This window comes from Streptomyces beigongshangae (assembly GCF_019710745.1).
Lineage (GTDB): Bacteria > Actinomycetota > Actinomycetes > Streptomycetales > Streptomycetaceae > Streptomyces > Streptomyces beigongshangae.
The window spans coordinates 71,677-127,392 of record NZ_JAHKJW010000002.1; the positions used below are offsets into that span (position 1 = coordinate 71,677).

Sequence of the window (55,716 nt, forward strand, 5' to 3'; positions counted from 1 at the left end):
CGCCGAGACGCAGGCGCTCGACCACCTGCCCGACTCGGACGTCAAGGCCGCGCTGCAGGCGATCCCCGAGGAATTCCGCATCGCCGTCTACCTCGCGGACGTCGAGGGCTTTGCGTACAAGGAGATCGCGGACATCATGGGGACACCCATCGGTACGGTGATGTCCCGGTTGCACAGGGGCCGTCGGCAGTTGCGCGGCATGCTCGAGGACTACGCCAAGGACCGCGGCCTGGTCCCGGCGGGCGCCGGAGAGTCGGACGGAACGAAAGGCTCGGGCTCATGAGCTGCGGAGAGCCGCACGAGACGGACTGCAGTGAAGTACTCGATCATCTCTACGAGTTCCTCGACCACGAGATGCCCGATGCCGACTGCACCAAGTTCGAGGTGCACTTCGAGGAGTGCTCCCCGTGCCTTGAGAAGTACGGCCTGGAGCAGGCCGTGAAGAAGCTCGTCAAGCGGTGCTGCGGTCAGGACGACGTACCGACCGACCTGCGGGCGAAGGTCATGGGCCGTATCGACCTGATCCGCTCGGGGCAGGCCGTGCCCGAGCAGGAGGTCACGTCCGCGGAGGCCCGCCCGGTGGTGGACGCCCGTGGTGCCGTGGACATCCGTGGTGCCGTCGAGTCCCGCGGTACCGCCGACACCCGTGGTACCGCCGACACCCGGGGTGCGGGCGACACCCGCGGTGCCGCGGCCGAGGGCTGACGGCTTCCACGCCCCGGGCTTGCCGGGCATGAAGCCCCGGGGCCATGGGCCGGCCCCGGCCCCTGGAGGCTCCTGAGATCCGGGACTCCGGCGCGGCCGGTCGCGGGTGGCCGTTCTGGTGCCGGTTCTCTCCGATATACCGGTTCTCCCCGGTACACGGTTCTCTCCGGACGCCAGTGGTCTTCGGGCCCGGCACACGGTTCTCCGCGGACACCAGTGGTCTCCGGACACTGATCACCGCCCGACGCCGACCGTCTCCCCGCTCGGGCGTCTTCCGGCGTCGACCGTTTCCCGACGCCGGACCGGTCCGGCCGGTCCGGCCTCCGGGCCCGGCGTCAGATGTCCAGTGCGTTCTCGATCCGCTTCAGGCTGTGCCGCGCCAGTGCCAGGTTGCTGCGGGTCCGGTCGAGCGCGAGGTACAGGAAGAGCGTGCCGTCGCTGGAGGTGAGCGGGCGTATCAGGTGGTACTGCTTGCCCAGCGTGATCAGGATGTCCTCGATGGTGTCGTCCATGGCCAGCGAGGACAGCGTCCGCATCTTCGCGCGCATCACCTCGGTGTTGCCCGCCGACGCGAGTTCCAGGTCGAGCGTCGGTCCGCCGCCGAGCGTGCCGAGCGCCATGCCGCTCTCGTAGTCGACGAGGGAGACACCGATGGCGCCCTCCACGGACATGGCTTCCTTGAGCGCGGTCTCGATGTTCATGCTGCCCCAATTCCTCGGTGACGCTGTCCGGTCGTTGTCCGTACAACTACGATCAAACCCATGTGGGTAGTGCGTCACAAAATACAAAATATGATGCCTGTTGCGTAAGTTGAATCTCAAAGTAGTGTGCGACGTCAAGACGCGAAGGGGAACGGGGAAATGACGACAGCCGTTGACGCCACCCTGGCCCGGCTCCTGGACTCCCCCGGCATCACCGGTGTCGCCCTGGTCGACGCGGTCACCGGCCTCACGTACGGGGTGGCCGGCGACGCGGACGAGGCCGGGAACGGCGTGGAATGCGCCGAGTTCGCGGCCCTCATCGCCGAGCGGCTGGGGCGGGCGGGCGCCGAAGGGGAACTGGAGAGCGTGATCATGACCAGCACGCGGCGCCACCAGGTGCTGCTCGCGGTCGGCCGGCCGGTCGGCGACCCGCTGCTGCTGACCGCGGGCATGGACCGCGAGCGGGCCAATCTGGCGCTCGCCACGCGGAACCTGGGGGACCGGGCGGCCGAGGTGCTCGCATGACGACCACCGGGACGACCACCGACGCGCGCAACCTGCCCGCGCTCCTGCAGAGCCTGCACGACCAGGGCTTCACTGGCACCGTACGGGTCTCCGGCTCGCCAGGAGGAACGATTCATCTGCGGGGCGGGCTGATCGGCGCGGTCGAGACGCCCGGCGCCCCGACCGTCACGTCGGTGCTGCTCACACCGGGCCGTATCGACGACGACAGCTGGCTGGCCGCGTGCGCGGCGGAGCGTGACACGGACCGGCTGGGCGGTCACCTGGTCGCCGCCGGGCTGATCGGCGCCGCCGAGCTGGAGGTCGTGTGCACCGCGGCCGTGTTCGACGCGGCCTTCGCCATGGCGATCGGCCCGCCCGGCGGCTGGACGCTGGACGACCCCGAACCCACCCTGCTCGCCGGGTCCGGCGTGGAGCCCCGGCGGCTCACCGAGGAGACCACACGACGGATCGCGCGGCTCTCCGGTCCGTGGGGCGCACCGGGCGAACTCGCCCGGGTGCGGCCCGTACCGGTTCCGGACGCCGGGCTGCGCCGCGGGCTGTCGGACCGCCACCGGTCCGTGCTGACCGCCGTCAACGGCCGTCGCACCGCCCGCGACATCGCCTTCACGCTCGGACGCGGGCTGTACGCGGTCATGCTGGACCTGATCCGCCTGGAGGTGCAGGGGCTCATCCGGTGGGAGACGGGCGGGCCGTCCGACGGCCGGCCCAGCACCGCACCGCGGGTGCTGCCCGGCCGCGACGCTCCGGGCGGGCCGGCGGCGACGGGCGCACCGGCCGGGTCGGCCGACTCGACCGCGTCGGCCGTCAAGGCGGCGCCGCTGCCGAAGCGTACGCCCGGCGGGGCCGCGTGGCCGGGTGCCGTCCGGGCGCGGCAGGAGCCCGCCGCGGGCGGGGACGTCTTCTCCGCGGGATCGAGCGGGGGGCACGGGAGCTTGTGAGTTCCAGCAGACGCCGGGCGGCGAAGCGCCTCCGGCGAAGCACGGACGTGGTGGCCTGGCGGCCGGCGAAACGCGGGGGACGGGCGCCGGACACGGGGCCGGCTGTCCGGCCCGGGCCGGTCCCGGACCCGGACGACGTGTTTGTGTCCGGGTCCGGGTCCGGGGCCGAGCCCGGGTCCGACACGGACGGCGGCGGGGCCCGGTTCGATGTGGACGCCGAGGTCGGGGCCGGGACCGATGCCGACGGCCTGGTCAGGGCCGATGAGCACGGCCGGTTCGGGCCTGGCGCGGATGACCGGCCGGACACTGGGCCGGGATCGGACACCGGACCAGGGCCAGGGCCGGACGCCGCGCCGGGGGCCGGTGTCGGGCGGTACATGGACGTGGACTCCGTCTCCGGGGCGGCAGGGGCCGCCGGTCCGGGAGCGGACGGGCCGTGCCCCGCGGCCGGTGCCCCGCCGGACCGCAGGCCGCCGCCGTTGCCCGTACGCGGAGCGGCCCCGTCCCCCGGCGCATCGGACGGCGGAGCCGGACGGGGTGCCGCCGGTGGGCCGGCCGGGCCCGCGCCGCCCTTCGTCCTGCCCCCGTTGTCGGCCGGACGACTCGCCGCCGACCAGCCCTCGATCGACATGCTGCGCCGAGTCCGCCGGGGTCTGAGCGCCCTTCCGGAATCCGACTGACGCCGCTCCGACCGCACCCGACCACTCACGCACGCAGCAAGGAGCGCCATGAGCGACACGTCGTCCCCCAACCCCCTCACCGAGATCCTGACCTCCCTGCGCGACCGGGTGATGGGGGTCCGCGAGAGCGTCCTGTCCACGGCGGACGGGCTCCTCGTCGTCGCCGACACGGACTCCTCCCACGCCGAGTCCGTCGCCGCGCTCGCTGCCGCGACCCTCGGTGTGGGACGCCGGATGGCCGACCAGGCAGGCGTCGGCGCGCTGCGCGAGGTGGTCGCGAGGTGCGGCTCCGGCCACGTCATCGTGCTGGCCGTCGGCGACCGGGCGCTGCTCACCGTCATGGGGGACGACGGGCTCGACCTGGCCGCGCTCCAGCGGGAGTCGCCCGCCACCGTGGATCAGCTCAACCAGGCCCTCGCGGCCGACGTGGCGCGCTGAACCACCGGCCGGACCGGCCGGACTGCGCGGAAGGCGTGCCGGGGCCCGCCTCCTCGCACCCGCCCCGTCCGTCCCGCTCCCCGTCCGTCCCGCTCCCCGTCCGTCCCGCCCTCCGCCCGTCCCGTCCCCGCCCGCGCGTACCGCTCACCCGAAAAGGCGAACCTCTTCCTCGGGCCCGGTACGGGGCGTCCCCCGCGGCGCCGGGCGGGACACGGCCGTGCGGGGAGTGCGGCCGGCGACCGCCCCGCGTTCCGCCCGCCGGGGTGCCGGCGAGAAGCGGTCTTACCTTGCCCCTGGTTGGGTAACCCATGGGTAATGAGCGCCCCGCTGACCGTCCGTGGTTGGATGCGAGGAAGAGGCATCAGGGGGCACAGTCCAGCCCGAGGCTGCACGCTCTTCGACGAACTGGCAGGCGGGAATCGTGAGGATCTTCGGCAAGGGACGGCACCGGCCCTCCGCCTCATGGCGGCAGGCCACCGACCGTGCGTTCACACTGATCGGCGACGGCCGGTACGAGGACGCGGGTGCGCTGCTGACACGTGCGGCGGACCTGGAGCCCTGGTTGTCCGAGTCCTGGTTCAACCTCGCGCTGCTGCACAAGTTCCGGCACGACTGGGAGCAGGCGCGGGCGGCCGGTCTGCGGGCCGTGGCGCTGCTCGACCGGGAGGCCGGGGCCCCCGACTGGTGGAACGTGGGAATCGCGGCGACCGCGCTGCAGGACTGGCCGCTGGCCCGGCGGGCCTGGCAGGCGTATGGCCTGCGGGTGCCCGGGGGGCCTTCCTGGCCCAAGGCCGACGCGGGTCCCACCGCCTCCGGTGAGCCGGTGGGCATGGACCTAGGCAGCGCGGCCGTACGGCTGTCGCCCGAGGGGGAGGCCGAGGTCGTGTGGGGGCGGCGGCTCGATCCCGCCCGTATGGAGGTCCTCTCCATCCCGCTGCCGTCCTCCGGGCGGCGCTGGGGCGAGGTCGTGCTGCACGACGGGGTGCCGCACGGCGAGCGGACCACGGCGGCCGGGCACACGTATCCCGTCTTCGACGAGATCGAGCTGTGGGCGCCGTCCCCCGTGCCCACCTGGGTCGTGCTGCTGGAGGCGGAGACCGAGGACGACCGGGACGCGCTGGAGCGGCTCGCGGCCGACGCGGGGTTCGCGGCGGAGGACTGGTCGTCCTCCGTACGGCTGCTGTGCCGGTTGTGTTCCGAGTCGCGGATGCCGTCCGACGAGGGCGACGGGGAGCATCTCGATCCGCACGATCACAGTGAGCCGGGGCACCCCGGGCCGCTGGGGCACCGGACGGACGGGCAGCTGTGGGTGCCGGAGCGGGAGTGCGGCCTCGCGGCCCCCGCCTCGCTGGTGCGGGGGCTGCTGGACGGGTGGGTCGCGGACAGTCCCGACTCCCGGGACTGGCGGGACCTCGAAGAGGTCTGTTAGGGGCCGGTACCCAGCGGGAGCTGCGGAGGTCGTCCGTCGGGCACGGGCCGTACCCTGTATGCGTAATCAGCACCCCCGTCCCCCCACACCTCCGTTTTCAGTACCTCTGTTTTCAGCACCCTGTTTTTCCGAGGAAGGCATACGTCGGTCATGGCGCAGCAGGACACCGATCAGCAGCACGTGGGCGTGCTCCCCGTGGACGACGAGGGCTTCGTCATCGACACCGAGGACGCGGAGGGGCGTGAGGCCGCCCACCGCGAGCGCGGGACCTCCCGGCCCATCACGGTCGTCGGGAACCCGGTGCTCCACAAGGAGTGCAAGGACGTCACGGAGTTCGGCGACGACCTCGGCAAGCTGGTCGACGACATGTTCGCCAGCCAGCGCACCGCCGAGGGCGTGGGCCTGGCCGCCAACCAGGTCGGCGTCGACCTCAAGGTCTTCGTCTACGACTGCCCGGACGACGAGGGCAAGCGGCACGTGGGCGTGGTCTGCAACCCCGTGCTCGTCGAGCTGCCCACCGACCGGCGCCAGCTGGACGAGAGCAACGAGGGCTGCCTCTCGGTGCCCACCGCGTACGCCCCGCTGGCCCGCCCCGACTACGCCGAGGTCACCGGCCAGGACGAGAAGGGCAACCCGATCAGGGTGCGCGGCACCGGTTACTTCGCGCGCTGCCTCCAGCACGAGACGGACCACCTGTACGGATACCTCTACATCGACCGGCTGTCCAAGCGCGAGCGCAAGGACGCGCTGCGGCAGATGGCCGAGAACGAACCGCGGTACCCCGTCGTCGCGAACGACTGAGGATCCACCCTCCTGACCGGTCGCGAACGGCCGGGACGGAGAACGACAGGCGGGACATGAGCGTCCCGCACCCACGGCGCCCGGTCGGATCCCTCTCCGACCGGGCGCCGCTCGTCCGTGCGTCCCGAGTTCGATCCTTTGTACGCCTTCGGCGACCTCTATTCAGTCACACATAGGGAGATTCTCGGCGCCGCGAGGTGGCGGGCCAAGCAAATCCGTTCCCAGAACGGTCAGTTGTAGTGCTGAATGGGAAGTGCGGGGATACGCAACGGCGCACGCCCGGCACAGCGGGAGGGGCGTGTCGTCAACAGGCGGCTGAGAGGGGTTTGTTCGTGCCTGCTTTCTCACGGAGCACCACAACGACGTGCACCTCGGTCCTCGTTCCACCGGCGCTCTCTCTCCCGGTGATCGAGGCCGAGTTTCCCCGTCAACTCCATCCGTATTGGCCGAAGCTCCAGGAGAACACCAGGGCCTGGCTCCTGGAAATGCGGCTCATGTCGGCGACCAAGGTCGCGGCATATGCCGACGGGCTTTGCTACACCGACCTCATGGCGGGCTACTACATAGGCGCGCCCGATGAGGTCCTCCAGGCGATAGCGGACTACAGCGCGTGGTTCTTCGTGTGGGACGACCGACACGACCGCGATATCGTCCACGGGAGGCCGGCGGCCTGGCAGCGCCTCAGGGGCCGGTTGCACGAGGCCCTCGACTCCCCGGAGGAGCACCTGTACCACCAGGATCCCCTGACCGCGGGACTCGCGGACAGCGTGGTGCGGCTGTACTCGTTCCTGGGCGAGGGGTGGAACGCGCGGTTCGCCGATCACTTCCACGACGTCATCGAGGCGTACGACCAGGAATTCCGCAATCGTATGTCGGGCACTGTCCCGACCGTCGAGGAATACCTCGAACTGCGTCGGCTGACTTTCGCGCACTGGATCTGGCTCGACCTCCTCGAACCGAGTGCAGAATGTGAACTCCCGGCTGTCGTGCGTTGCAATCCGGCGTACCGGCGGGCCGCTCTGCTGTGCCAGGACTTCGCCGCCTGGTACAACGATCTGTGCTCTCTCCCCAAGGAAATAGCGGGCGACGAGGTGCACAATCTCGGTATCAGTCTCATCCATCACGAAGGGATGCGGCTGGAAGAATCCGTAGCCGAAGTGAGGCGTCGGGTCGAGGAGTGCGTCACCGAATTCCTCGATGCCGAACAGGAGGTACTGAGGTACACGGAAAGGATGGATGACGGGTCCGTGTGGGGCGCTCGCTCAGCGACTGCCGTGCGGGCGTGTCTGTTCAATATGCGGAACTGGTTCAGCTCCGTGTACTGGTTCCACCACGAATCGGGACGGTACACGGTCGACAGCTGGGACGACCGCTCCACACCCCCGTACGTCGACAACGAAGCGGCAAACGAAGCGGCAGGTGAGAAATGACCGTCGAGTCCGTGCGGTCCGCTGTGCACCGAGCGGCAGAACTGTCCGTCCCGCCCTTGGCCGGAGGCGGTGTCCCCGGCCTCGGGCACGGCCTGAAACTGGCCCGCGACCCGCTGGCGTTCCTCGCCCGGCTGCGCGACGAGGGCGATGTCGTCCGGCTGAGGCTGGGCCCCAAGACGGTGTACGCCGTCACCACGCCGGAGCTCACCGGAGAGCTGGCGCTGAGCCCCGACTTCAAGATCGCCGGCCCTCTGTGGGAATCCCTCGAAGCCCTGCTCGGCAAGGAGGGGGTGGCGACCGCCAACGGGTCGCGGCACCGGCGTCAGCGGCGGACCATCCAGCCCGCGTTCCGGCTGGACGCGATCCCCGGGTACGGGCCGATCATGGAGGAGGAGGCGCACTCCCTCGCCGCGCGCTGGCGGCCCGGCGAGACGATCGACGGCACCGCCGAGTCGTTCCGGGTGGCCGTCCGCATCGCCGCCCGCTGTCTGCTGCGCGGCGACTTCATGGACGAGCGGGCCGAGCGGCTGAGCGTCGCGCTCGCCACCGTGTTCCGGGGCATGTACCGCCGTATGGTGATCCCGGCCGGACCGTTCTACCGGCTTCCGCTCCCGGCCCATCGCGCATTCGACCGCGCGCTGGCCGATCTGCACCTCCTCGTCGACGAGATCGTGGCCGAACGCCGCACATCAGGTCAAAATCCGGACGATTTGCTGACGGCATTGCTGGCGGCGAAGGACGGGAATGGCGAGCCCATCGGGGAACAGGAGATCCACGACCAGGTGGTCGCGATACTCACCCCCGGCAGCGAAACCGTCGCTTCCACGATCATGTGGATCCTCCAGGTCCTCACGGAGCACCCGGAACACGCGGACCGCATACGCGAAGAGGTCGGATCGGTCACGGGCGACCGCCCCGTCGCATTCGAGGACGTGCGAAAGCTGTCCCACACGAACAATGTCGTCGTCGAAGCCATGCGGTTGCGGCCCGCCGTATGGATATTGACGCGCCGGGCCGTGACCGGAACCGCACTCGGCGGGTATCGCATTCCGGCCGGGGCCGACCTCGTCTACAGTCCGTACGCGATACAGCGCGATGCGCGTTCCTACGGCGGGCATCTGGAGTTCGACCCCGACCGCTGGCTTCCGGAACGGGTAAAGGACGTGCCGAAGTACGCGATGAGTCCGTTCAGCGTGGGCAACCGGAAGTGCCCCAGTGACCACTTCTCGATGGCGCAGCTCGGCCTCGTCACGGCGGCGGTGGCCTCGCGCTGGCACCTGGAGCAGGTGTCCGGGTCGGACGACACGACGCGGGTCGGCATCACACTGCGTCCCCACCGGCTGCTGCTGAGGGCCGTGCCCCGGTGACCGCGCGGCGCGCGTTCAGGCGGCCCGCGCGCCCCTGAACGTGCGCCGGTACGCGTGCGGAGTCGTCCCCAGCACGCGGACGAACTGGTGGCGCAGCGCGGCCGCCGTCCCGAACCCGGTGCGGTCCGCGACGAAGTCCATCGTCTCGTCCGTGCCCTCCAGCAACTCCTGCGCCAGCAGCACCCGCTGACGCAGTATCCAGCGGTAGGGGGTGGTCCCCGTCTCCTGCTGGAAGCGGCGGGCGAAGGTGCGCGGGGACATGTGCGCGCGGGCGGCGAGCTGTTCGACGGTCACCTCCTGGTCGAGGTGGCGCTCCATCCAGACGAGCACCTCGCCGACCGTGTCGCACTGGGAGCGCGGCAGCGGACGCTCGACGTACTGGGCCTGGCCGCCGTCGCGGTGCGGGGGCACGATCATGCGGCGCGCGATGCTGTTGGCGACCTCCGGGCCCTGCTCCTTGCGGACGATGTGGAGGCAGGCGTCGATGCCGGAGGCGGTGCCCGCCGAGGTGATCACCGGGTCCTCGTCCACGTACAGCACGTCCGGTTCGACCTTCGCGCGCGGATGGCGCCGGGCCAGCTCCCCGGCCTGCTGCCAGTGGACCGCGCAGCGCCGCCCGTCGAGCAGACCGGCCGCGCCGAGCACGAAGACCCCGGAGCAGACGCTGAGCACCTTGGCGCCGCGGCCGGCGGCCCGGACCAGGGAGTCGAGCAGCTCGGGCGGGTAGCCGCGGCCGACGTAGTCGCTCCCGGCGGGCACGACGATCAGGTCGGCCTCCTCCAGCCGGTCGAGCCCGTACGGGGTGGAGACGGTGAACCCCGGGACATGCGTGTCGAGGTGGGGACCCTCGGCCGAGGCGACCGCGAAGTCGTACACCGGCAGCCCTTCGTCGCTGCGGTCGAGACCGAACACCTCGCACACGACGCCGAGTTCGAAGGGGTGCACACCGTGCAGCAGGACCGCGGCCACGTTTTGCAACATGCGGCCAGTGTGCACCCTGGCTGGCAGGAAATCGAGGGTGTGTGGCAGTCCTGCCACTCACGGTAAGGAGCGTTCGGCGTGACAGTGGTGTCCATGAACGCGACACAGCTGGAAGGCCTGATCGGAATGCTCACCGTCCTCGGAATCCTGGTCCTGCTCGTCCTCCCCCCGGCGGTCGGCGTCGTGCGCGACCGGCGCATCGACCGTCAGCTCAGGGAGGCCGAGCAGGATCCCCTGCGGGTCCCTCGGGTCCCGCGGGGCCTGCGGGGCCTGCGGGACCCGAGGGACCCGCAGGGTCAGAAGTCCTCGTCGAGGTCGACCGTCCCCTCCACCGCCACCTGGTACGCCGAGGGCCGGCGCTCGAAGAAGTTGGTCAGTTCCTGAACCCCCTGGAGCTCCATGAAGGAGAAGGGGTTCTCGGAGCCGTACACCGGTGCGAAACCGAGGCGCTGCAGGCGCTGGTCGGCGACGCACTCCAGGTACTGCCTCATCGAATCGGTGTTCATGCCCGGGAGGCCGTCACCGCACAGGTCGCGCGCGAACTGCAGCTCGGCCTCGACGGCCTCCCGCAGCATGTCCGTGACCTGCTCCCGGAGCAGGTCGTCGAAGAGGTCCGGCTCCTCCTTGCGGACGGTGTCGACCACCTCGAAGGCGAAGGACATGTGCATCGTCTCGTCGCGGAACACCCAGTTGGTACCGGTCGCCAGGCCGTGCAGCAGGCCCCGGCTGCGGAACCAGTAGACGTACGCGAAGGCCCCGTAGAAGAACAGCCCCTCGATGCACGCGGCGAAGCAGATGAGGTTGAGCAGGAAACGGCGCCGGTCGGCCTTCGTCTCCAGCCGGTCCAGCTTCTCCACCGAGTCCATCCACCTGAAGCAGAACTCGGCCTTCTCGCGGATGGACGGGATGCTCTCGACGGCGTCGAAGGCCGCCGCCCGGTCCGCCGGATCGGGCAGGTAGGTGTCGAGCAGCGTCAGATAGAACTGGACGTGCACGGCCTCCTCGAAGAGCTGGCGGCTCAGGTAGAGCCGCGCCTCGGGGGAGTTGATGTGCTTGTAGAGCGTCAGCACCAGGTTGTTCGCCACGATCGAGTCGCCCGTCGCGAAGAACGCGACCAGCCGGCCGATCATGTGCTGCTCGCCCGCCGACAGCTTCGCCAGGTCGGCGACGTCCGAGTGGAGGTCGACCTCCTCGACGGTCCAGGTGTTCTTGATCGCGTCCCGGTAGCGCTCGTAGAAGTCCGGGTAGCGCATGGGGCGCAGGGTCAGCTCGAAGCCGGGGTCGAGAAGGTTCTTCCCGGTCTTCCCGGTCTTCTCGGCTTTCCCGGTTTTCTCGGGGACGGTGGTCATCACTGGCAGGCCTCGCAGGACTCGGGGTTCTCAAGGGAGCAGGCGACCGCGTCGGGGTCGGCGGCCTGCTGGACGGGGACGGACTTCCCGGACGATGGCTGTGGCTGTGGCTGTGGCTGTGGCTGTGGCTGCGGCTGCTGGGCCCGGGCGGCACGGGCGATGCGGGTGGCCGGGCGCGAGCGCAGGTAGTACGTCGTCTTCAGCCCCGACCTCCAGGCGTACGCGTACATCGAGGAGAGCTTGCCGATGGTCGGCGTCTCCAGGAACAGGTTCAGCGACTGGGCCTGGTCCAGGAACGGGGTCCGGGCGGCGGCCATGTCGATCAGGCCGCGCTGCGGGATCTCCCACGCCGTGCGGTACAGGTCGCGTACGTCCTGCGGGACCCAGGTGAATCCCTGCACCGAGCCGCCCGACTCGCGCAGCGCCTCCCGGGTCTGCGCGTCCCACACGCCGAGCTGCTTCAGCTCGGCCACCAGGTAGGAGTTGACCTGGAGGAACTCACCGGACAGCGTCTCGCGCTTGAACAGGTTGGAGACCTGCGGCTCGATGCACTCGTACACCCCCGCGATGGACGCGATGGTGGCGGTGGGCGCGATGGCGAGCAGCAGCGAGTTGCGCATGCCGACGGCGGCGATCCGCTCCCGCAGGGCCGCCCAGCGCTCCGGCCAGTTCAGCTCGACGTCGTAGTGGTCCGGGTGCAGCACGCCCCGGGCCGTACGGGTCTTCTCCCAGGCGGGCAGCGGGCCGTCGCGCTCGGCGAGGTCGGCGGACGCCCCGTACGCGGCCAGCATGATCCGCTCGGCGATCCGGGTGGAGAGGGCCTGCGCCCGCGCGGAGTCGAACGGCAGCCGCAGCTTGAAGAAGACGTCCTGCAGGCCCATCACGCCCAGGCCCACCGGCCGCCACCGGCTGTTGGAGCGGCCCGCCTGCTCGGTCGGGTAGAAGTTGATGTCGACGACCCGGTCGAGGAAGGTGACGGCGGTACGGACGGTCGCGTCCAGGCGCTCCCAGTCGATGTCACCGGCGTCGGTGTCCACGAAGGCACCCAGGTTGACCGAGCCGAGGTTGCAGACCGCGGTCTCGCCGTCGTCCGTGACCTCAAGGATCTCGGTGCACAGGTTCGAGGAGTGGACCGTGTGGCCGGGCAGCGCCGTCTGGTTGGCGGTGCGGTTGGCGGCGTCCTTGAAGGTCATCCAGCCGTTGCCGGTCTGCGCGAGGGTGCGCATCATGCGGCCGTACAGCTCCCGGGCCGGGATGGTCCTCCTCGCGAGTCCCCGCTCCTCCGCCCCGCGGTACGCGGCGTCGAACTCCCCGCCCCACAGGTCGACCAGCTCGGGCACGTCCGAGGGCGAGAACAGCGACCAGTCGCGGTTCTCGTCCACCCGGCGCATGAACTCGTCCGGGACCCAGTGCGCGAGGTTCAGGTTGTGGGTGCGCCGGGCGTCCTCGCCGGTGTTGTCGCGCAGCTCCAGGAACTCCTCGACGTCGGAGTGCCAGGTCTCCAGGTAGACCGCGGCGGCGCCCTTGCGCCGACCGCCCTGGTTCACCGCGGCGACCGAGGCGTCGAGGGTCTTCAGGAACGGGACGATGCCGTTCGAGTGCCCGTTCGTGCCGCGGATCAGCGAACCGCGGGAGCGGATCCGGGAGAACGGCAGGCCGATGCCGCCCGCGTGCTTGGAGAGGCGGGCCACCTGGTGGTAACGGTCGTAGAGGGAGTCCAGCTCGTCCAGCGGCGAGTCGAGGAGGTAGCAGGACGACATCTGGGGGTGCCGCGTACCGGAGTTGAAGAGAGTGGGGGAGGAGGGCAGGTAGTCGAGGCGGCTCATCAGCCGGTACAGGGAGGCCACCTCGTCGACGGAGCGGTCCGTGTCGTCCTGGGCGAGACCGCTCGCCACCCGCAGCATGAAGTACTGGGGCGTCTCGACGACGGACCGGGTGACCGGGTGCCGCAGCAGGTACCGGCTGTGCAGGGTGCGCAGGCCGAAGTAGCCGAAGCGGTCGTCGGCGCCCTCGGCCAGGGAGGCGTCGGCCAGCGCGTCGAGACGGGCCGCGTGGACGCGTACGAACTCGGCCGTGCGGTCGGCGATCAGGCCCTCGCGGTGGCCGGTGGCGACCGACCCGGAGAAGGAGCGCACGCCCTGCGAGGCGGCCTCCGCGGCGATGGCCACCGTCAGCAGGCGGGCGGCCAGCTTCGAGTACACCGGGTCCTCGGAGATGAGGCCCGCGGCCGCCTCCGTGGCGAGTTCGCGCAGCTCCGGCTCGTCCGCGGCGGCGGACCGGCCGCGCAGGGCCGCGGCGGCGACCCGGCCGGGGTCGGCACCGGGGAGGTCGGCGGTGAAGTCGGTCAGCATCCGCAGCAACGCGGTTCCCGGTCCGTCGGCCTCGGCCCTGTCCTGCTGGTCCCGGCCCGCTGTCGCGGAGACCGGATCGGCTGGCGCGATGGTCACGTGGGGCACTCCCTCGCTCGGCACGGAACCTGCGGGGAGGGGTCGGGGCACACGGGGGTACACGCGCTGCGCCGCGGTACTCCGCGTCCACCGGCCCACTCCACGAGGCCCGGACGTCCTGCACCCGGGCCGGACGGTCCGGGTGCGCTGCCGGCAGGTCCTCGGACTGACTCCGTACGACGGCGGGCGGGCATGCGGAAAGAAAGACATGCGGGCATACGCGTACGAGTACACCGTTGCGGGACAGTTCCGGATTCGCACCGGATTCCCCTGCGGCGACAGCGAGCATGAGCATACATCTTGTGCCGGGCTCCGGAACCGCCCCCACATGTTGTGTCGTTGTCGGCTTCGGGCGCTGTGGCGGTGGTGGGCCGGAAGGTGTCGGAACCGCAGTCGGTGGGTGCGGGGCATGATGTCGTCCAGGTCCGGGAGGGGGTTCCGGTCCCGGTCCGGATCACGGGTGGAGCCGGGGCGCCCGTGGACGCGGTGGGCGTTCCGAAGGACGGCGGCGGCCGCCGGGTCTGCGGCGCGGCGGGCGGAGTTCAGCCGTCGGCGGGCCACCGCGGCAGGGTCGCGGCGAAGTCGTCCGTGAAGTCGCGCGGGCCCGGACCCAGGGCGACGCGGCCGGTGAGACGGACCCGCGCGGTCAGGGCCGGCGACTCGGGGTAGTGGACCCGCCCGGCGGCCGAGGGCACGAACACGGTCTGGCCACGCGTGAGTTCGGTGGCGGACTCGACGACGACCGCGCCCTCCGCGAGCGTCACGAACGACTCGTCCGCGCACACGCCGACGGCGAGCGGATCGTGCAGCGGGCAGGTGCCGTCCCCGCCGCCGCGCCGGTACGCGTCCATGTAGAACCGCAGCAGCCGCGCGGCGAGCGCGGTACCGGGGCCAGCCGCCTCCAGGGCCGCGAGGCCGGCGGGCCCGAACAGCCAGCCGTGCGAGGCGTCCAGGTCGACCATGGTGAACGGGATGCCGGAGGACAGGACCAGCTCGGCGGCGTCCGGGTCGGCCCACATGTTGAACTCGGCGACCGGGGTGACGTTCCCGGGCACCCGGGCGGCGCCGCCCATGAACACGAACCGGCGCACGCGCAGGGCGAAGGCGGGGTCCTCCAGGAGCGCGACCGCCACGTTCGTGAGGGGGCCCGTGGCGCATACGGTCAGTTCGCCCTCGTACTCCCGGGACAGCCGCAGCAGCGCCTGCGCGGAGGACTCGGGCGGATGCGCGGCGGTCGAGTCCGGCAGCGTCTCGTGGGCGAGGCCCGCGGGGCCGTGGAAGTCGTCGGCGACGCGGTACGGGAGACGGGTCAGCGGGCGGCCCGCGCCGCGGTGGACGGGGACGTCGGCGTCGATGCGCAGGGCCCGGGCCAGCCCGCGGGCGTTGCGGTAGGTCTGCTCGGCGGGCAGGTTGCCGCCGACCGAGGTGTACGCCTTGAGGTCCCACAGTCCCGTCCCGAGCAGGTACTGGAGGGCGACGGCGTCGTCGATACCGGGGTCGCTGTCGAGGACGATGGGGGCGCGAGGGGTCACACGGCCAGCGTAGGCCGGGTGTTCCGCCCCCGCTGCTTCTCCCCTTCCCCGGGGTTTCCCGGGGTTTCCCGGGGAAGGGGAGAAGCAGCGGGGGCGGGAACCCTAGTGCCCGGCCCCCGCCGTGGCCGGCGGCAGCTCCACCCGGACACCCTTGTCGCCGGCGTCCGCCGTGTAGTCCCCGGCGGAGGTCTCGTCGACCCCGTCGGGAGCCTTCACGGCCCGCAGGACGAACGTCAGCGCCACGGTCACCAGCACGTTCAGCACGAACGCCGTCAGCCCGATGTACCCGATCTCCCCGATCCCGGGGATCTCCTTCGACGAGCCACCGAAGTGCTTCTGGGTCGGCGAGGCCACCCCGTAGGCGGCGACCGTGCCGTACACCATGCCGACCGCCCAGCCCGCGAGCAGCGCCCACCGGTGGAACCAGCGGGTGAACAGACCGCCGACCAGGGCCGGGAAGGTCTGCAGGATCCAGATGCCGCCGAGCAGCTGGAAGTTGATCGCGACCGTCTTGTCCATGGTCAGCACGAAGGCCAGCGCACCCACCTTCACCAGGAGCGAGACCAGCTTGGAGACCTTGGTCTCCTGGGCGGGCGTCGCGTCGGGCCTGATGAAGTCCTTGTAGATGTTGCGGGTGAACAGGTTCGCCGCCGCGATGGACATGATGGCCGCCGGCACGAGCGCGCCGATGCCGATCGCCGCGAAGGCCACACCCGCGAACCAGTCGGGGAACATGGTCTCGAAGAGCTGCGGGATCGCCAGCTGCCCGTTGTCCACCTTGATGCCGGCCGCGATCGCCATGAAGCCGAGCAGCGCGAGCAGGCCCAGCATCAGCGAGTACAGCGGCAGGATCGTGGTGTTGCGCCGGATCACCTCACGGCTGCGGCTGGAGAGCGTCGCCGTGATCGAGTGCGGGTACATGAAGAGGGCCAGCGCCGAGCCGAGGGCGAGGGTCGCGTACGTCCACTGACCCGCCTCGTTCGGTGCCAGGGAGCCACGGGGCGCGCCGGTCGCCGGGTTGGTCTGGCTGTACGCCTCACCCGCCTTGGCGAAGATCTCGTCGAAGCCGCCCAGCTTGATCGGGATGTAGATGATCGCGACGGCGATGACGATGTAGATCAGCGTGTCCTTGACGAACGCGATCAGGGCGGGCGCGCGCAGCCCGGACGAGTACGTGTACGCGGCCAGCACACCGAAGGCGATGAGCAGCGGCAGGTCCTTGACGAACCAGTTGGTGTCCTCGCCGCCGCCGACGCCCATCACGTCGAGGACGGCCTGGATGCCCACCAGTTGCAGCGCGATGTACGGCATCGTCGCGAGGATGCCGGTGACGGCGACCGCGAGCGACAGCCCCTTCGAGCCGAAGCGCCCCCGCACGAAGTCCGATGTCGTCACGTACCCGTGCTTGTGCGACACCGACCACAGGCGGGGGAGGAAGGTGAAGATCAAGGGGTAGACCAGGATCGTGTACGGGACGGCGAAGAAGCCCGCCGCGCCCGCCGCGTAGATGGCCGCCGGGACCGCCACGAACGTATACGCCGTGTAGAGGTCGCCGCCCAGCAGGAACCAGGTCACCCAGGTGCCGAAGGACCGTCCGCCCAGCCCCCACTCGTCGAGGCTGTGCTCGTCGGCGGCCCGGCGCCAGCGCGAAGCCAGGAAGCCCATGACCGTGACGGCCAGGAAGAAGAAGATGAAGACGGCGAGCGCGACGCCGTTCACGCCGTCCTTCATGCGGACGCGCCCCCGTCCTGCGCCTTGCGGACGCGCTGGTCACGGTTCCACAGCACGTACGCGGTCATCGTGAGCGCGGTCGAGACGAGCACCCACAGCATCTGGTACCAGTAGAAGAAGGGGATGCCGATGAAGGTCGGGTCGACCTTCGCGTACGAGCCCACCCAGAGCATGGCCACGAACGGCGCGACCAGACAGAGGGCGATCACCACGCGGACCGGCGTCACCACCGGCGGTTTCCCTTCGGGCGCTCTCGGCGCATCCGGCGTTTTCGACATACGGCGGCTCCGTCCCCTTACTGATCACCTGTGCAACGCGCAGGAAATCTAAGGGACGGTTTCGCTTTATGGAACCCCTGTCCGCATAACGGATGTGCTGGGGCGTCCCCCGTCCGCCGGTGGCGTCCACCTGCCGCCGCCGATGACGCCCACCTGCCGCCGCCGGTGTCAGCAGCAGCGGAAACCCTGCCGCGGATCAGCCTCCTGACGGTCCGTGCGCATCCGCTCGAACTCCCGCCGCGAGGGCACCTCCGCGCCGGGCCGGTTCTCGCGCAGGTACGCGGCGTAGCGGTCGTACGCGGACTCGTCGGTGAGCTCCCGCACGTACCAGCGCACGCCCCTAACCGCGCGGTTCAGCGCCGACCGCATCGCGTGCCTCCTTCTTCTCCTGCCCGGTCGGGATCAGCCCGGCCGGAGCGACGATCCGCGACTCGACGTACGGCGCCTCGCTGAGCGAGGAGAGCGCGGGACGGCGTACGTGCCGGACGCACACCCTCGTCGCGTCCGCGATCACGATGACGATGAGCAGGGCCAGGACCGCCGTCAGGACACCGTCGACCGTGGAGTTCGTGACGATCGTGTGCATGTCGTCCATGTTCTTCGCAGGTGCGATGACCTCGCCCCGGTCGATGCCGTCCTGGTAGACCGAGCGCTGCTCGAAGAAGCCGACGCGCGGATCGCTGGAGAAGACCTTCTGCCAGCTCGCGGTCAGGGTGACCGTGGCGTCCCAGAGAAGGGGGATCCCGGTGACCCAGGCCCACCTGAGGCGGCCGGACTTCACCAGCAGGGTCGTGCAGACCGCCAGGGCGACCGCGGCGAGGAGCTGGTTGGAGATGCCGAAGACCGGGAACAGCTGGTTGATCCCGCCGAGCGGTTCATGGACGCCCACCCACAGGAAGTAACCCCACAGACCGCAGACGATGCCGCTCGTGATGACGAGCCCGGGCTTCCAGCTCACGTCCCTGAAGGGTTTGTAGAGGTTGCCCAGCGTGTCCTGGAGCATGAAGCGGCCCACCCGGGTGCCCGCGTCGAGCGCGGTCAGGATGAACAGCGCCTCGAACATGATCGCGAAGTGGTACCAGAAAGCGCGCAGACCACCCCCGGTGACCTGGGAGAAGATCTCCGAGACGCCGACCGCGAGGGTGGGTGCGCCGCCGGTCCGCGACAGCAGGGACGACTCCTCGACGTTCTTCGCCGCGGCGGCCAGGTCCTCGGGCGAGATCCGGTAGCCCCAGCCGCCCACCACCTGGGAGGCGTTCTGGACCGTGTCGCCGATGACCCCGGCGGGCGCGTTCATCGCGAAGTACAGGCCCGGGTCGATGACGGACGCCGCGATCAGCGCCATGACCGCCACGGACGACTCCATGAGCATGGAGCCGTACCCGATCACGCGGACCTGCGTCTCCTTCTGGATCATCTTCGGCGTGGTGCCGGAGGAGATCAGGGAGTGGAAGCCGGAGAGCGCCCCACAGGCGATGGTGATGAAGACGAACGGGAAGAGCGAGCCCGCGAAGACCGGGCCGTCGCCCTGCGAGGCGAAGTCCGTCACCCCGTCCATCCTCAGCGTCGGCAGCGCGATGACGACCCCGAGCGCGAGCAGCACGATCGTGCCGATCTTCATGAACGTGGAGAGGTAGTCACGGGGCGCCAGCAGCATCCACACCGGCAGGATCGACGCGATGAAGCCGTACGCCACCAGCCAGACGACCAGGGTCGAGGGCGCCAGCGTGAAGGTGCCGGCCCAGGACGACTCGGCGACCCAGCGTCCGGCGATCAGCGCGAACAGCAGGAGGGCCACGCCGATCAGTGAGACCTCGGCGACCCGGCCGGGCCGCAGGACCCGCAGGTAGAAGCCCATCAGCAGGGCGATGGGGACCGTCATCGCGATGGAGAAGGTGCCCCATGGCGACTGGGCGAGCGCGTTGACGACGACCAGCGCGAGCACCCCGAGCAGGACGATCATGATGGCGAAGGCGGCGAGCAGGGCGGCCGCGCCGCCGAACGGGCCGATCTCCTCGCGCGCCATCTGCCCCAGCGACCTGCCGTCCCGGCGGGTGGAGAAGAAGAGGACGACCATGTCCTGGACCGCGCCCGCGAAGATCACGCCGACGATGATCCAGATGGTGCCGGGCAGGTACCCCATCTGCGCGGCCAGTACGGGCCCCACCAGGGGGCCCGCGCCGGCGATCGCCGCGAAGTGGTGGCCGAGCAGTACGCGCCGGTCGGTGGGGTGGAAGTCGATGCCGTTGTTGAGCCGCTCGGCCGGGGTGGCCCGGGTCCCGTCGACCTTCAGCACCTTGTGGGCGATGAACTTCGCGTAGAAACGGTAGGCGATGGCGTACGAGCCGAGGGCGGCCGCCACCATCCAGGCGGCCGACACCTCCTCGCCCCGCGAGAGCGCGAGCACGGACCAGCCGGCCGCGCTCACCAGCGCGACGAGGGTCCAGATGACGATGGTGCGGGGGCTTGCCTTGAGAGGGCTGTCGGTGCGCACGGGCCGTCCTCCCGTCCATGGATGACGGAAGGACGGTAGAACAGGACGGTGACCGGCGCCACACCGCAAACACCGTCATCCGTACACCCGTCGGACTTCCGTCCGCCGGGTGGTGCCGGGGCACGGTCGACTGTCCGTCGTGGGGCACGTGCGACCGCCGCTTTTCAGGGGCGCGGGGGAACTGCGCGACCGGCCACAGCGGACCCGCACCCGGCAGCGCACCTCGCCGCCCGGGCCCGCGGATTGCTCCGGTCCGCGGACCTCTTCAGTGCGCTGACCGCTCCAGTGCGCGGATCCCCTCAGTCCGCAGGCCTCTTCAGCCGTGCAACGAACTTGTACCGGTCCCCCCGGTACACCGACCGCACCCACTCCACCGGCTGCTCGTCCTTGTCGAGCGAGTGCCGCGACAGCATCAGCATCGGCAACCCCACGTCCGTGCCGAGCAGCCCCGCCTCCCGGGGAGTGGCGAGCGAGGTCTCGATCGTCTCCTCCGCCTCGGCCAGGTGCACGTCGTACACCTCCGCCAACGCCGTGTACAGCGAGGTGTACTTCACCAGCGACCGCCGCAGCGCGGGAAACCGCTTCGCGGACAGATGCGTGGTCTCGATCGCCATGGGCTCCCCGCTCGCGAGCCGCAACCGCTCGATCCGCAGCACCCGCCCCCCGGCGGTGATGTCGAGCAGCCCGGCCAGCGTGTCGTCGGCGGTGATGTACCCGACGTCCAGCAGCTGCGAGGTGGGCTCCAGCCCCTGCGCCCGCATGTCCTCGGTGTACGAAGTGAGCTGCAGGGCCTGCGACACCTTCGGCTTGGCCACGAACGTGCCCTTGCCCTGGATGCGTTCGAGGCGCCCCTCGACGACCAGCTCCTGGAGCGCCTGGCGCACGGTCGTGCGCGAGGTGTCGAACTCGGCGGCCAGCGTGCGCTCGGGCGGCACCGGCGTACCCGGCGGAAGCGTGTCCGTCATGTCGAGCAGGTGCTTCTTCAGGCGGTAGTACTTGGGCACGCGCGCGGTACGGATGGGGGCCCCACCCTCGTTCTCCGCACTGCTGACGTCGGTGCTCATACTCTGCCTTCCCGGCTCCGGGTGCCGATGCGGCACGACGTACGCGTCGGCCACGGCTCACATCGTGGCACGCCCCACCGTGCGGGTGTCCCCCCGCACGCTGCGTGATCCCCTCTATATACCGTCGGGGTCCCTTTTGGTCTAGTCCACAGAGTGAGCGGAACGGGCCGCGGGAGACCCCTGCGCCACCGCCCCGACCTGCACGCGAACACACCCGTCCCACCGCCCGTTCTGTCGCCTTTCCCGCCGCCCCCGCACTGAAAGGTCCCTGCATATATAGGTCCCGTAACGGACCGTCGAGAGCGGCTGCATCGCCCTTGACACCCCTCTAGGTCTAGTCCAAGCTCCCCGTACTGGTCTAAACCATTGAGGACCAGGTCCCAGCCCCACGGGCAGTACTCGTCGTAAGTCACGCGGTGGGCAGGGGGGTTGCTGGCATCCCTGAGGAGGATGACGTGAATCGCAAGCTCATCGCGGCCGTCGGTGTCGCGGGCATGTTGATGTCGGTCGCTGCCTGCGGCGGCGACGACGGTGACGGTGGCGGCAAGGCGGGCGCCGACGGTTACAAGGGCCAGACCCTGACCGTCTGGGCGATGGACGGCTCCACGCCGCCCGGCTGGACCAAGGACGTCAAGGCCGCCTTCGAGAAGAAGACCAAGGCCAAGCTGAAGTTCGAGACCCAGCAGTGGAACGGCATCCAGCAGAAGATCACCACCTCGCTCTCCGAGGAGAACCCGCCGGACGTCATCGAGGTCGGCAACACCCAGACCCCCGCCTACGCTGCCACCGGGGGCCTCGCCGATCTGACGGACCTCAAGGAGGAGATCGGCGCCGACTGGACCAAGACCCTCAACGAGTCCTCGGTCTTCGACGGCAAGCAGTACGCGGCCCCGTGGTACTTCGCCAACCGCGTCGTGGTCTACAACAAGAAGGTCTGGGCCGACGCCGGCATCGAGGACACCCCGAAGACGCGGGCCGAGTTCCTCGACGCCCTGAAGACCATCGACAAGAAGACCGACGCCGAGCCGCTCTACCTGCCCGGCCAGAACTGGTACTTCTTCGGCGGCCTGACCATCGGCCAGGGCGCCGACCTGGTGAAGAAGGAAGGCGACAAGTACGTCTCCAACCTCGCGGACCCGAAGGTCGGCAAGGCCATGGAGCTCTACAAGCAGTACCAGTCCTACTCCAAGGCCCCCAAGGACAAGGACGAGGCGACCCCGCAGCAGGCCGAGGTCTTCGCCAAGGGCGACGTCGGCGCCTTCATCGGCATGGGCTGGGAGGCCGGTACGGCCATCGCGGCCAACAAGAAGATCGAGAAGGACATCGGCTACTTCACCATCCCCGGTGAGACGGCCGACGAGCCCGAGGGCGTCTTCCTCGGCGGCTCCAACTTCGCGGTCGCCGCGGGCAGCAAGAAGCAGGAGCTCGCCAAGGAGTTCCTGAAGATCGCCCTGTCCGACAAGTTCGAGGGCGCGCTCGCCAAGGAGAACGGCGTCATCCCCAACAAGGAGTCGCTGCAGATCAACCTCGCGGGCAACGCCGCGGCCGAGGCCGCTGCCCCCGCCGCGTCCGGCGGCGGCACCACCCCGCTGATCCCCGAGTGGGCCGCCGTGGAGAACGAGCCGAACCCGATCAAGGCATACATGACCGCGGTCCTGAAGGGGAAGTCGCCCGCGGCCGCCGCCAAGCAGGTCGAGGCGGAGATCAACAAGCGGCTCGCGCAGAGCAGCTGATCACCTCCGTGCCGGGGACGGCCCCTTCCCCGTGACGGTTTCCCCCGTCCCCGGCACGCCGGCGCATCCGACTGCGAATCCCGATGGTGGAAGAGATGGCGAGCATGTCAGTGCAGACCGAACGCACGGACACGGGCAAGGCCGCGGGGCCCGGCGTCCGCAAGACCGACGTACCCCCGCCCGCCGACGGCACGGGGACGGGCCCGGCCGGCCGGCGCGGCGGCGCCTCCGCCCCGTACCTGCTCCTGCTGCCCGCCCTGCTCGCCACGGTGATCCTGCTCGGCTGGCCGCTCGTCAAGAACGGCATCCTGTCGTTCCAGAACCTCAACCCGCGCCAGCTGATCCTCCACCTCACCGAGTGGCGGGGGATCGACAACTACACGGATGTCCTGAGCAGCGCGGACTTCTGGAAGGTCGTCCAGCGCACGGTCGTCTTCACCGCGGTGAACGTCGTCCTCGTCATGCTGCTCGGCACGCTCGTCGGCCTGCTCCTCGCCCGGCTCGGCAAGCGCATGCGGCTGGTGCTGATGCTCGGTCTGGTACTGGCCTGGGCCATGCCGGTGATCGCCGCGACCACGGTCTACCAGTGGCTGTTCGCCCAGCGCTTCGGCGTCGTCAACTGGCTGCTCGCCAAGGCGGGCTGGTCGTCGATGGCCGACTACAACTGGTTCGGCAGCCAGCTCTCCACCTTCTCCGTGATCACCCTGCTGATCGTCTGGCAGTCCATCCCGTTCGTGGCGATCAACCTGTACGCCGCCACGACCACCATCCCCAAGGAGCTCTACGAGGCCGCCTCCATCGACGGGGCCGGCACCTGGAAGAGCTTCACCTCCGTGACCTTCCCCTTCCTGCGGCCGTTCCTGTGGGCGACGACCTTCCTCGAGGTCATCTGGGTGTTCAAGGCGTTCCCGCAGATCTTCGCCATCAACAAGGGCGGCCCCGACCGGCTCACCGAGACCCTGCCGATCTACGCGTTCGTCGAGGGCCCCGGCAACCAGCACTACGGCATGGGCGCGGCGATCTCGTTCCTGACGATCCTCATCCTGCTCGCCCTGACCGCCTACTACCTGCGTACCGTTCTCAAGCAAGAGGAGGACGAGCTGTGAAGCGCTCCGTCTCTTCCACGGTGTCCCGGCTGTGGCCCAACGCGACGGCCCTCGTCCTCTTCGTGGTCTTCGCGTTCCCCGTCTACTGGATGTTCGCGACCTCGCTGAAGCCGAGCGGCGACATCATCTCGGACACCCCGGTCTTCGTACCGACCGACATCACCTTCGACCACTTCCGGAAGGCGCTCGACGCCGACAACTTCTGGACGCTCGTCGGCAACTCCCTGACGGTGACCGTCCTCGCGGTGGTCTTCTCCCTCGTCATCGCACTGCTCGCGTCCTTCGCGCTGGCCCGTATGCGCTTCAAGGGCCGCCGCGGATTCCTCCTGACGTTCATGATCGCGCAGATGGCCCCCTGGGAGGTCATGGTCATCGCGATCTACATGATCGTGCGCGACGCCGACCTCCTGAACAGCCTCGTCCCGCTGACCGTCTTCTACATGATCATGGTGCTGCCCTTCACCGTCCTGACGCTGCGCGGGTACGTCGCCGCCGTGCCGAAGGAGCTGGAGGAATCGGCGATGGTGGACGGCTGCACCCGCAAGCAGGCATTCGTGAAGGTCATCTTCCCGCTGCTCGCCCCCGGGCTCATGGCGACCTCGCTCTTCGGCTTCATCACGGCGTGGAACGAGTTCCCGCTGGTCCTGATCCTCAACAAGGACGTCGAGAAGCAGACGCTCCCGCTGTGGCTCTCCAGCTTCCAGACCACGTTCGGCGACGACTGGGGCGCCACCATGGCCGCCGCCTCGCTCTTCGCCATCCCGATCCTGGTCCTCTTCGTCTTCCTCCAGCGCAAGGCCGTCAGCGGACTGACCTCCGGCGCCGTGAAGGGATAACGCCACCCGATGACCACCCTCGCCCCCGGCACGGACACGCTGACCCGTGATGCCCTCGCCGTCCTGCAGCCCGGCTTCACCGGGACCTCCGCTCCTTCCTGGCTGCTGCGGCGGCTCGGCGAAGGACTCACCTCCGTCGGTCTCTTCGGCCGCAACATCGCCTCGCCCGACCAGCTCGCCGCCCTCACGGCCCAGTTGCGCGCCGAACGCGACGACGTCCTGGTCGCCATCGACGAGGAGGGCGGTGACGTCACGCGCCTGGAGGTGCGTACGGGGTCCTCGTTCCCCGGCAACCACGCGCTCGGCGCGGTCGACGACGTGGCCCTGACCGAGTCCGTGGCCCGCGAACTGGGCCGCCGGCTCGCCGCCTGCGGTGTGAACCTCAACTGGGCGCCGTCCGCCGACATCAACTCCGACCCCGGCAACCCCGTCATCGGCGTACGGTCCTTCGGCGCCGACACCGACCTCGTCGCCCGGCACACCGCCGCGTACGTCCGGGGGCTCCAGTCCGCCGGAGTCGCCGCCTGCACCAAGCACTTCCCGGGGCACGGCGACACGGCGGTCGACTCCCACCACGCGCTGCCGCGCATCGACGCCGGACTGCCGCTCCTGGACTCCCGTGAACTGGCTCCGTTCCGCGCCGCCGTCGCGGCCGGCACGCGGGCCGTGATGAGCGCGCACATCCTGGTGCCGGCCCTCGACCCGGACCGTCCCGCGACCCTCTCCCGCCGCGTGCTCACCGGGCTGCTGCGCGAGGAGCTCGGCTTCGACGGACTGATCGTCACCGACGGCATGGAGATGCAGGCCATCTCGGCGACCTACGGCATCGAACGCGGCAGCGTCCTCGCGATCGCCGCCGGCGCCGACGCCATCTGTGTGGGCGGCGGACTGGCCGACGAGGCGACGGTCCTGCGCCTGCGGGACGCGCTGGTCACGGCCGTCCGCACGGGCGAACTCCCCGAGGAACGGCTGGCGGACGCGGCGGCCCGGGTACGCTCCCTCGCCTCTTGGACGGCCACCACCCCGACCGGCCCAGGCGCACCGGACGGGTCCTCGGCACCGGTGCCCGCATCGGCGTCCGCCGCCGACGGTCCCGAGATCGGCCTGGTGGCGGCCCGGCGGGCGCTGACCGTCACCCGCGGAGAGCACTACGCACCGCTCACCGAGGCGCCGTACGTCGCCGCCCTCACCCCCGTCGCCAACATCGCCGTCGGGGACGAGACCCCCTGGGGTGTCGCCGCCGAACTGCGCCGCGCCCTGCCGGGCACGGAAACCGGCAGTTTCACGGGGGAGGGAGCGGGGGCCGAGGTGCTCGCGGCCGCCGGGTCGCGCCGCGTGGTCGCCGTCGTCCGCGACGCCCACCGGCACGCCTGGATGGCCGAGGCGCTCGACACGCTGGTCACCGCCCGCCCCGACACGGTCGTGGTCGAGATGGGCGTACCTCAGGCACCCCCGCGCGGCGCCCTCCACGTCGCCACCCACGGCGCGGCGCGTGTGTGCGGTCTCGCGGCGGCGGAGGCGATCACCGGGGCGTGATCCTGCCGACTGCCGCGTGCCGACTGCCGGCACGCGGACCGAAAAGGGCTGCGACGGGGCCGGGTTCTCCGCGGGGAACCCGGCCCCGTCGCATACCGCGGCGGTGTCGGCGCCGGTGTCGGCTCCGGGTTCGTCGAGGGCCGGTCGCGCAGTTCCCCGCGCCCCGAGGCACCCGGTGAGCTGCGGTTGCGCAGCCCGCCGTGCCTTCGGAACTCCGGAAAGCCTGCGGCAGGGTCCGTCGGTCCCGGGCCGTGCCTAGATGCCCTGCCAGGCCGGCTTGTTGGCGTAGGTGTGGCGGAAGTAGTCCGCCAGCTTCAGCTTGGACGCGGCCGCCTCGTCGACCACGACCGTGGCATGCGGGTGCAGCTGGAGCGCGGAGGCCGGGCACACCGCGGCGACCGGCCCCTCGACGGTCGCCGCCACCGCATCCGCCTTGCCCTCACCCGTGGCGAGCAGCACCAGGTGCCGTGCCTCCAGGATCGTCCCGATGCCCTGGGTGATCACGTGGTGCGGCACCTGCTCCATGTCGCCCTCGAAGAACCGCGCGTTGTCGATCCGCGTCTGCTCGGTCAGCGTCTTGATCCGCGTCCGGGAGGCCAGCGAGGAGCACGGCTCGTTGAACCCGATGTGCCCGTCGGTCCCGATGCCCAGCAACTGCAGGTCGACCCCACCCGCCTCCGCCAGCGCTCTGTCGTACGCCTCGCACGCCGCCCGCACGTCCCCGGCGGTCCCGTCCGGCCCCATGAAGGCGGCCGGGTCGAGCTCCAGCGGCTCCAGCACCTCGCGCCGCAGCACCGACCGGTACGACTCGGGGTGCTCGGCCGGCAGCCCCACGTACTCGTCGAGCTGGGCGACCCGCGCCCGTGAGGCGTCCACGGCTCCCGCCCGCACCTTTGCCGCCAGCGCCTCGTAGATGGGCAGCGGTGACGAACCGGTGGCCACCCCGAGCAGGGCGTCGGGTTTGTGCCGGAGCAACTCCGCCATGGCCCCGGCAATGAGCTCGCCACCCGCCTTGGCGTCCGAAACGATGACAACTTCCACGCTGGGCCTGCCGTTCTGAAGGGGAACTCACCTGCGTATGTGGTATAGACCAATCTAGCAGAACGCGTCTCACGCGGTCCTGTCCGCGAGCGCGTCCATGTCCGCCCCCTTCGCGTTTCCCTAACGGTCGCTACAGAAAAAACCGTACGACATCGCACGGCTTTTCTCTAGTGCCCGCTATAAAATCCACTCCATGGTGAACAGTCAGACGGCCGGGGTGAACAGTCAGGCGGCCGACCGGCAGCCCGTACCTCCCTCCGGAGCCGGCCCGGGGCCCGGAGCCGGGCCGGGCGGCCGCGGGCGGGGCCGTGGCCGCCCCCGCTCCTTCGACCGCGAGACCGCGCTGGAAAAGGCGGTCCTCGCCTTCTGGGAGCACGGCTACGAGGCGACCTCCGTCTCCGGCCTCACCGAGGTCATGGGCATCGGCGCCCCCAGCCTCTACGCGGCCTTCGGGGACAAGCGCTCCCTCTTCGAAGAGGTCGTGAACGCGTACGGCACGCGGTACGGCTCCTTCTGCGGCCGCGCGCTCGCCGAGGAGCCGACGGCCCGCGCCGCGGTGGAGCGGCTGCTGCGCGAGGCCGCCGCGGAGTACACCGAGCCCGGCCGGCCGCACGGCTGTCTGATCATCCACGCCGCCACCAACTGCACCACCCCCGAGGTGGAGGCATCCCTGCGGGCGCGGCGCAACGCCGACATCGCCGCCGTCGAGGACCGGATAAGAGCAGGTGTCGCAGCCGGGGAACTCCCCGCGGACACGGACACGGCAGCTCTGGCCCGGCACACCGGCGCCATGCTCCAGGGAATGTCCCAGCAGGCACGGGACGGAGCCGCCAGGCAAGAGCTGGAAGCACTCGCGGAACTCGCCACGCGCATCTGGCCCCGCCCCTGAACCGTCCGGGGCCGGGCTCCGTGGTGGATGACGGGCACGAGTTGTCAAATCAAAAGACAACAACAAACACCCGGCGACGCATGGACAGTCAGAGTGGTCTAGTCCAGAATCGAAGGCAAAGCTCCAGAAGGCAACTGAATGACCGAGTCTCCGCCCTCCCCGCACAGGAAGGCGGATCGAGGAGCCGGCGCTCTCTGCCCTGACTGCACCGGATCCTCGTCCTTCGGCCGATCGGGACCGCACACCCCGCGGCCGTTGTTGCTCCGGGCTGCGGTGCCGGGAGGGTTGAGGGTCCCTCTCAGGCGCCGCGGCCCGCGGGTGCCCCAGGGGCCTCCGCGAGCAGCTGATCTCGGGCTTTGCCGCACGGGTCGCGTACGCTCGCACACGTGCCCTCCATGAACGACCTCGTACGCCAGCACACCGCCCTCGGTGACTCCGACCTCGAGTGGCTGCATCTGCTGGTCTCGGAGTGGCAGCTGCTCTCCGACCTCTCCTTCGCCGACCTCGTCCTGTGGGTTCCCACCCGCGACGGCACCCGCTATGTCTCGGTCGCCCAGATGCGGCCGAACACCGGCCCCACCTCGTACCAGGACGACATGGTCGGCCATCTCGTCCCGCGCGGCCGCCGCCCCATGCTGGACGCCGCCCTGGACGAGGGCCGGATCGTGCGGGAGGGCGACCCGGAGTGGCGCGAGGAGGTCCCCGTACGGGTCGAGTCCATCCCCGTGCGCAGGGAGAGCCGCGTCCTGGGTGTCATCGCCCGCAACACCAACCTGCTCACGGTGCGCACGCCCTCGCGCCTTGAGCTCACCTATCTGCAGAGCGCGTCCGACCTGGCCCAGATGATCGCGGCCGGCTCCTTCCCGTTCCCCAACCAGCAGGTCGACATGGATGCCTCACCGCGCGTGGGGGACGGCCTGATCAGGGTGGACGCGGACGGCGTCGTCCAGTACGCGTCGCCGAACGCGCTGTCGGCGTACCACCGGCTGGGGCTCGCCGCCGACCTGGTCGGCCATCACCTCGGCAGGACCACCGCCGAACTCGCCCCCTCGCGCGGCCCCGTGGACGAGGCGCTGGCCAAGGTCGCCAGCGGCTGGGCGCCCCGCGAGTTCGAGATCGAGAGCAACGACGGCGTGATCCAGCTGCGCGCGATCCCGCTCAAGCCGAAGGGCACGCGCGTCGGTTCCCTGGTCCTCCTGCGCGACGTGACCGAACTGCGTCGCCGCGAGCGCGAGTTGATCACCAAGGACGCGACCATCCGGGAGATCCACCACCGGGTGAAGAACAACCTCCAGACGGTCGCGGCCCTGCTGCGCCTCCAAGCCCGCCGCATCGAGTCCGACCGGGGCCGCGAGGCCCTGGAGGAGGCGGTGCGCAGGGTCGGCTCGATCGCCATCGTGCACGAGACGCTCTCGCAGAACCTCGACGAGCGCGTGGAGTTCGACGAGATCGCCGACCGGGTGCTCGCGATGGTCGCCGAGATCTCGCCGGGCAAGGTCACCGGGCGGCGCACGGGCCGCTTCGGCATACTCGACGCCGAGGTCGCGACCCCGCTCTCCATGGTCCTCACCGAGATCCTGCAGAACGCGCTGGAGCACGGCTTCCGCGAGGGCGAGCGGGGCACGGTCGAGGTGTCCGCGGTCCGCGGCGGCACGTCGAAGGAGAACCGCCTCCTGGTCACGGTCCAGGACGACGGGGTGGGACTGCCGGAGGGATTCGACCCGCACCGCTCCGGCAACCTCGGTCTGCAGATCGTACGAACGCTCGTGGAAGGTGAGCTGGGCGGCACCTTCGACATGGTCCCGGGCCCGGAGCGCGGCACCCAGGTCGTACTGGACATCCCGGTACGGACCGCCAAGTAGCCGAAGTGGCCGAAGCAGCCGAAGCAGCCGAAGTGACCGAAGCAGCTGGAGCAGCTGGAGCAGCTGGAGCAGTCAAGCGGTCCAGGTGGCCCGGAACCCCACCGGGCCCACCGGCCCCGCCCACCCGTCTCGTCTCATTACTTTCACGAACACTCTGCGTAATCTCCACCGTCGGACCCACCGTTGGACCCGGCGTCGAACGCAACAATGAGCCCCGGACCATGGAACGGTCCGGGGCTCACAGTGTCATTCGGTTCTGCGCATCGGGGGTACTGCGCGCTGCGGCTCGGGGGCGGGAGATGCGTACTCGCTGTACGCGCCGCCAAGCTCAGGCTGTTGTGGGGCGGGTTGTCAGGCGGAGGCCTGACGGGCCCTGTTGCGGGCGGCGCGGCGCTTCATCGCGCGGCGCTCGTCCTCGCTGAGACCACCCCAGACGCCGGAGTCCTGGCCGGACTCGAGCGCCCACTGCAGGCACTGCTCCATGACGGGGCAGCGACGGCAGACGGCCTTGGCTTCCTCGATCTGCAGCAGCGCAGGACCGGTGTTGCCGATGGGGAAGAAGAGCTCCGGGTCTTCCTCGCGGCAAACGGCGTTGTGACGCCAGTCCATGGCTGCTACCTCTCCTTGGTATTACATGCACTTTGCTTGTGAATGTGAACGCTTTCACGAATCCCTCAACAAGTGAAGGGCCGACTACCAGACGGACTGGCGTGGTCCTTTGAAGTGAGGAGGGGTTCCGGCGCTCTGTGGGGGCGATGTTGCGGCCCGTCCCGAGCGCCACGTAGAGACTCGCAAACCTCAGCGGCGGATACAACCCCTACCGGAAAGTTTTTTTTGATTCCTCGGTGTCGACTAGGTCACAGCCGTACTTCCATGGGGTGGATCCTGGCCTAAACGTTCGAGTGGAAGGACTTTAGCCCGTTCCGCTCACACAATCACACGCAGTGCACGGCGAACGCCTGTGAACGCGACACTCGTACGCAGTCCGAGGTGGTCGCCGTCCATCTGCAGGGGGAGCGGGACCTTCGAATGCAAGGTGAAGTCGGTCAGATCGTGCAGGGACACCGCGTGCCTGCCGTGGGGTCCGCGTTCAGGGGACGAAGTGAGCAACTGGGTGCCATACCGGGCAACCGCACCCGTCGACATGCGGCTGAGACCGAGTACGTCGAGGCCGGTATCGAACGAGGCCTTAGGCGACGCGTACACCGGGCGATTGCCCAGATACGTCCATGGAGAGGTGTTGCAGACTATGGACAGCACCAAATCGGTCACCGGCTCGCAGTCGGACCGCTCCAGGGTGATGGTGCCGCGGCGCCGGTGGGTCTCCCCGAAGAACTGGCGCATCGCCTGACGCAGATAGAGCGAGTGCGTGGAGCGTTTGCCGCGCTCGCGGTGCTGTTCGACGCGGCCGACCACGCCCGCGTCGAAACCGAGGCCCGCGTTGAAGGTGAACCAGCGGGCGGGGACGGCCTCGTCCTCGCTGCCTGGGGTGCCGGCCGCGAGACCCAGGCCCACCGTGCGCTGCCGGCCCTCGCGCAGGGCGTCCAGGAGGGCGCCCGTCGCCTCGACGGCGTGGTTGGGGAGGCCCAGGGCGCGGGCGAAGACGTTGGTGGAGCCGCCGGGGACGACGGCGAGGCCGGGCAGCCGGTCGGGGTCGGGGCCCTCGTGCAGCAGACCGTTCACGACCTCGTTGACCGTGCCGTCGCCGCCGAGGGCCACGACCAGTTCTATGTCCTTGCTCTCCGCGGCCTGCCGGCCGAGGTCCCTGGCGTGACCGCGGTACTCGGTGGTGACCGCCTCGAGTTTCATCTCGCTCGCCAGCGCGTGGATCAGAACGTCACGCGTGCGTGCGCTGGTGGTGGTTGCCGCCGGATTGACCACGAGAAGTGCACGCATGCGATGCAGCGTACCTACCGCGTGGTACCCGTCCCATACCGAGGTGGGACAGGGCGGGGGAAGGGACGGCGCGGTGAATGCCCGCCGAACACCCGGAGAGCGCACCGGGGCCGTGGCCGGACGGGGGCGAGGGCTACCCTTCAAGAGTGAGCCCTGAGCAGAATCCCACCCCGCAGACCCTGGACGCCGAGCCCCGCCCCGGACGGCTGACCGCGGCGGCCGCGCTGGCCGCGCTGGAGGGGATCGCCCTCGTCACCGGGGGCGTCTACCTGCTCGTGATGGGTCTCTCCGGCCATCCGGACGACCGGAGCCAGGCGGTCACCGGCGGGGTGACGCTGATCGTGCTCGCCCTGCTGCCGCTGCTCGCCGCACGGGGTCTGCTGCTGCGGCGCGGCTGGAGCCGGGGGCCCGCGATCATCACCCAGATCATGGCCCTGCCCGTCGCGTACAACCTGCTCCAGGCCGACAGTCTCGCCATTCCCGGGGGAATCGTCCTGGCGGTGGTGGCGGTCGCGGCGCTGGTGCTGATCCTGAACCCCGAGACGACACGGGCGCTGGGAATCACCGGACCGGACGGAGTGCGCGAACGCCGGTAGCGGGCGACGCGCCGAGGGCGGAGGACGTACGCGTCCGCAGCCGCCCGGAGACCTCCGCGGCCGTCCCGCGGACGGCGCGGCCGGGCGCCCTCGTGCCGCGCGGTTCCCCGCGCCCCTTCACGGGGCGCGAGTCGTGGGACGTGCTACTCCTCCACCAGGAGCTTCTCGCGGAGCTGAGCCAGCGTCCGGGCCAGCAGCCGGGAGACGTGCATCTGGGAGATGCCCACCTCCTGGGCGATCTGTGACTGGGTCATGTTCGCGAAGAAGCGCAGCAGGAGGATGCGCTTCTCGCGCGGGGGGAGGTCCTCCAGGAGCGGCTTGAGGGACTCGCGGTACTCCACGCCCTCCAGCGCCTCGTCCTCGGAGCCCAGGGTGTCCGCGACGGCCGGGGACTCGTCGTCCGTGTCGGGGACGTCCAGGGACAGCGTGGAGTAGGCGTTGGCCGACTCCAGGCCCTCCAGGACCTCCTCCTCCGAGATGGCCAGCTTCTCGGCCAGCTCGTGCACCGTGGGGGAGCGGCCGTGCTGCTGCGAGAGCTCCGCGGTCGCCGTGGTCAGCGCGAGCCGCAGTTCCTGCAGCCGGCGCGGCACGCGTACGGCCCAGCCCTTGTCCCGGAAGTGCCGCTTGATCTCGCCGACGACCGTCGGGGTCGCGTACGTCGAGAACTCGACGCCGCGCTCCGGGTCGAAGCGGTCGACCGACTTGATCAGGCCGATGGTGGCGACCTGCGTGAGGTCGTCCAGCGGCTCGCCGCGGTTGCGGAAGCGGCGCGCGAGGTGCTCCACGAGCGGCAGGTGCATACGGACCAGCTGGTTGCGCAGCTCCGCGTACTCCGGGCTGCTGCCGTCCAGCTCGCGCAGCCTGATGAACTTGGCCCGCGCCCCGCTCCGGTTGTGGGGGTCGTGCTGTGCTCCCGCCGCGCCGTCGTCGGCGTTTCGTTCGTGCTCGTGCTGCTCGCTCATGATCCCGCCCGTCACCCGCCGCCGCCCTTCCAAGGACGTCCCCCCAGACTCCGTCCGGGGGGACCCCCACTGCGCGGCAACGTCTGGATCGTGTCGCCCGTCACTGCCGGAGAGCGCCTCGCGCCCGTCCTCGCCGATCGGCTCTCCCGGAGCCGTCCCGGCCGCCGGCGGACCGCTGTCCTCCGGGTGCGGCCGGGCCTGCTGCTCGGGAATGCCGTCGATGCCCTCCGCCAGGCGCCGGGGCCCGCCCGGACCGTCCTCGCCCCCGGCGGAGAGTTTTCGTGTGCCGCGCTCTTCATCCCGCACCGGCCCGTCCCCGTTCCTCACGCCGGCCCGGGTCCCGCGCCGCGCTGTTTGTAGAGGCTGATCGAAACGGTTCTGTCGTCGGCCACCGAGGAGGAGACCTTGCCCGCGAGTGCCGACAGCACGGTCCAGGCGAAGGTGTCCCGTGCGGGGGCGTGGCCGTCGGTCGTCGGGGCCGAGACGGTCACCTCGAGCGAGTCGTCGATCAGGCGGAAGACACAGCTGAGCACGGAGCCCGGCACCGCCTGTTGCAACAGGATCGCGCACGCCTCGTCCACGGCGATGCGCAAGTCCTCGATCTCGTCGAGGGTGAAGTCCAAACGCGCCGCGAGGCCGGCCGTGGCCGTGCGCAGCACCGACAGGTAGGCACCCGCAGCCGGCAGCCTGACTTCGACGAAGTCCTGGGTCGCGGGCTCGCCTGCGAACTGGGACACCCTCACCTCCAAGGTGGTACAAGCTTTTTCGGGGGCCGAGGGTCGACCCCCGGTATGACGCGCATCATGGTTCAGCGGTGACGCTATCGCGCTCTCAGGTGTCCTGTCCCCGGGACCCCGACCCCTTGCTGTCACTCATAGTAAACCTATGGATACGGACAGTGGCTAGGGGTCTGCGGGCCCAATTAGGAAGAGCGCGCGCCGGATTGACGTACCCAGACGCCAGACGGTCGAACCGTCCGGACCCCACGTCACACCAGTACGTGGTCGACGAAGCACCAGCGCCAGCTCTCACCGGGCTCGAAGGTCCGCATGATCGGGTGCTGCGTCTCCTTGAAGTGTTCCGTGGCGTGTCGCATCGGCGACGAGTCGCAGCAGCCCACGTGACCGCAGCCGAGGCACAGCCGCAGCTGTACCGGATGGGTACCCGCCGCCAGGCACTCGAGGCAGGTCTCGCTCTGTGGCGCGGGTTCCGGATGCGGCAGCGCGTCGGCGTGCGTGCACTGTTTCATGATTGCCAGATTACGTCGGACGTGCGGAAATCCGCGCAGAAACGAAAGCGGTCCCATAGCGATGCATGTGATGCCCCTGCTCCTGCTCGTCGCGGGCAGCGCCGCCGTCGCGGGCGCCGCGCGCCGCACCCCGGTGCCCGCGCCCCTGCTTCTCGTCGCCGCGGGACTGGCCGTCTCGTACGTCCCCGGGGTGCCCGAGTACACCCTCGACCCGCACGTGGTCCTGCCGCTGCTGCTGCCCCCGCTGCTCTACACGGCCGCCACGGACAGCTCGTACCTCGATCTGCGGGCGCAGCTCCGCCCCGTGGCGCTGCTCTCGGTCGGGTACGTACTGTTCGCGACGTTCGTCGTGGGCTGGGCCGCGTACGTGCTCGTGCCGGACCTGTCGCTCACCGCGGCACTGGTGCTCGGCGCGGTCGTGGCACCGCCGGACGCGGTGGCGGCCACGGCGGTGGCGCGACGGGTCGGGCTGCCGTCACGGGTCACCACGATCCTGCAGGGCGAGTCGCTGGTGAACGACGCGACCGCGATCACCGCCTACAAGGTGGCCCTCGCGGCCGCGGTCGGCGAGGGCGCGACCTGGGCGGGCGGCATCGGCGAGTTCCTGCTCGCGGCGCTGGGGGGCATCGGTGTCGGGCTCGTCCTGATGGTGCCGATCCACTGGATGCGCACGCACCTGAAGGAGGCGCTGCTGCAGAACTCGCTGTCGCTGCTGACCCCCTTCTTCGCGTACGCGGTCGCCGAGGAGGTGCACGCCTCCGGGGTGCTCGCCGTGGTCGTCGTCGCGCTCTACCTCGGCCACCGCAACTGGGAGGTCGACTTCGCGACACGGCTCCAGGAGGAGGCGGTCTGGAAGATGGTCGCGTTCATCCTGGAGTCGGCGGTCTTCGCCCTCATCGGCCTCCAGCTCCCGGTGATCCTGAAGGGCCTCGGCGAGTACGAGGGGGTCAGCGCGGCCTGGTACGCGGTGGCCCTCTTCGTGATCGTCGTCGTGACCCGCTTCGCCTGGGTGTACCCCGCGACCTTCCTGCCGCGCCTGCTGTCCGCGCGGATCCGGGAACGGGAGGAGAACCCCACTTGGAAGGGGTCCTTCGTCATCGGCTGGGCCGGCATGAGGGGCGTGGTCTCGCTCGCCATCGCCTTCTCGATCCCGCTCACCGTGCACGACGGCGAGGAATTCGCCGGCCGCAACATGATCCTCTTCCTGACCTTCACGACGGTGATCGGGACGCTCGTCGTCCAGGGACTGACGCTGCCGCCGCTGATCCGCGTGCTGAAACTACCGGGACGGGACCAGCAGGCCGAGACGCTCGCGGAGGCGAACGCCCAGGCGCAGGCATCCCGCGCCGCCGAGAACCGCCTGGAAGCACTCCTGTCCGACGAGCGCAACGCTCTCCCGCAACCCCTGGCCGACCGTCTGCGCGCGGTGCTGGAGCGTCGTCGCAACGCTGTCTGGGAACGCCTCGGCCAGGTCGACGCCGTCACCGGCGAGACGGCGGACGACACCTACCGGCGGCTGTCCCGGGAGATGATCGGCACCGAACGCGAGGTGTTCGTGAAGCTGCGTGACGGCCGCCACATCGACGACGAGATGCTGCGGACCCTGCTGCGGCGCCTGGACCTGGAGGAGGCCGCCGCGTTCCGGGAGACGGCCTAGGAGACGTCGGGCCTGCCCGTGACCACGGCCGCGACCGTCGTCCCGCGCGGGAACGCGCCCTCCTCGACGAGGGACACGAGTCCGTACAGCGACTTGGCGACATAGAGACGTTCGACGGGCAGGCCGTGGCGTCGCCCGAAGTCCGCCGCGAACGCGTCGAGTCCAGGCGGCGTACGGGCGTAGCCGCCGAAGTGGAAGCGCTCGTCCAGGGACCACTCGCCGCGCGGCCCGCCGAACGCCGCGTCCTGGAGGGCACGTATCTCCGCGCCGAGGAAACCGCCCCTGAGCACCGGGACGCCCAGCGCGCGCTGACCGGGGGAGAGTCCCGCGGCCAGGCCCGCCAGCGTGCCGCCCGTACCGCAGGCCAGCGCGACGACGTCGGCGTGGCCGCGCAGTTCCTCGCCGAGGGCCGTGCAGCCGCGCACGGCGAGGGCGTTGCTGCCGCCCTCCGGAACCACGTACGCCTCCTCGCAGGCGGTCGCCCGCAGCAGCGCGGCCCGTGTCTCCGGCTCGTCCTTGCGGCGGTAGGCCGATCTGTCGACGAAGTGGAGCCGCATGCCGTCGGCCGCGCACCGTGCGAGGGACGGGTTGAGGGGGCGGTCGGCGAGCTCATGGCCCCGGACCACACCGACGGTGGGCAGTCCCAGGAGGCGGCCGGCCGCCGCGGTGGCCCGCAGGTGGTTCGAGTACGCGCCGCCGAAGGTGAGGACCGTACGACCGCCCGCCGCCGCGAGGTTCGGGACCAGCTTGCGCCACTTGTTGCCGATCAGCTCCGGGTGGATCAGATCGTCCCGTTTGAGCAGCAGCCGCACGCCGTGCCGCGCGAAGCGCTCGTCCGCGACCTCCTGCAGCGGCGACGGAAGGCGCGGCCGCAGGACGTCGGGGTCGATGGCTCGGGGAAGGTCGGCGCCGCTCACACCGACCATTGTCGGACACGTATCCGAGCGGCACGCGAACTGTTCCGCGCCCCGGGCGGAAGACGGAGTTCCGCCGAAGACGCAGTTCCGCCGAAGACGGACTTCCGCCGAAGGCGGGCAGGCAGGAGCCGGGCAGGCCCGGAGACGGCCGCGGTACCCGCGGCCGACGGTCCGGAAGGCCCGCCCGCTGCTTCCGGGAGGCCGTCCGCTACTTCAGGCGCTCGGCGATGCGGGCCCGCATCGAGGCCATGGTGAAGCCCCGCGGATCGATCTTGCCCGGCTGCCATTCGAGATGGCCGATCACCGAGCGCTCCGTCCAGCCGTGGTGGCGGCAGACCGCCGCCGCGGCCCGCTCGACGGCGTCCAGCTGGGCCTCGGGCCAGGGGTCCTCGCCGTCGCCGAGGTTCTCGCACTCGAAGCCGTAGAAGTGGCGGTTGCCGTCGGTGTTCGCCTCGTTGTCCGACGGCAGTGCCTTCTCCGCGATGACCGCGCGCAGGACCTCGTCGTCGCCGAGGCCCGCGTGGTTGGAGCGGCCGTAGCCGACGAGGTGGACGCGGCCGTCCTTGGTGATGACTCCATGACACAACGGGCCCGGCAACCCGCTGTACCCGTCACGGCATATCTCGACCGTCCGCGCGCTGCCCGACGTCACCGTGTGGTGGATCATCACGCCGTGGACCGGGCCCCAGGGGCCCTTGTGGTTGCGGTTGTGCTGCTCCCAGTCGCCGACCTCGACGACGGTGACGCCCTCCGCCTTCAGCCGGCTCAGAAAACTGCTCGCGGACATGGGTGGGGCCATGGCCGCCTCCTCACAGGGCGCGGCGGCCACCCGCCGTGGCCGCCTCGTACCGCTGTTTGTACCCGCAACTCGCTTGAACGGACCACTTCTTCGCGCGGCGGGCGAGCCGGCCCGGCCGGTGGCACGGGCGCATCGCCTCAGGCGCGCAGGAAGCCGTCCCCGTGCGTCGCGATGTGGGTCTCCACGGCCTGGAGGGCCTGCTGGGTGGCCTGCGGGGAGCCGCTGCCGCGCCGCTCCGCGAGGTAGGCCGCGCCGAGGTTCTTCAGCAGATCACCGCCGGCCCGCTGTGCCTGCACCTCGTCGATCTTCTGCTTGCCCTGGGTGAGGCCGCGCTGCGCCTGCTCTTTCGCGCGGTCCAGAAAACCCGCCATGACCGTCTCCTCCGTAGTCGTCCGTGTTGCCGGTTGAACGGGCGGCCCGATCTTGGAGTTCCCGGGAGGAAGGAGGGTCCTTGACCCCGCGGTGCCTGCCGTACCCGTGGTACTCGCCGTACCCGGATCGGCCGGTTCCGCACGCGGGCCCGCACGGTGCCCGTTTACCGAAGATCCATTCCCCCTCTTTCGTGTAATGGCACGGGTACGCTCGGTGATGGAAGTGTTGTCCCCGCAGCTCGACGGACGATGGGGAGGACATTTTCATGTCGGTAGGCGAAGAGATCCGCGCGGACCAGGACCAGCCGCAGAAGAGTCTGGGCACCTCCGCGGCGCGGAACCTGGCCACCACCACCAAGTCCGCGCCGCAGATGCAGGAGATCAGCTCCCGGTGGCTGCTGCGCATGCTTCCGTGGGTGAACGTGCAGGGCGGCACGTACCGCGTGAACCGCAGGCTCAGCTACTCCGTGGGGGACGGCCGCGTCACATTCGTGAAGACCGGCGACCGCGTCCAGGTCATCCCGGCGGAGCTCGGCGAGCTGCCGGCCCTGCGCACCTACGCGGACCAGGACGTGCTGGGCGAACTGGCCCAGCGCTGCGAGCAGCGCGAGTTCGAGCCGGGCGACGTGCTCGCCTCCTTCGGCAGCCCGATCGACGAGGTGCTCCTGCTCGCGCACGGCAGGGTCGAGAAGGTCGGCACCGGACCGTACGGGGACGACGCGGTCCTCGGAGTCCTCGCCGACGGCGCCTACTTCGGCGACCAGGCGATCACCGATCCGGACGCCATCTGGGAGTACACGGCCCGCGCGGCGACCGCGTGCACGGTGCTCGCACTGCCCCGCGCGGACTTCGACCAGATCGGGGAGCGCTCGACCTCCCTGCGCGAGCACCTGACGCAGTTGCGCAGCATTCCCAAGCAGCGCACCAACAAGTACGGCGAGAAGGCGATCGACCTGTCGGCCGGTCACACCGGAGAGCCGGCCATCCCGGGGACGTACGTCGACTACGAGGCCGCGCCACGGGAGTACGAACTCAGCGTCGCCCAGACCGTGCTGCGTATCCACACGCGCGTGGCCGACCTCTACAACCAGCCGATGAACCAGACCGAGCAGCAGTTGCGGCTCACGGTGGAGGCGCTGAAGGAGCGCCAGGAGCACGAGCTCGTCAACAACCCCGAGTTCGGACTGCTCAGCAACTGCGAGTACGACCAGCGGATCCAGCCGCACGACGGCGTACCCGGCCCGGACGACCTGGACGAACTGCTCGCCAGGCGGCGCGGCACCAAACTGCTGCTGGCCCACCCCCGGGCGATCTCCGCGTTCGGCCGTGAGCTCAACAGGCGGGGGCTCGTTCCGGAGACCCTCGACGTGGCCGGCAACCGCATTCCCACCTGGCGCGGCGTGCCCCTCTTCCCGTGCAACAAGATCCCGGTCACGGAGGCCAGGACCACCTCGATCATCGCCATGCGCACGGGCGAGGCCGAGCAGGGGGTCGTCGGGCTGCACCAGACAGGCATCCCGGACGAGATCGAGCCGAGCCTGTCCGTGCGGTTCATGGGCATCAGCGAGCAGGCGATCATGTCGTACCTGGTGACGACGTACTACTCGGCCGCGGTCCTGGTGCCGGACGCACTCGGTGTCCTGGAGAACGTCGAGATCGGTCGCTGGTGATGACGCCCGGTACGGGGCGCGCCGTGTTCCCACCGGGCGGGACGGACCTCCGGGTGGGCTCATGACGGAGACGCGGCAGAGCCCGCTCCCGGCGGTCGAAGGGCCCGGACCGGAGCCGGGACCGGCCCCCGCCGAAAGGGACGATCCGCCCGACGCGCCGGAGGCGGCCGTGATCCTGGAGCGGGCCCGGACCTCGGTCGATCCCGGACTGCGCCGGGCCGTCGCATCGCTGCCCGCTTCGATACGCCGGGTCGCGCGCTACCACTTCGGATGGGAGCACGCGGACGGCACCCCGGCGGTGGGGAACGCCGGCAAGGCCATCCGGCCCGCGCTCGTGCTCGCCGCGGCCGCGGCGCTCGGCGGGCCCCGGACGTCGGCCGTGCGGGCCGCCGCCGCCGTGGAGCTGGTGCACAACTTCACGCTGCTGCACGACGACGTGATGGACCGGGACACCACGCGAAGACACCGGCCCACCGCGTGGGCGGTGTTCGGGGACGCCGACGCGATTCTTGCGGGGGACTCCCTGCAGGCACTGGCCCACCGGCTGCTCGCCGGCGATCCGCATCCGGCGTCGTCGGCGGCGGCGGTGAGGCTGGCGGACTGCGTCGTCGAACTCTGCGCGGGACAGCAGGCGGACACCGCGATGGAGCACCGGAGTCCCGACGACATCACGCTCGACGAGGTGCTCGCCACGGCCGAGGCCAAGACGGGCGCACTGCTGGGGTGCGCGTGCGCGCTGGGGGCGCTGTACGCGGGTGCGGACGACACGGACGTGGAGGCGCTCGACGCGTTCGGGCGGGAGGCCGGGCTGGCGTTCCAGTTCATCGACGACGTGATCGGTATCTGGGGGGACCCGAGGCGCACCGGCAAGCCGGCCGGGGCGGATCTGATCACCCGCAAGAAGTCCCTGCCGGTGGTCGCCGCGCTCACCTCCGGTACGCCGGCCGCGGCCGAACTCGCCGAGCTGTACCGGGGCCCCTACCAGGACGGCGATCTGGAACGCACGGTCCTCGCCGTCGAGCGGGCGGGCGGACGGGACTGGGCCCAGCAGCAGGCTGCCGACCGGATGGCACAGGCTCTGAGCCATCTGTTCCGCGCGGTCCCGGACCCGGAGGCGGCGGAGGGGCTGCTGTCGCTGGCGGAGTTCGTGACGCGCCGGAACATGTGAGAGCCGGAACGTGTGGGGGAGGAGGCCGCGGTACGGGAGCGGGCGGGGTGGGGCGGGCGGGCGGAGCGACACGGTGGCGGAGTGCGGGCGCGGACGGAGGGGACCGGTCGCGCGGTCCTGCGCCCGGGGAGGGCTTTCGACAAGCTGTTCGGAGCGGCCGGGCCGTGCGGTCCCGCTGTGATCGAGACGCCGGAGGTCTCCGGTTCGCGCGGCACCTGACGACGCGGCGAGGCGGAGGGTTCCGGTCACGGAGGGCCCCGCACACCCCCACGGTGTGCGGGGCCCGATCGGGCCCGGTGCCGGTCAGGTGTCCTCGGGCGGGACGATCGTGGCGACGATTCGTTCGATCAGACCGTGCGGCACGCTCACGCCCGGCAGCACGCCGTCCAGTACGTCCGGCAGGGTCAGGTGTTCGAGGATCAGGCCCAGCATGGCGACGTAGAGGACCGTCACCGTCTCGTCGCCGCCGGGCAGGCCCGCGCCGCGGTGGAACTCCATGCCCTGTTCCAGGTCGGCGCGGACGGTCTTGGTGTACGAGGCCCGCAGTTCGGGGCGGCGGGTGGCCTCCAGGCGCATTTCGAGAAGGGCGAGGTAGCCCGTACGGTCCCGCTGGGCGCGGGCCATGAGGTCGTGCATGAAAGCCGTGATCAGACGGCGGTCCCTCGGCGTCTCCAGGAGCCCGGCCGTGACCTCCGGGTCCGGGGCGAGCCGCTCGTGCAGACGGGCGTCGATCTGCCGGAGCAGGTCGTCACGACCGGTGAAGTAGTTCGAGGCGGTGCCCACCGGTACCCCGGCCGCACCGTCCACCGCACGGAAGGTCAGCCCGCGGGCCCCTTCGCGGGCCAGCACCTCCACTCCGGCGTCGACCAGGGCGGCCCGGCGCTGCGGATTGCTCGCCATCCGGAAACCTCTCTCCCCCATGGAGCCCGTACCGGAGATCTCCAGGAATCGCCTTGCGACCACTACAACTGAAGCACTATGAATGGAGTGGTTGGTCCAGCCTACGGAAAGAGTCCGGCTTGCGAAAGCTCACGTATTTCATCGCCTGCTCGATCGACGGCTTCATCGGGGGGCCGGACGGCGACGCGGCATCGATGGTCCGGTTCATGGACGAGGAGTTCCTCGAATTCCTCAAGACCGAGTACCCGGAGACGATGCCGACCCATGGCCGCAGCGCGATGGGTTTCGACGACCTGGAGAACCAGAAGTACGACACGATCGTCCAGGGCCGTGCCAGCTACGACCTGGCGCTGGAGGCGGGCGTCACCAGCCCCTACGCGCACCTGCGGGAGTACGTCGCCTCGCGCACGCTCGAGGAGTCGCCGGACCCGAACGTCGAGATCGTCGCCGACGACCTGGTGGGCAGGGTCCGCGAGCTCAAGGCGGAGGACGGCGACTTCGGCATCTACCTGTGCGGCGGCTCGCAGATCGCGGGCGAGCTGATCGACGAGATCGACGAACTCGTCATCAAGACGTATCCCATCGTGCTGGGCAGCGGTATGCCGATGTTCGGCTCCGGATTCGCGGTCACCGAGTTCTCCCTCGGTGAGGTGCGTACGTTCGGGAACGGGGTGGTCGTGCGCACGTACGGCAGAAAGCGCTGAGCGCGGCGCCGCCGCTCGCCTGTCGGCCCGGCCCGTCCCGCAATATCGTGGAGTCATGGCCAGTGATGAGTCCCTCTGTCCGGTCTGCGAGCAGTCCGTGGACACGGTCGTCCGTCGGCACAAGACCTTCGGTGTCTTCGTGCCCGTGTGGGGCCCCGGCCCCTGCCGCAACCCCCGGTGCGCGAGTTACGAGGCGGGGGCGGAGACCGGGAGGCCCGACGAGGCCGAGCCCGTGCTCACGGCCTCCGAGGCGGAGCCCGTGCTGTTGGCCGAGCCCCGGCCGCCCGAGGAACCGCGGGCGAACACGGAGCGGGGTCTCTGAGCACGACCCGCCCGGCTCCTTCGAAGAGACACCGTTATGCTGCTTCCGCCTGAGGGGGAGCTGGCGGAAGCCCCGTCGGTGTGCCCGTGACAGCGTGCCCGTACAGGGCTCCGTCGAGCGCGCCGGGGAGTCGCCGGGGTTCGTGCGGAAAAAACTTTTCGCCTGTGTGTAGAGAACCGCGGACCTGTTCCGACGTCCCCTGTGAAAGCCGCCCACCACGGGCGGCCCGAACCGAAGGAGCGGTCCCGTGAAGTACCTCGTGATGATCCAGGGCAGCCAGGCGGACTACGAGGCGCAGGCAGGCAAGGGCTCCGCCGGCGCGCCCGCCTGGACCGAGCAGGACATCCAGGCCATGTACGCGCACATGAGCGCGATCAACGACGACCTCGCCGAGACCGGCGAGATGGTCGAGGGCAACGGTCTGACCGACCCGGCCCGGTCGCGACACGTGGAGCTGGGCCCGGACGGGAAGCCCGTGATCACCGACGGGCCGTACGGCGAGACCAAGGAGGTGCTCGCCGGTTACTGGGTGCTGGACTGCGACAGCCTGGAGCGGGTCACGGAGATCGCCGCGCGGGTCCTGCAGTGCCCCGCCCCCGAGGGCACGAAGCAGTATCCGGTGATCATCCGGCCGATCCTCGACCGCAGCGGCGAGGTGTGAGCCGTCCTCCGGGACGCTCTTCGGACCGCGTGAACGAGATCGAGGGCCTGCTGCGCCGGCACGCGCCGCAGGTCCTCGGCGCGCTCGTGCGGCGGTACGGGCACTTCGACTCCGCCGAGGACGCCGTACAGGAGGCGCTGCTCGCGGCGGCCGGACAGTGGCCCGCGAGCGGGGTGCCGGACAACCCGCGCGGCTGGTTGATCAAGGTCGCCTCGCGGCGGCTCACGGACGTGCTGCGCAGTGAGGAGGCCCGGCGGACGAGGGAGGAGCGGGTGATGGCGCTCACCCCGCGTGACGCGTTCACGGCGCCGCCACCGGGACTCGACCGGGCCCCGTCCGAGGACGACACGCTCACCCTGCTCTTCCTCTGCTGCCACCCCGACCTCACCCCGCCCGCGCGGATCGCACTCACGCTCCGCGCGGTGGGCGGTCTGACGACCGCCGAGATCGCCCGCGCGCACCTCGTGCCCGAGGCGACGATGGCCCAGCGGATCAGCCGGGCCAAGCAGAAGGTCACGGGCGTGCGCTTCGGGCGTCCCGAGAACTGGGAGGCACGGCTGCCCGCGGTCCTGCACGTCCTGTACCTGATCTTCAACGAGGGGTACACGGCCACGTCCGGGACGGCGCTCCAGCGGGCCGAACTGGCGGGTGAGGCCATCCGGCTGACCCGCAGGGCACATCGGCTGCTGCCCGGCACGCACGAGGTGACCGGTCTGCTGGCGCTGATGCTGCTCACCGACGCCCGGCGGGCCGCGCGGACCGGGCCGCACGGCGAGCTGGTACCGCTGGACGAGCAGGACCGGACGCTGTGGGACAAGGCGGCGATCGAGGAGGGTGTGGCGCTGGTGACGTACGCCCTGACCCGACGGCGGCCGGGCCCTCACCAGGGGCCGGGCCCGTACCAGCTGAGAGCCGCGATCGCCGCCGTCCACGACGAGGCCGCCTCGTCCGCCGACACCGACTGGCCGCAGATCCTCGGCCTCTACGACCTCCTGGTGCGGCTCGTGCCCGGCCCCGTGGAACGTCTCAACCGCGCGGTGGCCGTCGCGATGGTCCACGGGCCGAAAGCGGGCCTCGACGAACTCGTCCCCCTGGAAGACGAGTTGGCGACGGGCCACCGTCTCGACGCGGTCCGCGGCCACCTCCTGGAACGCGCCGGTGACACCGGAGGGGCCCGCGCCGCCTACGAGTCGGCGGCCGGCAAGACCCTCAGCCTCCCGGAACAGCACTACCTACGGACCCGTGCCGCCCGACTGAGGTCCTAGAGGGGGGCCACCCCGGAAGCTCTGCCCCTATGCCTTGCGCTGGGTGAAGCGCAGCAGGTTGCCCGCGGGGTCGCGGACCGCGCAGTCGCGGACTCCGTACGGCTGGTCCATCGGTTCCTGGAGGATGTCGGCGTCCGCGGCGAGCAGTCGCTCGTACGTCGCGTCGCAGTCCTCCGTGGTGAAGATGACACCGCGGAGCAGCCCTTTGGCCAGCAGTTCGGCCACGGCCTGCCGGTCCGTCTCCGCGGCGTTCGGATCGGCCAGCGGCGGCTCCAGGACGATCTCCACGTCCGGTTGCAGCGGAGGACCGACGCTGACCCAGCGCATGCCCTCGAAACCGACGTCGTTGCGGACCTCCAGGCCCAGCACGTCGCGGTAGAAGGCGAGTGCCCGGTCGTGGTCGTCGACCGAGATGAAGCACTGCGAGATTTTGAGGTCCATGACCTCACGCTAGAGGCTTCGCCGCGGGGCGGCGCACCGGTCGCGTGTACATCCTCGCCACGCACGCCGGGATCGCCGCACCCGGCTCGTGCGACCGGGCCCGGTACGCGCTCGGCGTCTCCCCGACCAGCTCCGTGAAGCGCGAACTGAACGAACCGAGCGATGCGCAACCCACCGCGAAGCAGACCTCCGTGACGCTCAGGTCGCCGCGTCTCAGCAGCGCCTTCGCGCGCTCGATGCGGCGTGTCATGAGATACCCGTACGGTGTCTCGCCGAAGGCGGCCCGGAAGCTGCGCTGGAAGTGACCCGGCGACATCAGCGCCGTGCGCGCGAGCATGGGCACGTCCAGCGGCTCGGCGTACTCGCGGTCCATGCGGTCGCGGGCCTTGCGCAGCCGGACCAGGTCCTCCGTGGTCATGCCGTCAGCATCCCACGGCCCACCGACAGAGCCCTGGGCCACGGCAAGGGGACGCCGGCGGTCGTTCAGCCGTCATCCGCCGGCGTCAGGCGTCGTCGTTGGCGTCGGCGATCGGGCGCTGACGCGGGAAAGGCGGACAGCCGGACGGGTTCTCGACGATCAGGGCGGCCAGGTCGGCCAGTTTCATGCGGTGCGAGCGGGCGTGGCCGCGCAGCCGGTCGAACGCCTCCTGGAGCTCGCAGTCGAAACGTTCGGCCAGGATGCCCTTGGCCTGCTCGATGACGATCCGGGTGTTCAGGGCGTTCTGCAGTTGATCGGCCCGGACCAGCGCGTCGCGCAGCACGTCGCGATGGGACAGGCCGACGGCCGTGGCGTCGGCCAGGAGCTGGGCCCAGCGGATGCCCGACAGTTCCAGCTGCCCGTGCCGGTGGTACAGCGCGAGCGCGCCCAGGGTGCGGTCCTGGCCGGCCAGGGGCAGAGCCGTGACGGCGGTGAACCCCTCGCTCACGGCGCGCCCCGTGAAGCGGGGCCAGCGGGTCCGGCCGCGCGGGTCGCCCAGCGGAACGTCCGCCAGGAGCCGCATGTCGCGCGAGACGTCCAGGGAGGGTCCCTCCCGTAACTCGGCCTGCAGACGCCCCAGCCGACGGGCCCGGTCGTCGGAACCGGCCGAGTGCCCGGGCAGTCCCGACGGACCGAGGAGATTGCAGGAGGCCGCCGCCACACCGGGCACGAGGGCGGTGACGTGTGCGAGTCGTCGCAGCAGACGCTCCTCGTCCTCACCCCGGGCCGGTGCGGCGACGAGGACGAGCAGGTTCGCGGCCACTTCTTGCGCCCAGGCGGAATCAAGCGGTTCGGTGTTCATCACGTGTGTCCTGACGGCTGGGTGGAGAGGCCGGGACGGAACGAACGGCCCCGGACGCCCGGGTGTCGCTCCCGGGTGGAAGGGCCGTCGCTGTCCGTTGTCCGTTCCGCCCCAGCCAAGCACAAGGCGCCATGACGCGACTACCGTGAGTCGATACCGGTGATGTCTTCCGGCCGAGTCCCTCGTGCACCCCGTGTACGCGTCCGTCGCTCACGCGGGTCGCGCACCGGTCGCCGCCGGGCGCTCCGCAGCGGGCCGGCACGGACGGATGCCGCGTCGGCCGCGGCAGTTGGGGCAGCCGTGGCGACTGTGACAGCCGTGGTGACCGCGGCGGACGAGCGGACACCCGGCACGAGGTGCAACCGAATGCGGCCGGTGGCCGGAAGAGTCAGCACGGCCGAAACCAGTACGGCCGTAACCGTACGGTCGGTATCGAACACACGCCGGACTCAGCACGCGCCGGCTCCGGCACGCGCGTGTGGGCGGGTGACGGCACTCCCCGGGGGCGCGCGGTGGGCGATACTGGCGGGATCAGGCCGCTGGCTCAGCGGCGGGCGGAGGTGGAGCCGATGTGGCCCGATGACCACGACGGCGAGAACGAACTGCCCGGCCGCCCGCAACCGCCCGCCGAGGAGGACCACCGCCGGGCCGCCGAGGCATTCTCGTCCCTGATCGCGTCCGTCCAGGTGCAGCGGGCACCCGAACTGCTCTGCCGGGCCTGCGTGGACCTGCTCCCGATCAGCGGCGCCTCGGTCTCGATCAGCGGGAGCAGAACGGCCCGGGCGCTGTGGTGCGCCAGCGACGACACGGCGGCACGCCTCGCCGAAGCCCAGTACACGCTGGGCCACGGCCCTTGCCAGAGCGCCCTCGACCTGGCCGTCCCGGCGCTCGCCCCGGACCTCACCGGCGGGCCGGACGCCCGCCGCTGGCCCGTCTTCGCCCTCCAGGCCGTGGACCTGGGGGCCCGGGCGGTCTTCGCGCTGCCGCTCGGCACCGGAGCCTCGACACTCGGCACCCTCGACCTCTACCGCGACAGTCCCGGGCCGCTGTCCGCGGGGGAGCTGCGGATCGCGCTGTCGGCACGGGACGCGGTCACCTTCGCCGTACTGAGCATCGAAGCGGCGTTCGACAGGGCCGATCCGACGGGCAGGGCGGAGGTGGAGTCGTGGGTCGACGCGGCCCAGGCCGACCGCGTCGAGGTCCATCAGGCCATCGGCATGGTCATGGTCCAACTCGGCGTCCATCCGGAACACGCGCTGGACCGGCTGCGGGCGCGCGCCTTCACGCAGGGGCGCACGGTCACCGAGGTGGCGCGGGAGGTCCTGGCCCGGACGCTGTGCTTCCGGCAGACGGACGACGACCAGGCGAGGGACCGGAGCAGGCCCGGGGACGAGGGCGGCGGCGACCGGTCATGACCGGGACGAGCGGCACGCCGGAACCGGCGACACCGCCGTCACGGCGGCCACCGTCCCCGGCGGCCGCCGTCGGGACGACGAGAGGCACGCCCGCCGAGCGCGGCGTCACGGGCCGCACGGCGGCGGCACACGGGCCGTACGCGGCACACGGGCCGTACGCCGGTACACGGCGACGGCGCACGGGCCGTACGGCCGACCCGACCCCGTACGTGCCGCGGAGACCCTGCCCGCCCACGGCCGTCGCGACGGCGACCGGCTCACCACGACCGGTCGGGCGCCGGTCCACCGCGCCGGCCCCGCCGCTCGCGGTCCTGCTCGCCGCGCTGTCGCGGGCGCGACCCGTCCGAACCGTTCCGTCCTCCCCGGAGCCGCGCAGCGGAACGGCCGCACCCGGACCGCTCGGGACGCCGTGTTCGGCGGCCTGCGGGCCGGATGCGGCCGGGGTGACGCTGCGACCGGTACGGGTACCGGTGAACGCAGGCGACGCGGGATCAGGCCTTCTTCGTCTCCCAGAAGATCTTGTCGATCTGGGCGATGTAGTCCAGGGCCTTCTGACCCGTGGCCGGGTCGGACGAGGCCTTCGCGGCCGAGAGGGCCTTGAGGGTGTCGTTGACCAGCTGGTGCAGTTCCGGGTACTTCTCGAAGTGCGGCGGCTTGAAGTAGTCGCTCCACAGCACCGAGACGTGGTGCTTGGCGAGTTCGGCGCGCTGCTCCTTGATGATGGTGGCGCGGGTCTGGAAGTGCGCGTCGTCGTTGGCGGCCATCTTCTCCTGGACGGCCTTCACCGACTCCGCCTCGATGCGGGCCTGGGCAGGGTCGTACACACCGCAGGGCAGGTCGCAGTGGGCGCTGACCTTGACCTTGGGGGCAAACAGGCGGGAAAGCATGGAGCTGTCCTTCCTCGTGATCGTCTTCTCAGGTGGGACATTACTCCGTGAGGGACGGGTTTTCGCGAGTGCCCCCATGGGCTTAGGACAAAAGTCCGGGGTGGGACCGGGACTCGTGGAGGATAGGACCGGGGAGGTGCCGGTGATGCCGGAGCTGTCGCAGGGGACCGAGCGCGAGAGGGGCGTCCTGCCCTTCGGGACCGCCGAGGTGACGGGACCGTCCATGGTGCCCACACTGCGGCACGGGGATCTGCTCCTCGTGCAGTACGGGGCCAGGGTCGGGCCCGGTGACGTCGTCGTCCTGCGCCATCCGTTCCAGCAGGACCTGCTGGTCGTCAAGCGCGCGGCCGAGCGGCGCGAGGGCGGCTGGTGGGTGCTCGGCGACAACGCGTACGCCGGCGGGGACAGCACCGACTACGGAACCGTTCCCGAGGAACTCGTCCTCGGGAAGGTGCGGTTCCGCTACCGGCCTCCGGCGAAGGGTCAGCGCTCGCCGTTCGCGCTCGCGCGCTGGGCGCTGTCGGCCGCCCGGCCGGTGCTCCGCGACCGGTCCGCCTCCAGGCGCTTGCGGGCACGGTAGGCGGCGACGTTCGCCCGGGTCGCGCAGCGGTCCGAGCAGTAGCGCCGGGAGCGGTTCGTCGAGGTGTCGAGATAGGCGTTGCGGCACGGCGCGGCCTCGCACAGGCCGAGGCGGTCCACCCCGTACTCGGTGAGGTGGAAGGCGAGGCCCATCGCGGCGATCGCCGCGTACCCCGCGGTCGCGTTCGACGGGTGGTCCGCCAGGTGCATGTGCCACAGCGGGCGGCCGTCGTCGTCCCGGAAGTCGTGGCCCGAGATCTGCGGGCTGACCGGGAACTCCAGCAGCAGGGAGTTCAGCAGGTCCACGGCGAGCGTCTCGTCGCCGCCGTCCGCCGCGTCGAAGACCGCGCGCAGCCGGGCCCGCACCCCGCGGAAGCGGGTCACGTCCGAGTCCGTGGCGCGGCGGGCCGCCGACGAGTTGCCCCCGAAGAGGTCACGGATGGCCTCGACCGAGGTGAGCGCGTCCTTGCCCCGGGCCGGTTCCTCGCTGTTGACGAGACGGACGGCATAATCCGAGTAATAGGCCAGTTCCACTTGTAGTCCTTACGAGGGCGCTCTATGGTCTTGGTGCGGACACGTAATGGCTAATGGTGCCTCCAGGGTATTACATGCTGGCTGGTGCACGGTGGAGGAAGAGGAGTTCTCATGACGACCGCTCTCGGGTCCGACTGGCACGCGTGGCAGGAGAGCTGGGACCGGCAGCAGGAGTGGTACATGCCGGACCGCGAGGAGCGCTTCCGGATCATGCTCGACATGGTCGAGGCCCTGGTGGGCCCCGAACCCCGCGTCCTGGACCTCGCGTGCGGTACGGGAAGTATCACGGCCAGGCTCCTCGAAAGGTTCCCGAAGGCGGTCAGTACCGGTGTCGACCTCGACCCGGCGCTCCTGACCATCGCGGAGGGCACTTTCGCGGGCGACGACCGGGTCGCGTTCGTCACGGCGGACCTCACGGATCCCGGCTGGCCCGCCCTGCTGCCGTACGGCTCCTACGACGCCGTCCTCACGGCGACCGCCCTCCACTGGCTGCACCGCGAACCCCTCGAGGTCCTCTACGGCCAGGTCGCCGGACTCGTCCGCGACGGCGGGGTGTTCCTGAACGCGGACCACATGGTCGACGAGACGACTCCCCGGATCAACGCGGCCGACCGGGTCCAGCGGCACGCGCGCATGGACGGGGCGAAGAGCGCGGGTGCGCTGGACTGGGCCGAGTGGTGGCGGCTCGCCGCGGCGGATCCGGTGCTCGCCGGACCGACGGCCCGGCGCTTCGAGATCTACGGGGAGCACGCGGAGGGGGACACCCCGTCCGCCGAGTGGCACGCCCGTACCCTGCGCGCGGCCGGCTTCGCCGAGGCCCGCGAGGTCTGGCGCTCCCCGTCGGACGCCCTGGTCCTGGCCCTGAGATAACGGCCTGTTGCTCGCCCCCCGCCGCCCCTTCCCGTCCCGACCCCAGGGGCTGCGCCCCCGGACCCCCGTTGCGCGGTTCCCCGCGCCCCTGGCTACCCAGGGGCGCGGGGAACCGCGCGATCAGCCCCCACCGGGCCCGCGGGCGAGCGACGACCCGGTGCCGGTCGGAGGCTCCGGAAGCTAGAGCACCTTCGACAGGAACGACTGCGTCCGCTCGTGCTGCGGATTCGTCAGCACGTCCCGCGGGTGACCGGACTCGACCACCACACCCTCGTCCATGAAGACCAGCGAATCGCCGACCTCCCGGGCGAAGCCCATCTCGTGCGTGACGACGACCATCGTCATGCCCGACTCGGCGAGGTCGCGCATGACGTCCAGGACGTCACCGACCAGCTCCGGGTCGAGCGCGGAGGTCGGCTCGTCGAACAGCATCAGCTTCGGTTCCATCGCCAGCGCCCGTGCGATGGCGACCCGCTGCTGCTGTCCGCCGGAGAGCTGCGACGGGTAGTTGCCCGCCTTGTCGGCGAGGCCGACCCGCTCCAGGAGCTGCGCCGCCCGCTCCCGCGCCTGGGTCCTGCCGATGCCCTTGACCTGGACCGGCGCCTCCATGACGTTCTCGAGCGCCGTCATGTGCGGGAACAGGTTGAAGCGCTGGAACACCATGCCGATGTCCCGCCGCTTCAGCGCGACCTCGCTGTCCTTGAGCTCGTACAGCTTGTCGCCCTTCTGGCGGTAGCCGACCAGCTCCCCGTCCACGTACAGCCGCCCGGCGCTGACCTTCTCCAGGTGGTTGATGCACCGAAGGAACGTCGACTTGCCGGAACCGGACGGGCCGATCAGGCAGAAGACCTCGCTGGGCCTCACTTCCAGGTCGATGCCCTTGAGGACCTCGACCGGGCCGAAGGACTTGTGGACGCCCTCGGCCTTCACCATCGGCGCACCGGAGTCCACCCTGGTCACGTTGGCGGTCATGCGTTTGCTCCTGTGCCCGAGCGGTTGGACAGTGACAGCATGTTCGCCCTGATCCTCTGGAACGGGGTGTCCGGCAGCGAACGGCTCGAACCACGGGCGTAGTACCGCTCGATGTAGTACTGCCCGACGCTGAGCACGGAGGTCAGGACCAGGTACCAGGCGGCGGCCAGGAAGTACATCTCCACCGGTGCGCCCGACGACTGCCCGATGTCCTGGGCGTACCGGAACAGTTCGGCGAACTGGACCACCGACACCAGCGAGGTCGTCTTCAGCATGTTGATGACCTCGTTGCCCGTGGGGGGCACGATCACGCGCATCGCCTGCGGGATCACGATCCGCCGCAGGGTCTTGCCGTGGCTCATGCCCAGGGCGTGCGAGGCCTCGGTCTGGCCCTCGTCGACCGACAGCAGACCCGCGCGGCAGATCTCCGCCATGTACGCGGCCTCGTTCAGGCCGAGCCCGAGGAGCGCCGTCAGCAGCGGCGTCATGAAGCTCGACCAGTAGTCCTTGTAGATCGGGCCGAGGTTGATGTACTCGAAGACCAGGCCCAGGTTGAACCAGACGACGAGCTGCACCAGGACCGGGGTGCCGCGGAAGAACCAGATGTAGAACCACGCGATCGACGAGGTCACCGGGTTCTTCGACAGGCGCATCACCGCGAGGAGGATGCCGCCCACGATGCCGATCACCATCGACAGGACGGTCAGGAGCATCGTCTGGCCGACGCCCTTGAGGATCCGGTCGTCGAAGAAGTAGTCCGGTACGGCACCCCAGTTGATCTTGCCCTGGGCGAACGCGTAGATGATCGACACGAAGAGTGCGATCGCGACGACGGCCGAGACGTACCGCCCGTAGTGGCGGACCGGGATGGCCTTGATGGCCTCCGGTCCGCCCGGGGGAACGCGCTCGGGGCCGGCCGTCTTGTCGATGTCAGCAGTCACGGATGTTGCCTTTCGGTGCCGCAGGCCGCGCGGTCACTTGCCGCCGTTGATGGTGGCTTCCTTGACGGCGCCGGCCTCGACGCCCCACTTCGCGATGATCTTGTCGTACTCGCCGTTCTCGATGATCGCGTCGAGCGCGGCCTTCAGGGCGTCCCGCAGCTCGGTGTTCGACTTGGCGACCGCGATGCCGTACGGAGCGGCCTCGACCTGCTCACCGACGATCTCGAAGTCCTTGCCGCCCCCGGAGGTCTTCGCCGCGTACGCCGCGACCGGGAAGTCGGAGGAGCCGGCGTCGGCGCCGCCGGCCCGCAGGCGGGTCTGGGCCTGCTGGTCGTTGTCGAACGCCTCGATGGAGAGCTTCTCGCCCGCCGGACACTTCTTGGCCTGGGCCTTGGCCAGGTCGTTGGAGACGGTGTTGCGCTGCACCACGACCTTCTTGCCGCACAGGTCGTCCCAGGTCTTGATCCCCTGGTCGTCGCCCTGCTTGGTGTAGATCGAGACACCGGCGGTGAAGTAGTCGATGAAGTCGACGCCCTCGCCGACCTTCTTGCCCGTGTCGGCGTCGACGCCCTCCTGGCGGTCCTTGGTGTCCGTCATCGCCGACATCGCGATGTCGTACCGCTTGGAGCGCAGGCCGGTGAGCAGGGTGTCGAACGTGCCGTTCTCGAACTCGAACTTCACACCGAGCTGCTTGCCCATCGCGTCGGCGAGGTCGGGGTCGATGCCGACCGTCTTGCCGGAGTCGTCCTTGAACTCGACCGGCGCGTACGCGATGTCCGAGCCGACCTTGACGACGCCCTTGTCGCGGACCGCCGCGGGCAGCTTGTCGGCCAGCGGCGCCGCGCCGCCGTCCGCGGTGCCCGAGCTGCTGCTGTTGTCCTTGTCCTTGGTCTGGTCACCGCAGCCGGTGAGCAGCAGGGCGCCTGCGACCGCGACCGCACCGACCGCGGCTATCCGGGACTGCGCGGTGGTCGTGCGACGGGTGGAGCGTGCGGTCATGGTGGGTTCCTCCGGCGGGTGGGTGGAGTTGCCGATGGGCCGGCAGTAGCCGATGGGTCGACGAGAACACACACCTTCGGGTGTCGCGACCTCGTGTGATTAGGGCATCTTGCCATTCGGACTCACGCCTTCAGGGTGCCCGCCATGTCAAAATCGGATAACGGGTGACCTCTGAACCGGACCGGTCCGATCCGGCCCGGCCGGACCTTGTGCGGAAAACCTCCGAAGGTGCCGGAAGATCTCCGGTGCGGGCCGTGGTGCGGACGATCAGTTCCCGACACTTCGGACAGTATGCACCTTATGTGTTATTTATGGCGAAAAGTAATTCCTGAACCCATTCGGTCATGAGTCATGTCACCGGTATGTGACCTTCGCTATCCGGTATACGAGCCCGGTTCCCGCATCGCGCGGCCCGCGGCCGATGATGTGTGACCTTCGCGCCATCGACTCGTCCGCGGTGCGGTCCGTCCGGTAAGAAGGTTCCTCACACCCCTCATCCGGGGCTCAGGGCGCGTGTGCGGCGTGCCCGTCGCGCACGTCCCGTACGCCACAGTCATCAGGGACGCGCGCGGTGCCCGCCCGCTCCTCACCCGGAGCGGCGACCCTCAATCGTGCAAAGACCTAAGGGGTACAACAAAGTGGCAGCGGAGATCGTCAATCCTCGCAGCGACAGCAGTACGGAGCGGGACGGCGGGGCCGAGCCCCTCCATTCCTTCGATCCGGCGTTCGCGCTGCACCGTGGCGGCAAGATGGCCGTGCAGGCCACCGTGCCCGTCCGCGACAAGGACGACCTGTCCCTGGCGTACACGCCCGGCGTCGCGAAGGTCTGCACGGCCATCGCGGAGCAGCCGGAACTCGTCCACGACTACACATGGAAGTCGTCCGTGGTCGCCGTCGTGACGGACGGGACCGCCGTCCTCGGACTCGGCGACATCGGACCCGAGGCATCGCTCCCCGTCATGGAGGGCAAGGCGATCCTGTTCAAGCAGTTCGGCGGGGTCGATGCCGTGCCGATCGCGCTGGACTGCACCGGCGTCGACGAGATCGTCGAGACCGTCGCGCGGCTCGCACCGTCCTTCGGCGGCGTGAACCTGGAGGACATCTCGGCGCCCCGGTGCTTCGAGATCGAGCGCCGGCTGCAGGAGCGGCTGGACATCCCCGTCTTCCACGACGACCAGCACGGGACGGCCGTCGTCACGCTGGCGGCCCTGCGGAACGCCGCGCGGCTGACCGGGCGCTCGCTCGGGCAGCTGCGGGCCGTGATCTCGGGCGCGGGCGCGGCCGGGGTGGCCATCGCCAAGTTCCTGCTGGAGGCCGGGCTCGGGGACGTCGCCGTCGCGGACCGCAAGGGCATCGTGTCGGCCGACCGGGACGACCTGACCCCGGTCAAGCGGGAACTCGCCGTCATGACCAACAAGGCCGGGCTGTCCGGCTCGCTGGAGACCGCGCTCGCCGGTGCCGACGTCTTCATCGGCGTGTCCGGCGGTACGGTGCCGGAGCCGGCCGTGGCCTCCATGGCCGAGGGTGCGTTCGTGTTCGCCATGGCCAACCCGAACCCCGAAGTGCACCCGGACGTCGCGCACAAGTACGCGGCGGTCGTCGCCACGGGGCGGTCGGACTACCCGAACCAGATCAACAACGTGCTGGCCTTCCCCGGGATCTTCGCGGGGGCGTTGCAGGTGCGGGCCTCGCGGATCACCGAGGGGATGAAGATCGCGGCGGCCGAGGCGCTGGCCGCGGTCGTCGGGGACGACCTCGCGGCGGACTA

General features: G+C 70.6%; 56 protein-coding genes and 1 riboswitch (2 of these 57 cut by a window edge). Of the genes, 28 read left to right on the forward strand and 28 right to left on the reverse strand.

Annotation, left to right across the window (positions count from 1 at the left end):
* Together sigR and rsrA are read left to right on the forward strand one after the other, a co-directional pair.
* A protein-coding gene (gene sigR, locus KM933_RS01655) for an RNA polymerase sigma factor SigR (RefSeq protein ID WP_221347948.1) crosses the window boundary here: on the forward strand, nt 1-283 show its 3' end. 398 nt of this gene lie to the left of the window's left edge; only the last 283 of its 681 coding nucleotides appear in the window; its start codon lies off the left edge, out of view; it ends in the stop codon at nt 281-283.
* Nucleotides 280-705 carry a mycothiol system anti-sigma-R factor gene (rsrA, locus tag KM933_RS01660; RefSeq protein ID WP_260332907.1) on the forward strand — a complete coding sequence of 142 codons (426 nt, stop codon included), beginning with the start codon at nt 280-282 and terminating at the stop codon, nt 703-705. Before sigR ends, rsrA begins: the two co-directional genes overlap by 4 nt.
* Nucleotides 706-1,040: 335 nt before the next feature.
* Here rsrA and KM933_RS01665 read toward each other — a convergent pair whose 3' ends face one another.
* Nucleotides 1,041-1,406 (reverse strand): hypothetical protein, encoded by a 366-nt coding sequence (locus KM933_RS01665; protein ID WP_221347949.1) that lies wholly within the window; start codon nt 1,404-1,406, stop codon nt 1,041-1,043.
* Between the two features lie 159 nt (nt 1,407-1,565).
* On the opposite strand from KM933_RS01665, the gene KM933_RS01670 reads away from it, so the two are divergent.
* The 7 genes from KM933_RS01670 (at nt 1,566) to KM933_RS01700 (ending at nt 9,014) form a co-directional block, all read left to right on the forward strand.
* Entirely contained in the window at nt 1,566-1,931 is a 366-nt protein-coding gene (locus tag KM933_RS01670; RefSeq protein WP_260332908.1) for a hypothetical protein, read from the forward strand.
* Entirely contained in the window at nt 1,928-2,869 is a 942-nt protein-coding gene (locus KM933_RS01675) for a DUF4388 domain-containing protein (RefSeq protein WP_260332909.1), read from the forward strand. Before KM933_RS01670 ends, KM933_RS01675 begins: the two co-directional genes overlap by 4 nt.
* A gap of 728 nt (nt 2,870-3,597) precedes the next feature.
* Nucleotides 3,598-3,987 carry a roadblock/LC7 domain-containing protein gene (locus KM933_RS01680; RefSeq protein WP_221347950.1) on the forward strand — a complete coding sequence of 130 codons (390 nt, stop codon included), beginning with the start codon at nt 3,598-3,600 and terminating at the stop codon, nt 3,985-3,987.
* A 421-nt stretch (nt 3,988-4,408) separates the two neighbouring features.
* Nucleotides 4,409-5,416, forward strand: a complete 1,008-nt coding sequence (locus KM933_RS01685) for a tetratricopeptide repeat protein (RefSeq protein ID WP_221347951.1) — start codon at nt 4,409-4,411, stop codon at nt 5,414-5,416.
* Between the two features lie 150 nt (nt 5,417-5,566).
* A complete protein-coding gene (gene def / locus KM933_RS01690; RefSeq protein ID WP_221347952.1) occupies nt 5,567-6,217 on the forward strand; it encodes a peptide deformylase in 651 nt (216 codons plus the stop codon).
* Between the two features lie 332 nt (nt 6,218-6,549).
* Nucleotides 6,550-7,647: an epi-isozizaene synthase gene (gene cyc1, locus KM933_RS01695; protein ID WP_221347953.1), complete on the forward strand. Its 1,098-nt coding sequence runs from the start codon at nt 6,550-6,552 to the stop codon at nt 7,645-7,647.
* Nucleotides 7,644-9,014, forward strand: coding sequence for a bifunctional albaflavenone monooxygenase/terpene synthase (locus KM933_RS01700; RefSeq protein WP_221347954.1), 1,371 nt, complete (start codon nt 7,644-7,646; stop codon nt 9,012-9,014). The genes cyc1 and KM933_RS01700 overlap by 4 nt, the downstream gene beginning before the upstream one ends.
* A gap of 15 nt (nt 9,015-9,029) precedes the next feature.
* On the opposite strand, the gene KM933_RS01705 is transcribed toward KM933_RS01700, so the two are convergent.
* Nucleotides 9,030-9,995 (reverse strand): helix-turn-helix domain-containing protein, encoded by a 966-nt coding sequence (locus KM933_RS01705; RefSeq protein WP_221347955.1) that lies wholly within the window; start codon nt 9,993-9,995, stop codon nt 9,030-9,032.
* 93 nt (nt 9,996-10,088) lie between these two features.
* Between KM933_RS01705 and KM933_RS01710 the strand changes: the two genes are divergently transcribed.
* Nucleotides 10,089-10,379, forward strand: coding sequence for a hypothetical protein (locus KM933_RS01710; protein WP_221347956.1), 291 nt, complete (start codon nt 10,089-10,091; stop codon nt 10,377-10,379).
* Here KM933_RS01710 and KM933_RS01715 read toward each other — a convergent pair.
* From KM933_RS01715 to KM933_RS01750, 8 genes are all read right to left on the reverse strand, one after another.
* Complete coding sequence (locus tag KM933_RS01715; protein ID WP_221347957.1) at nt 10,292-11,344, reverse strand: ribonucleotide-diphosphate reductase subunit beta; 1,053 nt, start codon at nt 11,342-11,344, stop codon at nt 10,292-10,294. The genes KM933_RS01710 and KM933_RS01715 overlap by 88 nt on opposite strands.
* Entirely contained in the window at nt 11,344-13,791 is a 2,448-nt protein-coding gene (locus KM933_RS01720; protein ID WP_221347958.1) for a ribonucleoside-diphosphate reductase subunit alpha, read from the reverse strand. The genes KM933_RS01715 and KM933_RS01720 overlap by 1 nt, the downstream gene beginning before the upstream one ends.
* Nucleotides 13,792-13,926: 135 nt before the next feature.
* Nucleotides 13,927-14,129, reverse strand: a riboswitch (cobalamin riboswitch).
* Nucleotides 14,130-14,333: 204 nt separating this feature from the next.
* The gene (locus tag KM933_RS01725) at nt 14,334-15,323 is read right to left on the reverse strand and encodes a nucleoside hydrolase (protein WP_221347959.1); all 990 of its coding nucleotides are present in this window, start codon (nt 15,321-15,323) and stop codon (nt 14,334-14,336) included.
* 102 nt (nt 15,324-15,425) lie between these two features.
* Entirely contained in the window at nt 15,426-17,054 is a 1,629-nt protein-coding gene (mctP, locus tag KM933_RS01730) for a monocarboxylate uptake permease MctP (RefSeq protein WP_221347960.1), read from the reverse strand.
* Complete coding sequence (locus KM933_RS01735; RefSeq protein ID WP_221347961.1) at nt 17,051-17,332, reverse strand: DUF3311 domain-containing protein; 282 nt, start codon at nt 17,330-17,332, stop codon at nt 17,051-17,053. Before KM933_RS01735 ends, mctP begins: the two co-directional genes overlap by 4 nt.
* A gap of 168 nt (nt 17,333-17,500) precedes the next feature.
* A complete protein-coding gene (locus KM933_RS01740) occupies nt 17,501-17,701 on the reverse strand; it encodes a YbdD/YjiX family protein (RefSeq protein ID WP_221347962.1) in 201 nt (66 codons plus the stop codon).
* Nucleotides 17,673-19,826, reverse strand: coding sequence for a carbon starvation CstA family protein (locus tag KM933_RS01745; protein WP_221347963.1), 2,154 nt, complete (start codon nt 19,824-19,826; stop codon nt 17,673-17,675). Before KM933_RS01745 ends, KM933_RS01740 begins: the two co-directional genes overlap by 29 nt.
* 299 nt (nt 19,827-20,125) lie before the next feature.
* On the reverse strand, nt 20,126-20,890 hold the full coding sequence (locus KM933_RS01750) for a GntR family transcriptional regulator (RefSeq protein WP_173894651.1): 765 nt from the start codon (nt 20,888-20,890) through the stop codon (nt 20,126-20,128).
* 455 nt (nt 20,891-21,345) lie between these two features.
* Between KM933_RS01750 and KM933_RS01755 the strand changes: the two genes are divergently transcribed.
* The 4 genes from KM933_RS01755 (at nt 21,346) to KM933_RS01770 (ending at nt 26,101) form a co-directional block, all read left to right on the forward strand.
* Entirely contained in the window at nt 21,346-22,623 is a 1,278-nt protein-coding gene (locus KM933_RS01755) for an extracellular solute-binding protein (RefSeq protein ID WP_221347964.1), read from the forward strand.
* Nucleotides 22,624-22,727: 104 nt separating this feature from the next.
* Nucleotides 22,728-23,729, forward strand: coding sequence for a carbohydrate ABC transporter permease (locus tag KM933_RS01760; RefSeq protein WP_221348113.1), 1,002 nt, complete (start codon nt 22,728-22,730; stop codon nt 23,727-23,729).
* Nucleotides 23,726-24,565: a carbohydrate ABC transporter permease gene (locus KM933_RS01765; RefSeq protein WP_221347965.1), complete on the forward strand. Its 840-nt coding sequence runs from the start codon at nt 23,726-23,728 to the stop codon at nt 24,563-24,565. Before KM933_RS01760 ends, KM933_RS01765 begins: the two co-directional genes overlap by 4 nt.
* Before the next feature lie 9 nt (nt 24,566-24,574).
* Nucleotides 24,575-26,101: a glycoside hydrolase family 3 protein gene (locus KM933_RS01770; RefSeq protein ID WP_221347966.1), complete on the forward strand. Its 1,527-nt coding sequence runs from the start codon at nt 24,575-24,577 to the stop codon at nt 26,099-26,101.
* A 255-nt stretch (nt 26,102-26,356) separates the two neighbouring features.
* Here KM933_RS01770 and nagB read toward each other — a convergent pair whose 3' ends face one another.
* The gene (gene nagB, locus KM933_RS01775) at nt 26,357-27,142 is read right to left on the reverse strand and encodes a glucosamine-6-phosphate deaminase (protein WP_221347967.1); all 786 of its coding nucleotides are present in this window, start codon (nt 27,140-27,142) and stop codon (nt 26,357-26,359) included.
* 193 nt (nt 27,143-27,335) lie between these two features.
* Here nagB and KM933_RS01780 point away from each other — a divergent pair, with 193 nt between their 5' ends.
* Both KM933_RS01780 and KM933_RS01785 read left to right on the forward strand, forming a co-directional pair.
* A complete protein-coding gene (locus KM933_RS01780; RefSeq protein WP_221347968.1) occupies nt 27,336-28,031 on the forward strand; it encodes a TetR/AcrR family transcriptional regulator in 696 nt (231 codons plus the stop codon).
* 386 nt (nt 28,032-28,417) lie between these two features.
* Entirely contained in the window at nt 28,418-29,893 is a 1,476-nt protein-coding gene (locus tag KM933_RS01785; RefSeq protein WP_221347969.1) for a sensor histidine kinase, read from the forward strand.
* Nucleotides 29,894-30,244: 351 nt separating this feature from the next.
* On the opposite strand, the gene KM933_RS01790 is transcribed toward KM933_RS01785, so the two are convergent.
* Both KM933_RS01790 and KM933_RS01795 read right to left on the reverse strand, forming a co-directional pair.
* A complete protein-coding gene (locus KM933_RS01790) occupies nt 30,245-30,502 on the reverse strand; it encodes a WhiB family transcriptional regulator (RefSeq protein ID WP_016639615.1) in 258 nt (85 codons plus the stop codon).
* A 318-nt stretch (nt 30,503-30,820) separates the two neighbouring features.
* Nucleotides 30,821-31,789 (reverse strand): diacylglycerol/lipid kinase family protein, encoded by a 969-nt coding sequence (locus tag KM933_RS01795; protein WP_221347970.1) that lies wholly within the window; start codon nt 31,787-31,789, stop codon nt 30,821-30,823.
* Between the two features lie 146 nt (nt 31,790-31,935).
* On the opposite strand from KM933_RS01795, the gene KM933_RS01800 reads away from it, so the two are divergent.
* Nucleotides 31,936-32,385 (forward strand): hypothetical protein, encoded by a 450-nt coding sequence (locus tag KM933_RS01800; protein WP_221347971.1) that lies wholly within the window; start codon nt 31,936-31,938, stop codon nt 32,383-32,385.
* Nucleotides 32,386-32,528: 143 nt separating this feature from the next.
* Here the strand turns inward: KM933_RS01800 and KM933_RS01805 are convergent, their stop codons facing one another.
* From KM933_RS01805 to KM933_RS01815, 3 genes are all read right to left on the reverse strand, one after another.
* Nucleotides 32,529-33,674 carry an RNA polymerase sigma factor SigF gene (locus KM933_RS01805; RefSeq protein WP_221347972.1) on the reverse strand — a complete coding sequence of 382 codons (1,146 nt, stop codon included), beginning with the start codon at nt 33,672-33,674 and terminating at the stop codon, nt 32,529-32,531.
* Complete coding sequence (locus tag KM933_RS01810; RefSeq protein WP_149511589.1) at nt 33,671-34,084, reverse strand: ATP-binding protein; 414 nt, start codon at nt 34,082-34,084, stop codon at nt 33,671-33,673. Before KM933_RS01810 ends, KM933_RS01805 begins: the two co-directional genes overlap by 4 nt.
* 251 nt (nt 34,085-34,335) lie before the next feature.
* Nucleotides 34,336-34,596: a UBP-type zinc finger domain-containing protein gene (locus tag KM933_RS01815; RefSeq protein ID WP_221347973.1), complete on the reverse strand. Its 261-nt coding sequence runs from the start codon at nt 34,594-34,596 to the stop codon at nt 34,336-34,338.
* Nucleotides 34,597-34,657: 61 nt separating this feature from the next.
* Here KM933_RS01815 and KM933_RS01820 point away from each other — a divergent pair, with 61 nt between their 5' ends.
* Entirely contained in the window at nt 34,658-36,253 is a 1,596-nt protein-coding gene (locus KM933_RS01820; protein ID WP_221347974.1) for a Na+/H+ antiporter, read from the forward strand.
* Here the strand turns inward: KM933_RS01820 and KM933_RS01825 are convergent.
* From KM933_RS01825 to KM933_RS01835, 3 genes are all read right to left on the reverse strand, one after another.
* Nucleotides 36,250-37,170, reverse strand: coding sequence for a 1-aminocyclopropane-1-carboxylate deaminase/D-cysteine desulfhydrase (locus tag KM933_RS01825; protein ID WP_308013213.1), 921 nt, complete (start codon nt 37,168-37,170; stop codon nt 36,250-36,252). The two genes, KM933_RS01820 and KM933_RS01825, sit on opposite strands and share 4 nt — an antisense overlap.
* 208 nt (nt 37,171-37,378) lie before the next feature.
* Entirely contained in the window at nt 37,379-37,969 is a 591-nt protein-coding gene (locus KM933_RS01830; RefSeq protein WP_221347976.1) for an N-acetylmuramoyl-L-alanine amidase, read from the reverse strand.
* A gap of 137 nt (nt 37,970-38,106) precedes the next feature.
* Nucleotides 38,107-38,340 carry a hypothetical protein gene (locus KM933_RS01835; protein WP_221347977.1) on the reverse strand — a complete coding sequence of 78 codons (234 nt, stop codon included), beginning with the start codon at nt 38,338-38,340 and terminating at the stop codon, nt 38,107-38,109.
* A gap of 266 nt (nt 38,341-38,606) precedes the next feature.
* Here KM933_RS01835 and KM933_RS01840 point away from each other — a divergent pair, with 266 nt between their 5' ends.
* A complete protein-coding gene (locus KM933_RS01840; RefSeq protein ID WP_221347978.1) occupies nt 38,607-40,010 on the forward strand; it encodes a family 2B encapsulin nanocompartment shell protein in 1,404 nt (467 codons plus the stop codon).
* Between the two features lie 61 nt (nt 40,011-40,071).
* Entirely contained in the window at nt 40,072-41,178 is a 1,107-nt protein-coding gene (locus KM933_RS01845) for a family 2 encapsulin nanocompartment cargo protein polyprenyl transferase (protein WP_221347979.1), read from the forward strand.
* Nucleotides 41,179-41,481: 303 nt separating this feature from the next.
* Here KM933_RS01845 and KM933_RS01850 read toward each other — a convergent pair whose 3' ends face one another.
* The gene (locus KM933_RS01850; protein ID WP_221347980.1) at nt 41,482-42,078 is read right to left on the reverse strand and encodes a TetR/AcrR family transcriptional regulator; all 597 of its coding nucleotides are present in this window, start codon (nt 42,076-42,078) and stop codon (nt 41,482-41,484) included.
* A gap of 119 nt (nt 42,079-42,197) precedes the next feature.
* Between KM933_RS01850 and KM933_RS01855 the strand changes: the two genes are divergently transcribed.
* The 4 genes from KM933_RS01855 (at nt 42,198) to KM933_RS01870 (ending at nt 45,030) form a co-directional block, all read left to right on the forward strand.
* Nucleotides 42,198-42,782: a dihydrofolate reductase family protein gene (locus KM933_RS01855; protein ID WP_221347981.1), complete on the forward strand. Its 585-nt coding sequence runs from the start codon at nt 42,198-42,200 to the stop codon at nt 42,780-42,782.
* A gap of 55 nt (nt 42,783-42,837) precedes the next feature.
* Nucleotides 42,838-43,104 carry a hypothetical protein gene (locus KM933_RS01860; protein ID WP_221348129.1) on the forward strand — a complete coding sequence of 89 codons (267 nt, stop codon included), beginning with the start codon at nt 42,838-42,840 and terminating at the stop codon, nt 43,102-43,104.
* A 247-nt stretch (nt 43,105-43,351) separates the two neighbouring features.
* Nucleotides 43,352-43,765, forward strand: coding sequence for a YciI family protein (locus KM933_RS01865; protein WP_221347982.1), 414 nt, complete (start codon nt 43,352-43,354; stop codon nt 43,763-43,765).
* A gap of 29 nt (nt 43,766-43,794) precedes the next feature.
* On the forward strand, nt 43,795-45,030 hold the full coding sequence (locus tag KM933_RS01870; RefSeq protein WP_221347983.1) for an RNA polymerase sigma factor: 1,236 nt from the start codon (nt 43,795-43,797) through the stop codon (nt 45,028-45,030).
* Nucleotides 45,031-45,057: 27 nt separating this feature from the next.
* Here KM933_RS01870 and KM933_RS01875 read toward each other — a convergent pair whose 3' ends face one another.
* From KM933_RS01875 to KM933_RS01885, 3 genes are all read right to left on the reverse strand, one after another.
* Nucleotides 45,058-45,471 carry a VOC family protein gene (locus tag KM933_RS01875; protein ID WP_221347984.1) on the reverse strand — a complete coding sequence of 138 codons (414 nt, stop codon included), beginning with the start codon at nt 45,469-45,471 and terminating at the stop codon, nt 45,058-45,060.
* 4 nt (nt 45,472-45,475) lie between these two features.
* Complete coding sequence (locus KM933_RS01880) at nt 45,476-45,889, reverse strand: helix-turn-helix transcriptional regulator (protein ID WP_221347985.1); 414 nt, start codon at nt 45,887-45,889, stop codon at nt 45,476-45,478.
* Between the two features lie 85 nt (nt 45,890-45,974).
* A complete protein-coding gene (locus KM933_RS01885) occupies nt 45,975-46,751 on the reverse strand; it encodes an ANTAR domain-containing protein (RefSeq protein ID WP_221347986.1) in 777 nt (258 codons plus the stop codon).
* A gap of 569 nt (nt 46,752-47,320) precedes the next feature.
* Here KM933_RS01885 and KM933_RS01890 point away from each other — a divergent pair.
* Nucleotides 47,321-48,166, forward strand: a complete 846-nt coding sequence (locus KM933_RS01890) for a GAF and ANTAR domain-containing protein (protein WP_221347987.1) — start codon at nt 47,321-47,323, stop codon at nt 48,164-48,166.
* Nucleotides 48,167-48,657: 491 nt separating this feature from the next.
* Here the strand turns inward: KM933_RS01890 and sodN are convergent, their stop codons facing one another.
* Entirely contained in the window at nt 48,658-49,053 is a 396-nt protein-coding gene (gene sodN / locus KM933_RS01895; RefSeq protein ID WP_221347988.1) for a superoxide dismutase, Ni, read from the reverse strand.
* 145 nt (nt 49,054-49,198) lie between these two features.
* On the opposite strand from sodN, the gene sodX reads away from it, so the two are divergent.
* Nucleotides 49,199-49,633 (forward strand): nickel-type superoxide dismutase maturation protease, encoded by a 435-nt coding sequence (gene sodX / locus KM933_RS01900; RefSeq protein WP_221347989.1) that lies wholly within the window; start codon nt 49,199-49,201, stop codon nt 49,631-49,633.
* Here the strand turns inward: sodX and KM933_RS01905 are convergent.
* The gene (locus KM933_RS01905; protein WP_221347990.1) at nt 49,537-50,166 is read right to left on the reverse strand and encodes a CGNR zinc finger domain-containing protein; all 630 of its coding nucleotides are present in this window, start codon (nt 50,164-50,166) and stop codon (nt 49,537-49,539) included. The two genes, sodX and KM933_RS01905, sit on opposite strands and share 97 nt — an antisense overlap.
* 111 nt (nt 50,167-50,277) lie before the next feature.
* On the opposite strand from KM933_RS01905, the gene KM933_RS01910 reads away from it, so the two are divergent.
* A complete protein-coding gene (locus KM933_RS01910; protein ID WP_221347991.1) occupies nt 50,278-51,036 on the forward strand; it encodes a class I SAM-dependent methyltransferase in 759 nt (252 codons plus the stop codon).
* 180 nt (nt 51,037-51,216) lie between these two features.
* Here KM933_RS01910 and KM933_RS01915 read toward each other — a convergent pair whose 3' ends face one another.
* Genes KM933_RS01915 through KM933_RS01925 form a run of 3 tightly spaced genes read right to left on the reverse strand, consistent with a single transcriptional unit; the run spans nt 51,217 to nt 53,948 of the window.
* Nucleotides 51,217-52,008: an amino acid ABC transporter ATP-binding protein gene (locus KM933_RS01915; protein WP_308013216.1), complete on the reverse strand. Its 792-nt coding sequence runs from the start codon at nt 52,006-52,008 to the stop codon at nt 51,217-51,219.
* Nucleotides 52,005-52,949, reverse strand: coding sequence for an amino acid ABC transporter permease (locus KM933_RS01920; protein WP_221347992.1), 945 nt, complete (start codon nt 52,947-52,949; stop codon nt 52,005-52,007). Before KM933_RS01920 ends, KM933_RS01915 begins: the two co-directional genes overlap by 4 nt.
* A 33-nt stretch (nt 52,950-52,982) precedes the next feature.
* Nucleotides 52,983-53,948 carry an ABC transporter substrate-binding protein gene (locus KM933_RS01925; protein WP_221347993.1) on the reverse strand — a complete coding sequence of 322 codons (966 nt, stop codon included), beginning with the start codon at nt 53,946-53,948 and terminating at the stop codon, nt 52,983-52,985.
* A 638-nt stretch (nt 53,949-54,586) separates the two neighbouring features.
* On the opposite strand from KM933_RS01925, the gene KM933_RS01930 reads away from it, so the two are divergent.
* Nucleotides 54,587-55,716, forward strand: the 5' portion of a protein-coding gene (locus KM933_RS01930; protein WP_221347994.1) for an NAD(P)-dependent malic enzyme. 94 nt of this gene lie beyond the right edge of the window; only the first 1,130 of its 1,224 coding nucleotides appear in the window; it begins with the start codon at nt 54,587-54,589; the stop codon falls past the right edge of the window.

Excerpts from the sequence above, each read along its gene's own strand:
- rsrA (WP_260332907.1), top strand. The coding sequence starts at position 280 with ATGAGCTGCGGAGAGCCGCACGAGACGGACTGCAGTGAAGTACTCGAT.
- KM933_RS01665 (WP_221347949.1), bottom strand. The coding sequence starts at position 1,406 with ATGAACATCGAGACCGCGCTCAAGGAAGCCATGTCCGTGGAGGGCGCC.
- KM933_RS01670 (WP_260332908.1), top strand. The coding sequence starts at position 1,566 with ATGACGACAGCCGTTGACGCCACCCTGGCCCGGCTCCTGGACTCCCCC.
- KM933_RS01675 (WP_260332909.1), top strand. The coding sequence starts at position 1,928 with ATGACGACCACCGGGACGACCACCGACGCGCGCAACCTGCCCGCGCTC.
- KM933_RS01680 (WP_221347950.1), top strand. The coding sequence starts at position 3,598 with ATGAGCGACACGTCGTCCCCCAACCCCCTCACCGAGATCCTGACCTCC.
- def (WP_221347952.1), top strand. The coding sequence starts at position 5,567 with ATGGCGCAGCAGGACACCGATCAGCAGCACGTGGGCGTGCTCCCCGTG.
- KM933_RS01700 (WP_221347954.1), top strand. The coding sequence starts at position 7,644 with ATGACCGTCGAGTCCGTGCGGTCCGCTGTGCACCGAGCGGCAGAACTG.
- KM933_RS01705 (WP_221347955.1), bottom strand. The coding sequence starts at position 9,995 with ATGTTGCAAAACGTGGCCGCGGTCCTGCTGCACGGTGTGCACCCCTTC.
- KM933_RS01710 (WP_221347956.1), top strand. The coding sequence starts at position 10,089 with ATGAACGCGACACAGCTGGAAGGCCTGATCGGAATGCTCACCGTCCTC.
- KM933_RS01715 (WP_221347957.1), bottom strand. The coding sequence starts at position 11,344 with ATGACCACCGTCCCCGAGAAAACCGGGAAAGCCGAGAAGACCGGGAAG.
- mctP (WP_221347960.1), bottom strand. The coding sequence starts at position 17,054 with ATGAAGGACGGCGTGAACGGCGTCGCGCTCGCCGTCTTCATCTTCTTC.
- KM933_RS01735 (WP_221347961.1), bottom strand. The coding sequence starts at position 17,332 with ATGTCGAAAACGCCGGATGCGCCGAGAGCGCCCGAAGGGAAACCGCCG.
- KM933_RS01740 (WP_221347962.1), bottom strand. The coding sequence starts at position 17,701 with ATGCGGTCGGCGCTGAACCGCGCGGTTAGGGGCGTGCGCTGGTACGTG.
- KM933_RS01750 (WP_173894651.1), bottom strand. The coding sequence starts at position 20,890 with ATGAGCACCGACGTCAGCAGTGCGGAGAACGAGGGTGGGGCCCCCATC.
- KM933_RS01760 (WP_221348113.1), top strand. The coding sequence starts at position 22,728 with ATGTCAGTGCAGACCGAACGCACGGACACGGGCAAGGCCGCGGGGCCC.
- KM933_RS01770 (WP_221347966.1), top strand. The coding sequence starts at position 24,575 with ATGACCACCCTCGCCCCCGGCACGGACACGCTGACCCGTGATGCCCTC.
- KM933_RS01780 (WP_221347968.1), top strand. The coding sequence starts at position 27,336 with ATGGTGAACAGTCAGACGGCCGGGGTGAACAGTCAGGCGGCCGACCGG.
- KM933_RS01790 (WP_016639615.1), bottom strand. The coding sequence starts at position 30,502 with ATGGACTGGCGTCACAACGCCGTTTGCCGCGAGGAAGACCCGGAGCTC.
- KM933_RS01795 (WP_221347970.1), bottom strand. The coding sequence starts at position 31,789 with ATGCGTGCACTTCTCGTGGTCAATCCGGCGGCAACCACCACCAGCGCA.
- KM933_RS01815 (WP_221347973.1), bottom strand. The coding sequence starts at position 34,596 with ATGAAACAGTGCACGCACGCCGACGCGCTGCCGCATCCGGAACCCGCG.
- KM933_RS01820 (WP_221347974.1), top strand. The coding sequence starts at position 34,658 with ATGCATGTGATGCCCCTGCTCCTGCTCGTCGCGGGCAGCGCCGCCGTC.
- KM933_RS01830 (WP_221347976.1), bottom strand. The coding sequence starts at position 37,969 with ATGGCCCCACCCATGTCCGCGAGCAGTTTTCTGAGCCGGCTGAAGGCG.
- KM933_RS01835 (WP_221347977.1), bottom strand. The coding sequence starts at position 38,340 with ATGGCGGGTTTTCTGGACCGCGCGAAAGAGCAGGCGCAGCGCGGCCTC.
- KM933_RS01840 (WP_221347978.1), top strand. The coding sequence starts at position 38,607 with ATGTCGGTAGGCGAAGAGATCCGCGCGGACCAGGACCAGCCGCAGAAG.
- KM933_RS01845 (WP_221347979.1), top strand. The coding sequence starts at position 40,072 with ATGACGGAGACGCGGCAGAGCCCGCTCCCGGCGGTCGAAGGGCCCGGA.
- KM933_RS01850 (WP_221347980.1), bottom strand. The coding sequence starts at position 42,078 with ATGGCGAGCAATCCGCAGCGCCGGGCCGCCCTGGTCGACGCCGGAGTG.
- KM933_RS01860 (WP_221348129.1), top strand. The coding sequence starts at position 42,838 with ATGGCCAGTGATGAGTCCCTCTGTCCGGTCTGCGAGCAGTCCGTGGAC.
- KM933_RS01875 (WP_221347984.1), bottom strand. The coding sequence starts at position 45,471 with ATGGACCTCAAAATCTCGCAGTGCTTCATCTCGGTCGACGACCACGAC.
- KM933_RS01880 (WP_221347985.1), bottom strand. The coding sequence starts at position 45,889 with ATGACCACGGAGGACCTGGTCCGGCTGCGCAAGGCCCGCGACCGCATG.
- KM933_RS01885 (WP_221347986.1), bottom strand. The coding sequence starts at position 46,751 with ATGAACACCGAACCGCTTGATTCCGCCTGGGCGCAAGAAGTGGCCGCG.
- KM933_RS01890 (WP_221347987.1), top strand. The coding sequence starts at position 47,321 with ATGTGGCCCGATGACCACGACGGCGAGAACGAACTGCCCGGCCGCCCG.
- sodN (WP_221347988.1), bottom strand. The coding sequence starts at position 49,053 with ATGCTTTCCCGCCTGTTTGCCCCCAAGGTCAAGGTCAGCGCCCACTGC.
- sodX (WP_221347989.1), top strand. The coding sequence starts at position 49,199 with ATGCCGGAGCTGTCGCAGGGGACCGAGCGCGAGAGGGGCGTCCTGCCC.
- KM933_RS01910 (WP_221347991.1), top strand. The coding sequence starts at position 50,278 with ATGACGACCGCTCTCGGGTCCGACTGGCACGCGTGGCAGGAGAGCTGG.
- KM933_RS01915 (WP_308013216.1), bottom strand. The coding sequence starts at position 52,008 with ATGACCGCCAACGTGACCAGGGTGGACTCCGGTGCGCCGATGGTGAAG.
- KM933_RS01925 (WP_221347993.1), bottom strand. The coding sequence starts at position 53,948 with ATGACCGCACGCTCCACCCGTCGCACGACCACCGCGCAGTCCCGGATA.